The sequence below is a fragment of the Flavobacterium sp. genome (genome assembly GCF_024305175.1).
Lineage (GTDB): Bacteria > Bacteroidota > Bacteroidia > Flavobacteriales > Flavobacteriaceae > Flavobacterium.
Genome location: NZ_JAMWYY010000020.1, coordinates 1 through 54,093, shown reverse-complemented (window position 1 = coordinate 54,093; position 54,093 = coordinate 1). Strand labels below are relative to the sequence as shown.

Here is a 54,093-nt window from a genome sequence, read left to right as displayed (position 1 = left end):
ATTATATAATGAATAAATTAATTGATGATATTTCTAAATAACTGAAAATCAGTAGTTATTTATTTTAGGAAATATTTAACAATTAAATATTACATAATAAATCGATGAAACGTAATAGTTAAATAATTGTATATCAATACTTTAACTTTATTTTAACTTATATTTGTACTGTGAAAATGAAAGTTTTATTGGTACAAAACGAAGTAAAACGAATGTAAAAAACTGGATGTATGAAAATAGTTAGACTTATCTTAGCTTTATTATTTTGCAGCAGTATTGCAAATGCCCAACTTACTGATTTTAATCTGAACCTCTCTAAAACAGATGAAACCTGTCTGAGCAATGGTTCTATTACTTTTAGTGTTAGCGGACTTACAACGGGTTCTACAGTGTTGTTTAAGGTGTATAAACTACCTAATACCAGCTCTCCTATATCAGTATTATCGGATAATTATTTAGGTGGCTTATCCGCCGGCACCTATAAGGTTGCAGCACTTCAGGCCTTGGGTGATGACTCTAATATGCAGGAGGCACAAATTACTATACAAAACCTTATACAGCCTTTTGCTATTTCTGTTTCTTCCAATAATTTAAACTGTGCTTCAGGAGGCAATATTGTGGTAAACGCCACGCAGGGCATAGCTGCTCAATATGAAATTATATCCGGCCCGGAAACCAGGCCGCTACAGGCATCTAATATTTTCGAAGGGTTACCATCAGGTACATATAATATAAGAGCTTTTAATAATTGCGGTGTAGGTAAAGTTAAAACGCATAGCCTTACCGTAGTCAGTTCTGAACTAAGTATATCAGATCCTGCTTTTGCTGAAACTACAGCTACATTTTGCGACTCTATTACTGTTACAAATGTTATAGCAGCAACATCGGGTACTATAGCCTATCCGCTTACTGTGCAGCACAGGCTGAACGCGATGGAGATAGGTGGTGATGAAATTGTTATTGACCAGACTATTACTAATGGCCCTGCGGACGCTTTAGAGGTATCGGCTGTACTGCCGCGATACAATGTGTCATATCCCTATGAATTGTTTGTTACAGATAACTGTAATACGTTATATGAGAAGACTGATAACATTGTTAGCCATGAATTGGGATTATCTTTTGTTACAGCCAATGCTCCGTGTGGTGAAGAATATCTTATGGTGAATGTGGGAGGATATGTAAACTCTTATACCGTAGAATTTTTATCAGCACCTGATGGTTTTAATGCTTTAGATTATAACGTTGCCGCTAATGGCAGTTTTACACAGCCATCTATAGAGTTTGGTAATGTGGAAAACCCTGTACCATTTGGTTATTATGTACTGCAAGTTACAGATGAATGCGGACGGTCAGCTATTAAAACACTTAATGTAGAGATAAATATACCTACCCCTATTGTAAATGGGCGTAACAACGGCTGCTTTTCAGAATTTGGCAGGATCAGGATAAGTGTTCCTAATTCAAATCTTGTATCGGCTACAATTATTGCAACAAATTCACCTTATACAGGTTCGCTGCCACAAAACGTAACACCTAATATTAATAATGCAGGCACACTTGCATTAAACAATATGCCTGTAGGTTTTTATACTATAGCTTTTACTGACGATTGCGGTTTTAGTTATGAAGAAATTGTAGAAGTACCTCCTTTTATAGAAAAACCTTTTACAGACGCAACGCTTGTTTCTTGTGAAGCAGGTTATGGCTCTGTGATGCTTAGAAGCGGTAACGGAGACCTGACAGAGGTTATAGTTACTGTTGCACCACCGGCCTATAGCCAGATGTATCAGGCTAACGTTTCTTCAAACATATTCAATGGCAGGTTTTATATGGGGAATCTTCCCCAGGGTAATTATGTTTTTAAAGCTACTGACGAATGCGGTATTGTTCATGATATGCAGGTTTATATAGAGGGTTATAATCCACCTGCTCAGGACAGCTTTATCTTTACTCCAAACTGCGGTTCATTCTCTGTTAAGGTTACAGATTCCAGTAATGGTCTTGAAGGCGCTACCTTTTGGCTGCAAAAGCTTAATACATCTACAGGGCAGTGGATGCACCCGCAAACCGGTGTGGTATATACAGAGGGCGCCATGCCTGATTCTGATACCGGGATAAAGCTTAACAACAACACGGTTCGGAATAACTTAAATTACAGCGGAAAATTCAGGATACTAAAAAGGTTTGAAACCTTTACAACTGCAAGTAATGAAAATACTGTATGTATAAGCGAACTGGGACAGTTTGAATATTATGATGTTTTAACTATTAATAGTGCCTACACTATGGCTTGTGTTGGTGAGCCAAATGATGTTTATGTAGAAGTTACCGGATATCCTGTTTCGTATAAAATTACACAAAAAGATGGTGAGCCGTTTATGGTTGATAATGGCGCGGATAATATTTTCAGGAATCTTGAACCGGCAGAATATGTAATGAGTGTTGAAGATGCCTGCGGCAATGTAGTAACGCAATGGATAAATTTCCAGGAACTCCCTTCTATAGCTGCGGCTAACCAGCCTGACGATATGGTTATATGTGCAGAGCCGGGTTCGGGCAATACGGCAGAATTTCACCTAACAGAACAGAACGAAGCAATATTAGGGCCTTTGTTCGGCGCAATGTATACTATAACTTATCACGCAACCCAGGCGGATGCAGATAACGGTAGTAATGCTTTACCGGAATATTATACAAGCCTTTCTAACGGGCAGGTTATATATGTGAGGCTTAAGCACAACGAGATTGATATTTGCCACAGTACTACATTATTCAGGCTATATGTGGGCGAATATCAGGAGCCGCACATAACCAGTAAAGGTACTGTATGCGATGGTATAGCGCTCGAGCTAACAGCAGAAGGTGGGTACAGCAGCTACTTATGGAGTACAGGCGAGACTACACAAACAATATCTGTAACAGAACCGGGGCTTTATACTGTATTTGTTGAAAAGAATTATGGCAACGGTAAATGTGAGGGATTTGCAGAGATGGAAATTTTTGCTTCTGAACAGCCTGAAATTGTTGCTGTGGATACAAGGGACTGGACAAGGGATGAAAACTCAATAACAGTTCATATTAAAGGAGAAGGCCGTTATGAGTATTCTTTAGATGGTTTTAACTATCAGGAAAGTAATGTGTTTGAAAATCTTGAAACTGGGGTTTACCAGGTTTATGTGAGAGACATGAACGGATGCGGGATGGATATAGAAGAAGTAGTGCTGCTGCATTATCCCAACTACTTTACTCCTAACGGAGATGGAGTGCACGACAAATGGTATATTCAGTATGCTATAAAAGAGCCAAACCTTAAAGTACAGATTTATGACAGGTATGGCAAGATAATTACCGCCTTTGGCTCTACAAGCGACGGATGGGACGGAACCTTTAACGGGGCCAGCCTTCCTTCTACAGATTACTGGTTTGTAGTTATCCGCCAGGACGGCAGGGAGTACCGCGGGCACTTTGCAATGGTCAGATAACAAAATAAGCTCCCTGAAAAGGGAGCTTATTGCTTTTTTAGGTATTACAGGTTAAAATTTGTAACCTATACCTATCTGGAATACTGAGTTTTTAGCGTCAATATCTTCTATAATGTCAGTTAAGCCCATGTTATACCTGCCTGTAGCAAAAAGGCCCATACTGGTTTCAAATGTAAGGCCGGCAGCTACACCAAACTCAAAGCTTTCAGCTTCGGCAGGAGTACCTTCAAGGTCAATATCTCCGTCGTTAGAGTTAGGATTAAAATCAAACTCTTCATTAACAACAAAGCTAAACTGTGGTCCCACTTCAAGGCTTAGTCCGTCAAGTACATATACTTTTGCAAGTATCGGCACGTTAATGTAGTCAAGCTGGTATTCTGCTTTGTCACCGTCAGATCCCTCAATGTCTGCATCAAATCCCTGGCCAGAGTATAAAACTTCTGCCTGGATAGAGAACATCTCGGTTAACGGCATTTCGCCAAGTACACCTACGTGAAAGCTTGTCCTTGAGTCAGGGCTGTCAAAGTCATCACCTGTAACAGTTGCAAAGTTAACACCACCCTTTACACCAAATCTTGGCGATAATGAATTCATGTTGCTGGTTTGCGCATTTACTGCTGCAATACCTCCAAACATTACAGCACTTAGAAATAACATTTTAATTCGTTTCATCTTGATAAAGTTTTAGTTTTGTTGAGTCAAAAGTATTGCATTAAAATTCCTGCTTTTGTCAAATTTTTCTTAATTCACATAACTTTAACCGCGTGAAAAACTGGGATAAATACATAAACGACTATAAATCATACCTCAGGATAGAGCGTGGGCTCTCGGTAAATTCGGTAGCAAATTATATTTTTGACATAAAAAGGCTGCTACAGTATTTAACACAATTTAATATTGAGGTTTCGCCATTACAGGTTTCGGAAGATATTATACAGCAGTTTGTTTACCATATTGCTGCAGAACTAAACCCCCGCTCGCGGGCAAGGGTAATTTCAGGGCTAAAGAGTTTTTTTAATTACCTCGTTTTTGAAGACTACCGTAAAACATCGCCAATGGAACTTATTGAGGTACCCAAGATTGGCAGGAAGCTGCCCGACACATTGTCAACACAGGAAATTGACAATCTTATTGCTGCAATAGATCTTAGCACAAATGAAGGCGAACGCAACAGAGCTATGCTTGAGCTTTTATACAGCTGCGGGCTCAGGGTTTCGGAACTGGTTACACTTAAAATATCCGATTTGTATTTTGAGGAAGGCTTTATTAAAGTTACCGGCAAAGGCAGCAAGCAGCGTTTTGTGCCGATAGGTACATTTACCCAAAAATATATTAGCATTTATAAAGACCAGGTAAGGGTGTTACAACCAATACAAAAAGGTAATGAAGATACTTTGTTCCTTAACAGGAGGGGCAGGGGGCTAACAAGGGCTATGGTATTTACTATTATTAAAAATCTGGCAAAGAAGATAAACCTCTCTAAAAATATTAGCCCGCATACTTTCCGGCATTCGTTTGCGACCCACCTGCTGGAGAACGGTGCCGATTTAAGGTCTATCCAGATAATGCTTGGGCATGAATCTATAACCACAACAGAAATTTATATGCACTTAGACCGCAGGTTTTTAGATAATGTTCTTAATACATATCACCCAAGGCGATAGTTTATAAACTATTTATTACATCATTATAAAATCTTAATTATATTTATATAGTTTTTTGCTCTAATTTCGTATCATGAAGTTTTTCGATTTACCTGATATCCATGATGGGGAAAGCCTTAACGCTTTCTATAAAAAGCTGCTGGACCAGGTGCCCGACCTTATTTTTAAAATGGTTTGGAAGGCAGATAACCTTTATTCGGTTGTATTTGCCAGCGAAAGCGTTAATGATATTTATGAGCTGAGTGTAGAAACATTTCTTTCAGATACGGATATATTTTTCAGGGAGCGCATTCATCCTGAAGATGCCGAAGGCTTTATAGCCTCTATGGAATTTGCCAAAGATACACTTTCACGCTGGAACCATGAATACCGCGTTCAGCTACCGGTTAAAGGTTTGCGCTGGATGCGTATTACAGCTAAACCGGAGCAGCAGCGAGACGGCACCATAAGTTTTTATGGCAGGGTTAGCGATGTTACTGAACAAAAAGAAAGAGAGCGCGAGATAAAAATATCAGAAGAACGTTATAAGTATGCATTGCAGGCAGCCTCTGAGGGTATCTGGGACTGGGATATGAAATCCAACACGGTATATTTTTCTGCACAGTCTATGAAGATTATCGGTAAAGAAGAAAAAGAGGTTATTGTGCCGTTATCTTTTTGGCGGGCGCGGATGCATCCGGACGATACTAAAGGGCATGAGTTGGCTCGTAGTTCTTACTTTAAGGGAGATATACCTTCTTTTGAGAATATATACAGGGTATTAAATGACAACGGCAAATACCGATGGGTATTGAGCCGTGGCAAGGCTGTGGGTTATGATGAGAAAGGAAACCCTGTAAGGGCCATTGGTACCCACAAGGATATAACCGACATGAAGGAAAAAGAGCTACAGCTTGCCAATACCATAAATATTATTGGCAGCCAAAATAACAGGCTTAGTAATTTTGCACACATAGTTTCGCATAACCTGCGGTCTCATGCGGGTAATCTTAAAATGCTGATAGATATTTTTAAGGGTGCAAAAGAGGAAGAAAAGCAGGAAATGCTTAACCAGCTCGAGGCAATATCAGATGGGCTTTATGTTACTATAATACACCTTAAAGAGCTTGTTGATATACAGTTTGAGGTAAAGATCATAAAAGAAAAGCTCAATTTAAGGCATTATCTCAAAAATATTTTAAATATCTTGCATAATGAAATTACCAAACATGGCGTTAATGTAGAGATTAACATACCTCTTGATGTAACCGTAAATTACAATCCGGCGTACCTTGAGAGTGTTTTGCTTAACTTTACAACAAATGCTATAAAATACTCAAGCCCCGAGAGAACGCCAATGCTCTCTTTTGATTTTGAAGTTATAAAAGGGGTAAAAGTACTTTCGGTATCAGATAACGGGCTTGGGCTCGATTTAAAAAAACATAAAAACTCCCTTTTCGGGATGTATAAAACCTTCCATAAAAACCAAAATTCAAGGGGTATAGGTTTATTCATTACCAAAAACCAGGTAGAGGCAATGGGAGGGAGGATAGAAGTTTACAGCGAAGTTAATAAAGGAACCACTTTTAAAATATTTTTTAATGAAGACGATTAAGAGCCTTTATATAGTGGATGACGATAAAATTTACCACTTTCTGTTTAAGAACCTTTTAAAGCAGAACGGTATTAATGTTGAAACCACTTTTTTTTCAAATGGGTTAGATGCGATTGAGTTTATACGTAAAAATAAAGATGATATTGAACTTCCCGACCTGATACTGCTTGATGTGAATATGCCTATAATGAACGGGTGGCAATTTTTAGAGGAATATGAAAAAATAGTTCAGGGGCTTACTAAAAAGCCGGTTATTTATATGATTAGTTCATCTAACAATGAGGTAGATATAAGCAAGTCTAAAGATTTTGATGGTATTGTTAAAGATTACTACCTGAAACCTATATGCAGGGAAGACCTTGAGAAAATGTTTGTAATGGAAGAGGTTTAATTAAAATAGCATTTATAAAAAAAGCTGACTTTCAAGTCAGCTTTTTTTATAAAGTATCAGCAAATAATTATTTTGCTATGTTAACGGCCCTTGTTTCGCGAATAACAGTTATTTTAACCTGCCCCGGATAGGTCATTTCTGTCTGTATCTTGTGTGATATCTCAAACGACAGGTTTGCTGCCATTTCATCGCTAACCTTTTCACTTTCCACAATCACACGAAGCTCACGGCCTGCCTGTATGGCATAAGCGCTCTTAACGCCTCCAAAGCCATAGGCAATGTCTTCAAGGTCTTTAAGCCTTTGTATGTAAGAATCCAGCACCTGCCTCCTTGCGCCCGGCCTTGCGCCCGATATGGCATCACAAACCTGTATAACAGGAGCAAGCATGGTTTTCATTTCAATTTCGTCGTGGTGGGCACCAATAGCGTTGCAAACTTCTTCTTTTTCTCCATATTTTTCTGCCCATTGCATACCCAATAATGCGTGCGGAAGATCACTTTCAGTATCCGGCACTTTACCTATATCGTGTAGTAATCCGGCTCTTTTTGCAAGTTTTACATTCAGCCCCAGTTCTGCCGCCATTATACCGCAAAGTTTGGCAACTTCCCTTGAGTGTTGCAGCAGGTTTTGCCCGTAAGAAGAACGGTATTTCATCCTGCCCACAACCTTTATAAGTTCCGGGTGAAGGCCGTGTATGCCTAAGTCTATTACTGTGCGCTTACCAACTTCTATAATTTCGTCTTCAATTTGCTTGGCTGTTTTTGCAACCACCTCTTCAATACGTGCGGGGTGAATCCTTCCGTCTGTAACAAGTTTGTGCAGTGCAAGTCGCGCTACTTCTCTCCTTACCGGGTCAAAGCACGAAAGTATAATAGCTTCCGGTGTGTCATCTACAATTATCTCTACACCAGTGGCAGCTTCCAGCGCACGGATGTTACGCCCTTCACGCCCGATGATACGGCCCTTTACATCATCAGATTCAATGTTAAATACCGAAACGCAGTTTTCTACGGCTTCTTCGGTACCAACGCGCTGTATAGTGTTTAGTATAATTTTCTTGGCTTCCTGCTGTGCAGTTAGTTTAGCCTCTTCTATAGTGTCCTGTATATGTGCCATTGCACTGCTCTTGGCATCGGCTTTCAGGCTTTCTACAAGCTGGTTTTTAGCTTCTTCAGCACTTAATCCTGATATAACTTCAAGCTGCTCTACCTGGCTCTTGTGCAGCCTGTCTATTTCCTGCTGCTTTTTGTCAAGGTACTCTATGCGGTTGTTATAATCGGTAATTTTTGCTTCAACTTCTTCGTTCAGCTTTTTGCTTTTAGCAAGCTCACTTGATATCTGAGATTCCTTATCGCGTGTCCTCTTTTCCGCCTCGGCAATTTTTTTGTCTTTGCCCAGTATTACCTGCTCATGTTCTGCCTTTAGCTCAAGAAATTTTTCTTTTGCCTGCAGCAGTTTATCTTTTTTAATGGCTTCGGCTTCGTTAGTTGCGTCCTTAATTATAGAGGCAGCCTCTTTACGGGCGTTGCCCATAATGCCTGTAGCGCTTTTCTTCTCCAGGAATTTAGCTATGCCAAAGCCTGCAGCAAGCCCTATAACAGCACCGATAATTAACATTAATGTTGCGTCCATAATTTGTTTTAGTGTTGATGTATGTATATAAAAAAAGCCTACATTAGAAGATTGTATAAACTCGTAAAGACAAGTTTTGAGCTAACCCGCTGATCAAGGATCTGCTCTGTGGCAGCTTGCTTTAACAGCGATGATTCACCCATTTTAATGTATTGGTGTTGAGTTTATCAAATATGTACTAATGTAGGCAGTATCTTGACGTATGTAAAGAACGTATATTTATTCAGAGAGCATTTGTCCCAGTCTTTCATCCATTTCCTTCAGCTTATCAAAAGCCGTTTCCAGTTCTGCAGATGTGTTTATCTGCTTTTGTTCTGCCTGTGCTGCAAACTGTAGCGCACACATGGCTAAAACATCCTGCTTATCCCTTACTGCATAGTTTTCTTCAAACTGCTTTATCATGCTGTCGATTTTTTTAGAAGCGCTCCTTAGCCCTTCTTCCTGTGCCGGATCTACCGTTAGCGGGTAAACCCTGTCGGCAATAGATATTTTAATCTTCAGCTTCTCATCCATCTCTTCCTTAATCAGAAAGTTGTGCTATGCAATAATCAATTTCGCGGATCAATGAATTTATTTTGAGTTTTGTTTCTCTCTTATTGTCGTCACTGCCCAATAATGAATTTGCCATTTTAAGCGTTTCATTCTGCTTTTTCAGCATCATGATCTCTTCAAGCTGGCTGCCGGTAACCATAGCTGACTCAGAAAGTTTACTTTCCAGTTCCCTGTTCCTCTTTTCCAGCATCTCCATTTTCCGGAGTAGCTGTTTAAGTTTATATTCCAGAGAATCAACTATTTCGGGTAATCCGTTCATGGCAACCGATATTCATTACAATATTTTACAAAGTTAATATTACTTTGTTTACAAACAACAATAATGTAAAATTTATTGCAATTTTTTGTAATATATCTGTGATAAATTGCTTTGTAATCAGTTATAAGTTTAAGTTTTTGCAGCCTTTTAATTATAAGGTTTTTCATATTTTAGCCGTATGAGTTTACGCTATATTTTATTACTGATTGCATCCGCTTCATTCGCGCAGGATCCTTATCCGCAGGATTATTTCCGTTCGCCTATGGATTTGCCTGTGCACCCCAGCGGTACCTTTGGCGAAATACGGACGAACCACTTTCATGCAGGTTTAGATTATCGTACCAAGCAAAGCACAGGGCACCCTGTTTATGCGGCTGCCGAAGGCTATGTTTCGCGTATAAAAGTTTCGCCATACGGATACGGTACAGCTTTATACATAGACCACCCGAACGGTTACACAACTGTTTACGGGCATCTTTCGGCCTATGCGCCTAAAATAGACTCTGTAGTGCGTGCGAAACAGTATGAAAAACAGACATTTGATATAGAGCTATTTTTTAAGCCCGGAGAGATTAATGTTGGTCATGGCGAATTGGTAGCGCTTTCGGGCAATACCGGGGGCTCAGGTGGGCCGCACCTGCATTTTGAATATCGTGATACCAAAACAGAAGAAATAATAAACCCGTTGCATTTCGGTCTCAAAAAGCTGATGAAAGATCCAAAGACCCCTTCTGTGCATGGGCTAATGGTATACCCGCTTAGCGAGGATGCGGTGGTTGATGGTGCCCGCAGGCCGTTTTTGATAAACCTCAAGTTGCAAAAAGACGGGACTTATATTGCCGATAAAATAATGGCTAAGGGCAATGTGGGCTTTGCCATAAGCACCTCAGATAAATCTACAGGCAGTTATGGGCACAACGGTGTTTATAAGGTGGAAACCTTTTATAACGGCAGCCCCGGTTTTAGTTATACTTTCGACAGCTTTGCTTTTAACGAGTCGCGCTATGTAAATAACTTTATAGATTACGGGCATTATTATAATACAGGCGAGAAATACCAAAAGCTATTTGTAAAGACACCTTATCCGCTTTCTTTAATAAAAAAGAACACCACCAACGGGCATCTTGCAATTGAGCCTGATAAGGTACAGAACTACCGCATTGAGGTTTCCGATTTTCACGGAAACAAAGCCGTTATAAACGGCAGCATTGCCTATTCGCCCGAACCTGCACGGGTAATGGAACCAAAGCACATCACTCCATACTTTGTAAAGGCGGCAAATGATAACATATATACTAAAAATGGTGTTTCGGTATTTATACCTGCCAATGCCTTTTATGAAGATTTTTATATGGATTTTGATGTAAGGGATACTGTTTTGTACCTGCACGACCCAAAGGTGCCGGTGCACGATTACCTTACGGTTTCGTTTGATGTGAGCCATATACCGGTTGAAGAACTGCAAAAAACGTTTATATCCGGCACAACCGGCAAAAGGCGCAATTATCACTCCAGCTACATGGAAGAAGGAAGGCTTACTGCCAAAGTCCGTGCCCTTGGCACCTTTGAACTTGATAAGGACGTTACACCTCCTAAAATATACAGCCCGAGCTTTACCGAAGGCAAGTGGCTGAGTAAAGAAAATAGCTTCAGCTTAAAAATAAGCGATGACCTTTCGGGCATTGCAACCTATGATGCCTGGATTAACGGCAAGTGGATATTAATGCATTATGATTATAAAACCCGCATGATTGTGCACAACTTTAGCGATGGCCTTGCAGATGAAGGCCGCAACGATTTAAAAGTTGTTGTAACAGATAATGTTGGTAATTCTACTACCTTTGAAACACATTTTTTCAGAACACAAAATACAGCCTCTGTTGAAAACAATAAATAAGTTCCTTGCGTTGGCCCTGTTCCTGGTCAGCAGTGTGGTTTTAGCTCAAAATGCCCCTTTTATGCATGGTGTAATGCTGGATGAGCACAATATGCCTATAGAGGGCGTAAATATATATTATGATGGCCCTGACGGGCGCGTTTCTGCTAATACCGACCAAAGAGGCTATTACAAAATAGTTCTCCCTGCAAATGTTCCTGTAGATGTGCACTTTACCCATGTTAGTTTTGCCAATTCAGTTTATGAAGGTGTAGAGTTGCCACCGGGCACGGTATATGAGTTTAACTCCATACTTTTAACAGGGCTCACAACACTTAAAACAGTTGAGATAGATTCGCCAACAGGGCGTAAAAAACTTCAGGGTGCTATTGATATACCACCAGCATTGCTCAGGAAAATACCAAGTGCAAACGGCGGGGTAGAGGCTATAGTAAAACTTTTGGGAGGTAACAGTAATAATGAACTTAGTACACAATACTCTGTGCGTGGCGGTAACTATGATGAAAACCTTGTATATGTAGAAGATATAGAAATATACAGGCCGTTGCTTATACGCTCCGGGCAGCAGGAAGGTTTAAGTTTTACCAATTCTGCTATGGCAGAAGATGTGCAGTTCTACTCAGGCGGCTTCCAGTCACGCTATGGAGATAAGCTCTCTTCGGTACTTGATATTACCTACCGAAGGCCGGTTGATTACGGAGCTGAACTGGAGGCGAGCTTCCTCGGCGGAAGCCTGACCCTTGAAGGTATTTCTAAAGACAAAAAATGGAGTGCCATTACGGGTGCACGTTACCGTAACAACAGCCTTTTGGTAAACAGCCAGCAAACCGAAACCAACTTTAACCCTGTTTTTGCCGATGTGCAGACAATGGTAAACTTTATGCCATCGGATAAATGGGAGATTAGCTTTTTGGGTAACATATCGCAGAATAAATACAATTATGAACCGCTGACACGCCAAACCAATTTTGGTACTATAGATGAACCTATAGCATTGCAGATATTTTATGAAGGGCAGGAACAGGATGAATACCTTACTTATTTTGGTGCATTAAAATCAACTTATAAAGTTTCTGATTATTTTACCTTAAAGGTTATAGGCTCTGTTTACCACACGCAGGAACAGGAGCATTTTGATATACTTGCACAATATGTATTGGGCGATGTAGATACGTCTATAGGAAGTGAATCTCTCGGGCAGATACAAAACCCAAGGGGAGTAGGCTCTCAGCTTAACCACGGGCGTAACGACCTTGATGCCCTTATAGCCAATGCCGAGGTTAAAGGGGTACATGATTTTAAAACGAGCCTTGTAGAGTGGGGCGTAAAATATACCCGCGAAGATTTTCGCGACAGGCTGGTAGAGTGGGAGGTAATAGACTCTGCAGGCTTTTCTTTGCCCTCACCTGTAATAGACAGGCAGGTAAACGACCAGCCCTACAATCCTTACTATGGCCCGCTAACGCCTTACCAAAATGTAAGGGCTACCAACTTTGTTGTTATAAACCGTATGCAGGGCTATGCCCAATGGAGCCGCAGGGCAAAGCTTGGCAATAGCGAAGCCTACATGAACCTGGGGGTAAGGGCGCACCAATGGCAGGTTGACAGCGACATAAGCGGCAAAGGCAAAAGCCAGGTAGTGGTTAGCCCGCGTGCGCAGTTTAGCCTGAAGCCGAACTGGGAAAAAGATATGCTTTTCCGCCTTGCAGGAGGTTTGTATTACCAGCCGCCTTTTTACAGGGAGCTTCGCGATTCTTTAGGTGTTGTTAATCCTGATGTAAAGGCACAGCGCTCTATACATGTGGTGCTTGGTAACGACTATAGTTTTAAAATGTGGGGTGGCAGGCCATTTAAGCTGGTTACTGAGGCTTATTATAAAGATATGGATGATGTAAACACTTACACGCTGGAAAATGTGCGTATCCGTTACCGTGCCAATAACGATGCGGTTGCCTATGCCTATGGTTTGGATATGCGCCTTAACGGAGAGTTTGTTCCCGGCACGCAGTCATGGTTTACTTTCGGTTATATGAAGACCGAAGAGAATTACAGGGATAGGGGCTATATTGCCCGCCCAACCGACCAAAGGCTTAAATTCGGGTTGCTTTTCCAGGATTATGTGCCTAATATACCAAGCCTGAGAATGTACCTTAACCTGGTTTATAATACCGGCCTGCCGGGTGGTTCGCCATCGTATGCCGACCCTTATGTGTACCAGTCGAGATTAAGAGATTACCGCCGTGCCGATGCCGGCTTTGCTTATGTGTTTACCGATGACAGTAAAAAAGTTGATGCTGACAGCTGGCTTGCGGCCTTTGATGAACTTTCCCTCGGGCTTGAGATATTTAACCTGTTTGATAACCAGAATGCCATAACCAATACATGGGTGCGCGATGTTTATACCAAAACACAATATGGCATACCTAACTATTTAACCAGCCGTGTTTTCAGCCTTAAGCTTACGGCACGTATCTGATAATTGAAACATTTTCCTTATTTTTGGGTTATATCCTTATCAAAAATGAAAAAGAGCACACTACTGGTTTTATCTTTTGCAGCCCTTGCCGCAGTAAGCTGCCGCAAAGAAGAGAAGCCTAAGCCAAAGGTTATATATGAAAACAGGGCAGAAGAACAAAAGGATGTTAAGCCTGATTCTGCGCAAATAAAGGTAGCCGACCTTCCGGTGCACATGGAAGGCACAAAGTACCTGATACACCCCATTGGCGATATACGTGTGTATGATGACAAGGCCAGGAGCTATGGCAGCAGCCGTACCAATAACATAAGCTATGCCATATCCAACTATAACCGTTATGAGCTTACAGGCTATTTTGAGAACCTTAAGTTTCAGCATATAGACAGTACAGCACTATACCCGCTTACAGATAAGCATGTGCAGATACAAACCGTAACCTACCTTAATACCATCAGCAAAAGGCAGGTGCTTGTTTATTCTATGGTAGATTCGGACACCAACAAAGACAAGAAGATAGACATAAATGATATTAAGTCATTATATGTAAGTGATATCAGCGGCAGGAATTTCCACAAGCTTACGCTGGATATGCAGGAACTGTTAGACTGGAATATTGTTGAGGCGAAAAACAGGCTTTACTTCCGCACTATTGAGGATATAAACCAAAACGGCGCGTTTGATGAAAAAGACAAGGTGCATTACCATTATGTAGATTTACTTTCGGATGAATGGGCTACTACTGATTATGAGCCGGTGCAGTAAGCTTTAAATCAGTATTTCGCTTTCAAGGTCAGATTTTTCTATAGTAAAGTTAAAGCCTAACTGCTCCATCAGCTGTATCACGAGGTTTTTATACCAGTTCTCTGATTTTGGGTGGATGTATATCTTTTCAATCAGTTTATTGATATCTACATCTATCTTCAAACCATCATTAATAGTTTGGTTATACTTGGTAATATCCGATATTATACGTACTTCTCCTTCATACTGAAAGCTCTTGCGCTTAAACAGAAACGGAAAGAAGGTATCATCAAACGGGATAAACTCCTTCTTATAATCGATGTAATTTACAGCGCCAATATGCTGCTCATACCTTCTTTCAGGCTCCATAGCCTGTTGCAGCCTGCCTATCGTGCTTTGTATGGCAAGCCCTTCGTTATTCTGTGTAAAAATCTGCCACATGGCATACGATTCATATTCGTTAATGTGCCAACTGCTGATAACTACCTTTTCCCTATGGGTTTTGTAGTGGTCTAAAAACCTGGGGTTGTTCTCGGCAATCTTCTTTATTTCGCCAAAGGTTGGCTCGCTAAAGGTGCCTTCATACTGGTCTTCAAATTTATCAGAACGTGCCATGAATAGTTTTTTGCACAGTAGCAAGTCCAGGAACTTAGATAAGTCCAGGTACTTCCATACAATAGTATCGGGTTCAGGAACGGTTATATTAGCGTGAGGTACATACATATACCGGTTATTTTAGTTCGTAAATTTAGCAATGTTAAGTTCACGCAGCGGTTAAAATACTGTTATCTGTTGCCGGCTTCCTGCCATATTGCTTTAAGGTCTTTAAAATGATCAATCCTGTAATCAGCTTTATCTGCGCTATGCAGGTTATTTTTATCATACAGAACTGTTGTAATACCTAAAGCTTTTGCCGCCGCAATTTCCGATTCAGGGTCATCGCCAATAACCAGTACTTCTTCCGGAAAATAGCTGTATCTTTTAAGTATATCAGCAAAAACCTCTTTCTTGCTTGTTTTTGTGGGGTCAACCACATGAAGTTCCTTAAAGTCTGCTTCTATCCCCATCTGCTTTATCTTGCTCAGCTGCATTTTACGGAAACCGGTAGTAACTAAAAAGCGTTCTGCGGGAATATTCTTGATTTCGGGATAATCTTCAAAAGTCTCTATGGCATCTTCATATTCCAGTTCTTCCTGTAGTGCAATTCCCTTTTCGGTAAGTTCAGGGCTAAAGTTATGCCTTTGTGCCACAATCCTGAAAGGCGTGCGCATTATGGCAAATTTTATGGCGTCAAAATCTTCGGTGTGCTGCCCGCTCTCCTTAATCAGTTCAAACAGCGGCCCGAAAAGCTTTTCTCCAATAGCACTAACAGGGTAAACAGTATTGTCGAGATCGTAGATGATGGCTTTTATCGGCATATATAGTTTAGTATTAAACGTAAAAATACATCTAAAATGAAACAGCCGCAAAGGCTGCGGCTGTTTTAAAATTTATTTAGCTATTCAAAGCTTTGCATAGTAACGAGTTTTTTATAAGTCCCGTCATGTGCTATCAGTTCATCGTGCGTGCCCTGTTCTACAATGCGGCCTTTTTGCATTACCACAATTTTATCTGCCTTTTGAATAGTGCTCAGCCTGTGTGCGATGACTACTGATGTGCGGTTTTGCATCATGTTTTCCAGCGCTTCCTGTACCAGCCTTTCACTTTCGGTATCCAGTGCAGAGGTAGCTTCATCCAGTATCATTATCGGCGGGTTTTTAAGTACTGCCCTTGCAATGCTGAGGCGTTGCTTTTGCCCTCCGCTCAATTTGTTGCCGCCATCTCCTATATTGGTGTGTATGCCTTCCGGAAGGCCTTCCACAAACTCGTAGGCATTAGCTACTTTTAGCGCAGCAATTATCTCTTCATCAGTTGCGTTTTCCTTGCCCAGTGCCACGTTGTTACGAACAGTATCATTAAACAATATACTGTCCTGCGTTACAAGCCCCATCATACCGCGAAGCGTTTTCAGCTTATAATCCCTTATATCGGTACCGCTTACTTTTATGCTGCCTTCCTGCACATCATAAAAACGGGTAAGCAGGTTAGCTATGGTACTTTTGCCACTGCCCGATTGCCCTACCAGCGCCACTGTTTGCCCTTTAGGTACAGTAAGCGAAAAGTTGGTAAGCACGTTTTCTTCGCCATAACGGAATGTAACATTTTCTATACTGATACCACTTTCGTATGCTGTTGCTTCTATAGCATCAGGCTTATCTGCTATGCTGATGTCTGTCTCAAGCAGTTCTGTTATCCTCTCCGCAGAAGCATTACCGCGCTTCAGGCTGTAGCTGGCTTTAGATATATCTTTTGCAGGAGTTAAAATATTATAGGCAAGTGTTATATAACCAAGAAAGAATCCGGCTTCCATTGTTTCATCTTCAAAAACGAGATATCCACCATAGCAAAGCAGTACGCCTATTACCACAATACCAAGCAGTTCACTTAAAGGCGAAGCAAGGTTTTGCCTGTTGGCTACCGAGTTTGAAGAACGAAAAAGCGCCTGATTTATATTGGTAAACTTAGTGCTGAATATACCTTCGGCAGTAAATGATTTTATCACCTTTAGCCCGCCAACGGTTTCTTCGAGGATAGAGAGTACCTTGCCCTGCTGCTGCTGCACACGCATAGAACGCTTTTTAAGCGACTTGCCTACTTTAGATATAATAAAGCCTGCTATGGGTATAAACACCAGTACAAAAATGGTAAGCTTGGTACTTAATATAAACATAGATACCAGTGTAAACAATATTGTAAGGGGTTGCTTTACTATCATTTCAAGATAGTTCATAAAAGAGTTGCTTATCTCGTTTACATCTGTGGTAAGGCGCGCTATAACATCGCCCTTTGTTGTGCCTGAATAGTAGGAAAAAGGCAGCTTTACTACTTTTTTATATAAATCTGTGCGCAGGTCTTTTATAACGCCATTTCTTAAATGGGTTACAAAATACATAGCCAGGTAATTGGTGAAATTTTTAAGAAGGAAAATAAATATAATGATGCCGATAATAAACATCAGCACATTAAACACCCCATGTTCCCTAATCTCTTTTGTTAGTATGTAGTTGAGGTAATTTTCTATGAAAGGTTTAAGTTCGCCCAGCCCCTGATACGCAGGTTTTACAAATACTGGCTCTGTGTCGTTAAAAATTACTTTTAAAACAGGTATTAACGCAACCAGTGAAAGCGTACTGAACAACGCATACAGCACATTAAAGAAAATGTTGAGGTACATTTCCTTTCGGTAAGGTTTTGCGAACCTGAAGAATTTTTTATAGCTACTCATTAAATTAATTTAAGTTCATACCTTTTATAATATTTTCAACCCTGTCAGCCAGCATGGCATCAACTTTCTTGAAATCATTTATATCGTTAAGCGTATCGTTTACGCTGAAGTAAAATTTAATCTTTGGCTCGGTACCGCTTGGGCGGGCGCATATCTTGCTGCCGTCTTCAAGGTAATATATCAGCACATCCGATTTTGGAAGTACTAATTCTTCCTCCTCATTCGTTATCAGGTTTTTTGCTACAGATGTTTTATAGTCTTCAACCATAACCACGCGCTGCCCGTTAATTTCTTCAACAGGATTATTACGAAGGTCATCCATCATCTGCTTTATTTCTTCTGCGCCTTCTATACCTTTTTTTGTAAGCGATATCAGCGATTCTTTATAATACCCGAATTCGGCATAAAGCTTAAGCAGTTCCATATAAAGCGAGCTTGCCTTTTCTTTTGCCTGTGCTGCCATTTCGCATATCAGCAGGGTAGAGGTTACAGCATCTTTATCACGAACGGCATCGCCAACCATATAACCGAAACTTTCTTCGCCCCCGCCAATAAACTCCTGCTCTGGGAAATCCTTAATCATTTTGGCAATCCATTTAAAGCCTGTAAGGCCTACTTTGCAGTCTATATTATAAGCTGTAGCAAGCTCCATCATCATTGGTGTAGAAACTATGGTAGAACCTATAAACTGGTTGCCGTTAAGCCTGCCCTGCTTTTTCCACTGCTCCAGTAAAAAATGCGTCATCAATACCATTGTCTGGTTTCCGTTAAGCAACGTCATGATGCCGTTGCCGTTGCGCACGGCTACGCCAAGCCTGTCGCTGTCAGGGTCGGTGCCTATCACAATATCAGCATCCATCTGGTCGGCAAGATCAATTGCCATTTGGAGTGCTTCCGGCTCTTCCGGGTTTGGCGATTTTACAGTTGGGAAATTGCCGTTAGGGACTGATTGTTCCGCAACCAGGAAAACATTGTTGTATCCTGCATCTTCAAGTAAATCAGGCACCAGTTTTACCGATGTACCGTGAAGCGGCGTGAATACTATTTTCAGTTGGTCTTTGGCTTCCTGGCTGGTATTAAAAGTAGCATTTTGTATAGATGTCCTTACAAATGCCCTGTCAAGGTCATTACCAATATATTCTATGAGGCTTTCGTTGGCCTCAAAGTTTATCTGGCTGTATTCTAAAGACTCAATAACATCTATAATTTCTTTATCCTGAGGCGGTACAAGCTGGCCGCCATCCTGCCAATACACTTTATATCCGTTATATTCGGGTGGGTTGTGCGATGCTGTTAGTACCACACCGGCATGGCAGTTTAAGTGTTTAACTGCAAAAGAAAGTTCCGGTGTAGGGCGAAGCTCTTCAAAAAGGTAAACCTTTATACCGTTAGCCGAAAATACATTGGCTACTGTTTTGGCAAGTGTGTCGCTGTTGTTACGGCAATCATAGGCAATGGCTACTTTTACCTGCTCGCCTGGAAACGATTTTTTAAGGTATTCTGATAATCCCTGTGTGGCTTTACCCAGTGTATATTTATTGATGCGGTTGGTGCCCGGCCCCATAATGCCACGCATACCGCCGGTGCCAAACTCAAGGTTTTTATAAAAGCTTTCCTCCAGCTCTTTAGGAGATGAGGTCATCATTTCTTTAATGGCATTCTGGGTATCGGCATCAAAACCCGGTGTTAGCCACACGTTTACTTTATCTAATATTGATTGTGAAATTTCCATGCGGATTGGTTTAATTATGGTTTTGCAAGTAGGTTTTTACCGGATGAAGTTACAAATATTTTATTATAAGGTTTCGCTAATTTTATAGCGCTCTTCGTTATTTTTTGTACGCAATATTATCTCTCCTAAAAAGCCTGCAAGAAACAATTGTGTACCAATAATCATAGTTGTAAGGGCAATATAAAACCAGGGGTTATCTGTTACCAGTATGGCAGGTTCATGGTTATACAGTTTAATAAGCTTAGTAAAGCCTATGTATAATGCCGATAACAGCCCTATTATAAACATAAGCACCCCAAGCGCCCCGAAAAGATGCATTGGTCTTTTGCCGAATTTACTGATAAACCATATTGTGATAAGGTCTAAAAAGCCGTTTATAAAGCGCTCCATACCAAATTTGGTATTACCATATTTGCGTGCCTGGTGCTTAACCACTTTTTCACCAATTTTAGGGAAACCTGCATTCTTAGCAAGCACAGGGATATAGCGGTGCATTTCGCCCGAAACCTCTATGTTCTTTACCACATCAAGCCTGTAGGCCTTAAGCCCGCAGTTAAAATCGTTTAGTTTTACCCCCGATGTTTTTCTTGCAGCCCAGTTAAACAGCTTGGAAGGCATGTTTTTAGACAATACCGAATCGTACCGCTTTTTCTTCCAGCCGGAAACAAGGTCATACCCCTGTTGGGTAATCATGTTATACAGTTCCGGTATTTCTTCCGGGTTGTCCTGCAGGTCGGCATCCATGGTTATCACCACATCGCCCTGCGCACGTGCAAAGCCTGCATGCAGCGCCTGCGATTTACCATAGTTACGCAAAAAGCGGATACCTTTTACATTAGGATCCGCTGCTGAAAGAGATTGTATTTTGTTCCACGAGCCATCGGTACTGCCATCATCAATAAATACTATTTCGTAGCTGTAACTGTTGGCTGCCATAACGCCCGCTATCCAGCGGTGCAGTTCGGCAAGAGATTCCTCTTCGTTTAAAAGGGGTATTACTATAGATAGGTTCATGTATGGTATTAAAATGCGCCCGGGTTGTCTTTTTTAACTACAGCACCTACAATTAGAGATGCTACAAGCCCGTCAAGAGCATATAAAATTATGATGAAAGGAGCCGATACAAAAGGGTTCATGAACATCTTAGTCCATTCAAGTGTCATTTTTAACTGTTCCGATGTCATTTGCGGGTTTTGTTTCGCTGTAATTTCAGCAATCTGCGCATACATTTCGTCTGCAAATTCAGGCACTATATAATTAAATATAATGTTAAACACGGCGAATATAAAAGCCGCAAATACATTTACTGTAACGCCAGCCTTAAGGCATTGCCCAAATGTTGCATAACCGCCGTTCATTTTTTTAAAACTCTTGCAGGCAAGGGTAATAAATATTGCAGGTAAAATAATATAGTTTAACAGGTTAATTACTATTCCTACCGTTGGGTCTGTCTGAGCATTTAATTTTAGCGTGTAGCCTAAAACAAGTTCTACAATCATTATTACGCCAAACACTGTTCCATAAGGTAAGGCTGCTTTTGCTGGTGAGGTAGTTTTGCTCATAATTATTGGTTTTTAAGTTTACAAATATACTAATTACTGTACAATCAGTCGCGATAAAACATGCTATGTTACACTGAAAAAAATATTTGCGGCTATTTGATATTAAAAAAATAATTGTACTTTTGCACTCTGAAATTAAAATGTTTAAAAACAAAAAGTTGTAAAACGTTTATACCTTTCTGTAAACAGGAAGCCGCAAAACGGGGTTGCAGCCATAACAAAATAACAATTTACAAAAATGAAAAAAGGTATTCACCCGGAAAATTACAGATTAGTAGCATTCAAAGACATGTCTAACGATGATGTGTTCCTTACTAAATCTACAGCAGATACAAAAGAAACAATTGAAGTGGACGGAGTTGAATATCCGGTGGTAAAAATGGAAATTTCCAGGACATCACACCCTTTCTATACAGGTAAATCTAAACTTATTGATACCGCTGGCCGTATCGACAAGTTCAAAAATAAATATGCAAAATTCAAAAAGTAATTTTTGCTTTTGCAACAACATTAAGCCTTCCGGTAACGGGAGGCTTTTTTTATGCCTTTGTATAAAGCATAACAAATAAACAATATACCGGCTATTGCCGTGTTACAACATATTTAACTATTTTTGGGACTTAAACTTAGCAACGCCATGAACTACATACTTTTTGACGGCCCAGTGCGCAACGCCCTGCTGCCGTTTACTTTTACAAGGCCCGTAGCCGATATACGAATAGGTATACTTACCATACGCGAAAAATGGGAAAAGCATCTGGGTTATACCACAACCACCCTTACCGAAGAGTACCTGATGGAAAAATACCCAATGGTAGAAATGGAAGAGAACATTATGATAAATGCCTCTTTCCTGCCAACGGAAGATATGGCCGAAATGGTACAGTCTTTAGAAGAGAACCAAGCGCTGTTTTATGGAGATGATGTTATTGCCTTCTTTACTAAAGACACACAGGAAGAAGTTGATTTTGACACTTATGATATTATAGAGTACAGTGGCGATTGCCTAAGGGTAGAAAACCCATGGGATATTTTTGCAAAGAACGATGCCGCCATACGCGAAGATTTTGAGTTGCTCACTGAAGGACGTGTATCGCAACCGATACCTGCCAGCGTAAACACAATAGCACCCCATAACATTTTTATAGAAGAAGGCGCAAAGCTTGAGTTTGTTACACTTAATGCCTCCACTGGGCCAATATATATTGGCAGGGATACCGAAATTATGGAAAACTCTGTAATACGCGGGCCCTTTGCGCTTTGCGAAGGTGCCCAGGTAAAGCTGGCAACAAAAGTATATGGCGCTACAACCGTAGGGCCGCACTCGCGCATTGGCGGAGAGGTAAGTAACTCGGTTCTGTTTGGTTATTCCAATAAAGGGCACGACGGATTTTTAGGGAACTCGGTATTAGGCGAATGGTGTAACCTGGGTGCCGATACCAACAACAGTAACCTTAAAAACAACTATGAAGAGGTAAAACTATGGAGCTACGAAAAAGGCATTTTCGCCAAAACGGGACTTCAGTTTTGCGGGCTTATGATGGGCGACCACAGCAAATGCGGTATCAACACCATGTTTAATACCGGTACAGTTGTAGGAGTTAGTGCCAATATTTTTGGAGCCGGCTTCCCGCGCAATTTTGTACCGAGCTTTTCATGGGGCGGCGCTTCCGGCTTTACAACCTATATAACCAAAAAAGCATTTGAAACCGCTAAAATAGTAATGTCGCGCCGCAATGTAGCATTTACAGAGCAGGATGCCGCCATACTGGAACACGTTTTTGAAGAAACAAAACAATGGCGTAAAGACGGGTAGTTGCTATGGCAAGACGAAAAACAAAAAAGAAATACAGTATAGGAAGCCTGCTCATTTTGCTGGCTTTCGCTGTTTTAGTGCTTTACCGAAATTACCAGAAACAGGAACCTTCGCAGGATGGCTTTCAACCTGAAAAGCGTACTGAGCGCCCAAAGCCACACGATAAAAAAGAAGCACGGGCCCTTAAAACCTTTACAGGTAAAGTAGTGGGTATTAAAGACGGTGATACTTTTGAAGTGTTGTATGAAGGGCAAACAGAGCGCGTACGGTTGGCAGAAATTGACTGCCCCGAAAGTGCACAGCCGTTTGGCAAGGCCGCTAAAAAGTTTGCATCTGACCTTTGCTTTGGCAAAACGGTTACCGTTGAGGCAGGCGGCAAGCGCGACCGTTACGGCAGGGTAGTAGGTACTGTTTTTACAGACGAGGGCATAAATGTTAACCAGGAACTGGTTAAAGCCGGTCTGGCCTGGCATTACAAAGATTACTCAGATAGCGATGAACTGGCAGCTATTGAAGAACAGGCACGTGCCGAAAATGCAGGCCTTTGGGCAGATAATAATCCTGTAGCGCCTTGGGACTGGCGTAAAAACAAGCGCAAGCGCCGCTAACCGTTTTTCTTTTTAACCTGTTTAAGCACCAAAAGGTTAAGTGGGTTTATACCCAAACCTGAAACATTTTTACGGGTAAAGCGTGCCGCCTTGTCATAAAACAGGGGTACAACAGGTGCTTCTTCCATTACAATACTATCCATTTTTCGGTATAATGCAAAGCGTTCTTTATCATTTATAACGGTAAAGGCTTTTTCGTACAACCGGTCGAATTCCGCGTTTTTAAAGTGGGTATAATTGGGCCCGCCGGGCGAGAAGTTTTTACTGTAAAATAAAGACAGGTAGTTTTCGGCATCAGGGTAATCGGCTATCCAGCTTGCCTTAAAAAATGATACCTTACCATTGCTTATAGCCTGTGTAAGCGTAGAAGGCGGGTTAACATCTACCTCAACTTTAAGCCCCAGCTTTTGCCATTCGCGTTGCAGGTACTCGGCAATATCAAGATAAGATGCACTGGTACTCATCCTTACCACAGGTTGTTTGTTGCCGTTATCCTTTTTATAATCAGCTATAAGCTCTCTTGCCTTTGCAGGGTTGTAATTATAACCTTTTGTGCCATATCCGCCAAGCCCGGTAGGTATCATGCCATGAGTGGCAGGTGTACCCATACCGTTTCGCAGGTACATTATCATTTTAGCACGGTCAAAACCGTAATTCATTGCCTGGCGAATACGTTTGTCCTTAACCGCTTCATCTGCACCATCCAGCCTGAAGCCCATATATTCGGTATTGAGGTAAGGGCCGGTTATCATATCTACCGTTGTAGTATATTCGGGTTGTAGCCCACCCTTTGGGGTCAGTATTTCGTCTTTGTAAGACGGGTCCAGCCCCGACACGAAATCCTGCCTGCCCTGAACAAATTGCAAAAAGCCGCTTTGCTTGTCAGGCAAAAAGGTTATGGCTACGGCCTCAAGATAAGGCAGGCGGTTACCAGCTTTGTCTTTCTCATAATAAAGAGGGTTTTTCCGTAAAACGAGCTTTATGTTCTCTTCCCATATTTTGAAACGGAAAGGCCCTGTGCCAACTGGGTTAGAACGAAAATCATATCCTGCTTTCTCAAAAGCCTCATGTGGCACCACCGATGCATATTTCATGGTAAGCAATCCTAAAAACGCAGGGAATGTTTTGTTCAGTTTTATCTCAAAAATACTATCATTAACTGCCGTAAAGGTTTCCACATTCTGTAATATCCACCTGCCCGGTGCAGCAACGTTTTCATCTAAAAGTCGACTAAAACTGTATTCAAAATCGGCGGCGGTAACGGTTCGGGTGCTGTCGGCACCAAACAACCCGCTTTTATGAAAGTAAACATCATCACGCAGTACAAATATATAGGTTTTGCCATCTTCGGCTATCTGCCATCTTTTTGCAATATCGGGCTGCACATTAAGGCTGTCATCAAGCTGTACCAGCCCGTTAAACAACTGGTTGCAAACCCATATTGAAGGGCGCGTGCGCGAAAAGGCAGGGTCGAGCGAGTTAACGGCGGCATTTTCATTATACCGGAAAACCAGATGATCGCGGTTTTGTTTTTGTGAATCAGAGCAGGATGCAAATAAAAGCGTTAAGCAACAAATTGATATATAGTATCTTAATGATTTCATCAAATCGAATTTTGTGTGTAAATTTGCAACCTCTTTTTATAGAGGGTAAATATAAATAAAACTTACTGCTTTGCAGCAGGCGGAGAGAATGGAAAACAGGAAGAAAGTCGCTTTTTATACACTCGGGTGCAAACTGAACTTTTCAGAGACATCTACCATTGCGCGTAGTTTTCAGGATGAAGGTTTTGACCGTGTTGATTTTGAAGATGCAGCCGATATATATGTTATAAATACGTGTTCGGTTACCGAAAATGCCGATAAGCAGTTTAAGCAGATAGTAAAAAAAGCGCTTAAAAAGAATGATAAAGCCTTTGTAGCCGCAGTGGGTTGCTATGCACAGTTAAAGCCGGAAGAGCTTGCCGCAGTAGATGGGGTAGACCTTGTTTTAGGGGCTACCGAAAAGTTTAAGATTACCGATTATATAAACGACCTTTCTAAAAACGATATGGGAGAGGTGCATAGCTGCGAAATAGCCGAAGCCGATTTTTATGTGGGCAGCTATTCTATCGGCGACCGCACACGCGCTTTCCTTAAAGTGCAGGATGGCTGCGATTATAAATGCACTTACTGCACCATACCATTGGCAAGGGGTATTTCGCGTAGCGACACGTTAGAGAATGTACTTAAAAATGCTGCTGAGATTTCTTCGCAGAATATTAAGGAAATTGTACTTACGGGCGTAAATATTGGCGATTATGGTAAAGGCGAGTTCGGCAATAAAAAGCACGAGCATACTTTTTATGAGCTGGTGCAGGAACTTGACAGAGTAGCGGGTATAGAGCGCCTGCGCATTTCTTCTATAGAGCCTAACCTGCTTAAAAATGAAACGATAGATTTTGTAGCCCAAAGCCGGACATTTGTTCCGCATTTCCATATACCGCTGCAATCCGGCAGTAATGACATACTAAAGCTGATGCGCCGCCGCTACATGCGCGAAGTATATACCGAACGTGTGGAGCGCATCCGCAAGGTTATGCCGCACGCCTGTATTGGTGTAGATGTTATTGTAGGTTTTCCGGGTGAAACTGATGAGCATTTCCTTGAAACCTATAACTATCTTAACAGCCTTGATATATCCTATCTGCACGTGTTTACCTATAGCGAGCGGGATAATACCCCCGCCGCCGGAATGGATGGCGTAGTGCCTTTAAATGCGCGCAGCAAGCGCAGTAAAATGCTTAGGGGCTTGTCAGTAAAAAAGCGCAGGGCTTTTTATGAAAGCCAGTTGGGCAGCACCCTTACCGTGCTTTTTGAAGGAGAAAACAAAGAAGGCTACATACACGGATTTACCGAAAATTATGTAAAGGTAAAAGCACCGTGGAACCCGGAGCTGGTAAACACACTGCACAAAGTTGCACTTACCAAGATTGATGATGACGGGCTGGTAAGGTTCAGTTTTGTAGAAGAGCCTGTATTTGCAGGCTAACTATAAACTCAGCACAACAAGCCGCTTTTCAATATATAAATCGTTATAGCCAAAGGTATATTTAATCCATTCAAAAGCTTTTTTGTGGTAAAAGAATACGTGTGTAGGGTCGTTTTTATAATACCATAAGGCAAAGTCTTTTTCGGTATCAAAAAGTTCCGTCATTATATATAGCTTTCCTTTCGGGCGAAGTAGTTTGCGCAATAATTCAAATTCTTTGTAAGGATCTTTAAAATGCTCTGCAACCTCGGTACAGGTTATATAATCATACTTCTGCTTTAATACAGTTACATCTGTATGAAAAAAAGAATCATATTGCTTAATGCAATAGTGATTATCTTCAAGCACCTTTACAACAGCCGACCCGGTACCGGAACCGAAGTCGAGGCCTGTGTTGTCAACCGTAAAATCGTCTAATACACGTTTTGTTACAGGGCTGATAAACTTTTGGTAGTTAGTGTCAGATGGGTTATTGTTGTGTTGGCGGTAGTGTGCCGCTTCGTCTTTTGCACTTAAATAAAATTGCGGATGCAGCAGTACAGAGCAACAATTGCTGCACTGCAAAAAAATGCGTTCCTTTTGTTTGTTGAATAAAATAGTAGTTGCCCTGCACAGCGGGCAGGGCGGTGTTTCCATTATATGCGTATTCCCGGAGGAAGCATTTCTTTATACTGTGGGTTTTTCCTGAAAAAAGCGGCAGCTTTCGGGTGAACGGGTACCACGCGCAGGCGCTTATCTTCAGCAATAGCAAGTATCTCTTTGATAAAATCTGTTATTGCCGTCTCGTCTTCAAAATTCTCGGGAGTATTTATCCTGGTAAGAAATAGCTTTCGTTCCTGGATAGAATATTCTACCGACAGCTGCTGACCGTTTACAGCAGTTTCAAACTGCCTCTGAAATTCGTTGTCTTTTACTTCCATAGTTCTAATTGTGCTTCATTGGGACCTCGATAATCAATATTTTAGATGGTTGCTTTACCTCTGCATCAAAGCCTTCAAGCTCTATTGCGCCAAAAGCATCACGTTCCATAACCATTTGCCCGCCAATTTCCAGCTCACCTTCTATAAGGAAAAGGTAAATGCCGTTGCCGGGTATTTTTACATCATAATGCGCTACCTGCCCCGCATCAAACACTCCCAGGTGAAAGTACGCCTGCTGGTAAATCCATAATGCTTCACCCTCAGGCTTATTATGAGGGCAAACTACCGGTACAAAACTGTTGCGCTTGTTTTGCAGGTCGAAACCTTTTTGGTCGTAGCGCGGGGTAATATTTTCCATTTCAGGGAAAAGCCATATTTGTAGTGTTTTGGCCCTCTCGGTCTGGCTGGCGTTCATTTCGCTGTGCTCTATGCCCGTTCCGGCACTCATAACCTGTACCTCGCCAAACCTCACCGTTGCCTGGTTGCCCATACTGTCGCGGTGGGTTAACCCGCCTTCCAGCGGTATGGTAACAATCTCCATATTATCATGCGGGTGTGTGCCAAAGCCCATGCCGCCTGCAATGGTATCGTCATTCAGTACACGCAGCATCCCGAACTGAACCACCTCAGGGTTATAGTAATTACCGAAAGAGAATGAAAAATTGGCCTGTAGCCATCCGTAATCTGCCGTACCCCTTTCACTTTTCGGAAACAATCGTGACTTCATAACTTATTGATAAATTAAATTTGCAGTGCCGCCAAAAGCGGAGAAATATTTTAATTTTATACAAATTTCGTAATAATTTTCGATAAATGAAGCCGCTTAAGCGTTAAAACCTAAGCCCTGATGGAAAAAACACCTGTTTATTTTATGCCCGGGCTTGCTGCCAGCCCGGTAATCTTTGAAAATATAAAATTGCCCCCTGATAAATATGAAATGTATTTTTTGGAATGGCTGCTGCCCGAAGATAACGAGCTGCTTGCCGACTATGCCAAAAGGATTGCAGAGAATATTGAGCATAAAAACCCTGTGCTTGTGGGCGTATCTTTTGGCGGGGTGTTGGTTCAGGAAATAGCTGATATTATTCCGATAAAAAAAGTAATTATTATATCAAGTGTTAAATGCAACCTTGAGTTTCCGCGGCGCATGCGCTTTGCAAAGCTGGTGCAGGCCTACAGGGTTTTCCCAACAGCACTTATGGAACGTGTGCACTGGCTGGCACGTTTTGCAAGGGGCAACAGCTTTATTGCCAAAAGGCTGCGCCTGTATGAAAAATATCTTTCGGTAAGGGATAAGAAATACCTTGACTGGGCGTTTAAAACCGTAATAACATGGGACAGGGCAGAACCTAACCCGAAGGTAGTGCATATACACGGTACTGCCGATGGTGTTTTTCCGCCCAAGTACCTTAAGGATTACATTCCCGTTAAGGGCGGTACCCATATTATGATAATCAATAAAGCAAAATGGATGAATGAAAACCTGCCGGACATTATAGAAAAATAACAGCAGTTTGGCTTCAATTTTGTAAGTTTACATTTAGCAGCTGTATAGCTGTAACCTGATAATTTAAATAACATAAAATTCACTTGACTATGGAATTGGTAAAGAAAACAGGTATTATAGCCTCGGTGGTATTGATGAGCGGGATGCTGATACACGCTGTTTCTGATGATGCGGGGAAAGAAGGAGAAAATGGGCAACAGTCAGCAACCGGGAATTACTATTTTCCTGAAAAGATAGACTTTGCAGGCGAAGCTGCACCGCTAAATGTTGCCGACGTGCGCGAGCGGCTGGACAGGGAACTATTGGTAAATGCCAACCTGCATGCCACAACACAAATAATTATAAAAAGGGCAAACCGCGCCTTTACCGTTATAGAACCAATACTTAAAAAGAACGGCGTTCCTGACGATTTTAAATACCTAGCCGTGATAGAAAGCGGGCTTGTAAATGCCGTGTCGCCGGCAGGTGCTCGCGGGGTGTGGCAGTTTATGCCCGAAACAGGCAAAGAGTATGGCATGGAGATTAACGATGAGGTGGATGAGCGCTATAACCTTGAAAAATCTACAGAGGCAGCATGTAAGTACCTTAAAAACGCAAAAGAAAAATTCGGATCATGGACGCTGGCAGCCGCTTCTTATAATGGGGGCGTTGCAGGCGTAAACAGGCAAATATCCTTTCAGGGGGTTGATAATTATTATGACCTGCTGCTTACTGAAGAAACATCGCGTTACGTATTCCGTATCCTTGCGCTGAAACAGATAATGGAGAATCCGCTTAAATATGGTTTTAACCTGCTGCCTGCCGATTCTTACCCGGTGCTTCCGGCTAAAAAAGTGGTAACCAATACCTCGGTGCCCGATCTTGCCGTGTTTGCCAAAGAACAGGGCATTAACTACAAAATTTTAAAGATACACAACCCGTGGCTACGCGACAGGAAACTTACCAACAGCACAGGCAAAGAGTACGTTATAGAAATACCGCTTTCGGGTTACTAAGCTAAAACCGGTTTACGGATGAAAAAATATATATCAGCCATACTGCTATGCCTATTGCCATTAATAGCTTCGGCACAGCAGGAGTTTTCGGTTTACTTTGACAGTAATAAGCACGAACTTAATAAAGCACAAACGCAAAGGTTGGCAGACTGGATGGTTGCCAATAAAAAATCGAAAGTACTTGCCATAAACGGCTATACCGATGAAGATGGTACATCTGCACATAACGATACATTGGCACAGCGCAGGGTAATGCATGTATATAATGCCATAAAAAATTTTGTTGCGACCCGCGATGATTTTAAAACCCGAAGTTTTGGCGAGCAGCACAAAATGAGTGGCAACAAAGCTGAAAACCGCAGGGTAACTTTATATTTTTTGCCGGAGCAGGAGCTGCACCGCGAAAATGAAATTTTAGGCATAAAAGTAACCCCAAAGAAAAAAGCCCCTGTTAACTATCCTGATAAAGTGGTAGTTACAGACCCACGCCGCGGCAGGCAGGTTATTCCGCTTGACGTGGAATTTATGAAGCGGGTAGGCGAGGCAAAGGCAGGGGAGAAGCTGCAGATTAAAAACATGAATTTCCAGCTTAACACCTTTGCCATAGTAGAGGAGTCGCGCCCAAGGCTGTATGAGCTGCTGGAGATAATGCGTGGCAACCCCGGGCTTAAAATAAAGCTGCTGGGGCACATTTGCTGTATAGAGGGCGACCCGCGCAAACTGTCTTATGACCGCGCCAAAGCGGTGGCCATGTTTTTAAGGCAAAACGGTATAGAGCGCGAACGTGTTACTTTTGATGGCTTAGGCACTACCGAGCCGCTTTACCCGTTACCCGAAAAAACCGAAGAGGAGCGTGCCGCCAACCGCAGGGTTGAGGTGCTGGTTTTGGAAAATCCGTAATTTAATTTGAAGATTTCCCGATTTGAAAATTTGAAGATGATTTAATGTTTGCTTAAGCGGTTCTATGTTATCTGCGAGTAATTTTCAAATTTCCAAATTAACGCATTTTCAAATTGACTCATTAACTGTATCTTTGTGCCACAACACAAACTACACTACATGAGTTCTGATACCAGCAAACGCTACAGCCAAAGGGGTGTTTCTGCCTCTAAAGAGGATGTGCACAATGCCATTAAAAATATAGATAAAGGGCTGTTCCCTAAAGCTTTCTGCAAAATTGTGCCTGATTACCTTACGGGTGATGACGAGTACTGCCTTATTATGCATGCCGATGGCGCGGGTACTAAGTCGAGCCTGGCTTATATGTATTGGAAGGAAACGGGTGATATATCGGTATGGAAAGGCATAGCACAGGATGCCCTTATCATGAACATAGATGATTTGCTGTGTGTTGGCGCTGTTGATAATATTATGCTTTCTTCAACTATAGGGCGTAACAAAAACCTGGTACCGGGCGAAGTTATCTCTGCCATAATAAATGGTACCGAAGAACTGATAGAAGAACTTAAAAACTTTGGCGTAACCATACACTCAACCGGTGGCGAAACAGCCGATGTAGGCGACCTTGTGCGCACCATAATTGTAGACTCTACCGTTACCGCACGCATAAAGCGCAGCAATGTAATTGATAATGCCAATATTCAGGCAGGCGATGTAATTGTAGGTTTGGCCTCTTTCGGTAAGGCTGCCTACGAAAAAGAATATAATGGTGGCATGGGTAGTAACGGCCTTACCAGTGCCCGCCATGATGTGTTTAGTAAATACCTTGCAGAAAAATATCCTGAAAGCTTTGATGCTGCCGTACCGCAGGAACTGGTGTACAGCGGCGGCGTAAAGCTAACTGATGCTGTAGAAGGCGCACCGCTTGATGCCGGTAAGCTGGTACTATCGCCAACGCGTACGTATGCGCCTGTTATAAAAAAGATACTTGAAAAATATACTCCAAAGGATATTCATGGTATGGTGCATTGCAGCGGAGGCGCACAAACCAAAGTGCTGCACTTTGTAGATAATGTACACGTAATAAAAGATAATTTATTTCCTGTACCGCCATTGTTTAAATTAATACAGGAGCAAAGCGGTACCGACTGGAAAGAAATGTACCAGGTGTTTAACTGCGGGCACAGAATGGAACTGTATGTGCCTCAAAGTATAGCGCAGGATATTATTGCTATATCAAAATCATTTGATATTGATGCGCAAATTGTGGGCGGGGTAACCCCCATTACCATCGAGGAGGGAACATCAAAAAAGCTGACCATAAAAAGCGAATATGGTACTTTTGAATATTAAAAAAAGGCTTCCGGTAACGGAAGCCTTTTTAGTTTATAATACAAATTATTAATTTGCTATTACCACCTTATGTGTTTCGGTCGCCTTATCAGAAACAATCTGAACAATATAGGTACCTGATGCATATCCGTTCATCTGTATATCCATATTCATATTTTCAGCTTTTAGTTGTTTTACCAGTTTGCCTGTACCAATTTCATAAATCATGATATCAGCACCTGGGTTGTGGTTAGGAGCAATGTCAAGCGTAAATATCCCGTTAACCGATGGGTTAGGATAAATAACGCTTACCGCAGCATTAGCAGTAAAGTTTTCGTTACTAAGAACACAAACCTCCTGTGCTTCATAAGCACCTATATCGCGCCTGCCGTTAAATACGGCTGCTCCAGTCTGGTCATTAAAATCGTCAGCCGGGTCTCCCATATCAGCAGCTATGTTAGGGCAGTTAAGCATGTGTGTAAATGTTGCCCCGCCATTATCTGCCAAAGGCATAAGCCCGGCATCAACAGGGTTTTCTAAAGTACCCACTATGTCATTTTCGTTGGCATCAAAAGCGCCTGTACCATCCATACCTATTAGGTTATAGCCGTTTGAAGAAATCATACCTTCATCACTAAACACATCTGCACCTGATACTACGGCAAGGTTACCTGCTATAATAGTGTTTTTAACCATTGGCGCCATTTCAGAGCTGTTTGATATACCGCCCCCGCTTATGGTAGCGCTGTTAAGCGTGATAGTATTGGCGTTTAAAGTAAGCTCTGCATTATTAAATATACCACCGCCATTTGTTAATGCGGTATTGCCGGAAATTGTAGTAAGCATCACATTAGCTGTACCCATGTGAACATGAATACCACCACCTCTGCCCAGTAATCCTACAGCAGCGTTGTTAGACAGGGTAGAACCGTTTACATTTAATGTTCCTCCGTTGTTAAATATAGCGCCACCGCCATCATCAGTTGCTGTGCCTGCTGCGGTATTGCCATCAAGTGTAACATTATTTACCGTCATAACACTGCCTGTCTGGTTCCACAAACCACCGCCTTCGCGTGCTGCCATATTGTTGTTTACCATACCGCCGTTAAATACTATAGTTGCAGCGCCACTAACGTGCAATGCACCACCGTTACCAGGGTTTGGCATACCTGCACTGCCATTAACATCGTTACCTGAAAGCTCAGAGTCATTAACGGTAAGCGTACCTGCTATAATTTCTATTGCCCCGCCCGCACGGTTGGCGCTGTTTGCCATAATATCGGTATTCGATACTGTTACATTGCCTGCAGCGCTGAATATACCGCCACCGTTGCCCGATGTGCCGTTTGCTATATTATTGGTAATAGTACTGTTCTCTACAATCAAAGTACCGTTTGTATTGAATATACCACCGCCGCCATCTGCTGCCGATGCACCCGATGCCACATTGCCATCTATCATTACATTGCTTACTGTCATTGTGCCTGTACCGTTCCACAGTCCGCCGCCCTGCAATGCTGCTGTATTATTAGTTACGCTACCGCCGCTTATCATGGCACTGCCGCCACCTGTTATATGAAGCCCGCCACCGTTTCCGGGAGCTGCTGCGGTAGTGTTTTCGCTAAGTATTACATTGGTAAGCATTATAGTGCTTGTGCCTGAATTATCTTCTATACCGCCACCGGCTCTCATTGCAGTATTACCCGATATTTCTGTATCAGTAATGGTGAGCATAGAACCTACATCGTTGAGTATTCCTCCTCCGCTTCCTGCATCACCATCGGCTACGTTATCGCTTATAGTTGTGTTCATTATGGTTAGTGTACCTCCGTTAAGGTTGTATATACCTCCGCCACCTTGGTCTGCACCATTACCGCTTGCAGTATTACCGGATATTACAGTACCATCAATCATCATTGTTCCGGTACCGTTCCAAAGCCCCCCGCCTTCAGCACCGGCAGTATTACCGTTTACCATACCACCGGTTATGGTAATGTTACCCATTCCTGTTATGTGTACACCGCCCCCGTTACCCGGAGCATTGTTAGTTACGTTATCGTTTATAATTACATTCGTCAGCGTAACGCTGCCCATCATTCCGGAATTATCCTCAATACCACCCCCGGCGCGGTTAGATGTGTTTTCTGTAATCTCTGCTCCTGTTATGGTAAGCATTCCGCCCACATCATTAAGAATACCACCGCCACTGCCGGATGTACCGTTAGCCATGTTATTCATTATCATAGTTTCGGCATTTATCTGTAGTGTACCGCTAAGGTTATAAATACCGCCACCACCTTGGTCTGCCGCGTTACCGCTTGCTGTGTTCATGCTTATAACAGTTCCGGTTACAGTCATAGTACCTGTACCATTCCATAACCCCCCGCCTTCGGCAGCAGCCACGTTGTTATTTACCGTACCGCCGCTTATTACTGCATTACCGGCACCTGTTATGTGCAATCCGCCACCATTGCCCGGGTTAGCTCCTGTTTCGTTAGCATTCAGGTTTACGTTGGTTAAGGTTACAGTGCCCATAGCTCCGGAGTTACTCTCTATACCGCCACCTGCACGGTTTGCCATGTTATCTGAAATAGTACCGCCTGAAACCGAAAGGCTGCTGCCGATACTTGTGAATATAGCACCCCCGCTACCCGATGTGCCTGATGCCATATTGTTGGTAAAGGTGCAATTGTTAGCCGTTACAGAACCACCTGTACTAAATATCGCTCCGCCGCCTTCGCCAACATTGCTTCCTGCGGCTTCGCTTGCAGTTATGGTAACATCATTTAGGGTTAACATACTATCCGAAGATAAAATTGCACCGCCGTTATCAACTGCATAGCCATTGGTAAGTGTAAGGTTATTTATCGTAAGATTGTCTGTATCGGTAACAGATAATATCCTTGTGGCATCATCGCCGCTTATCATGGTCTGGCCTTCTCCGTTTCCGCTTATGGTCAGGTTCTTGTTTATCATAACCTGAGAAGTAAGTACTATAGTGTTGCCATTGGTAGCGGCATCAAAAACAATTGTGCCCCCCGCTACTGCATCCAAAACAGCCTGCCTGAACGAACCTGCCCCACTGTCGTTACTGTTTGTTACGGTTACTGTCTGTGCGCTTGTCATGGATACAAATCCTGACAGAAACAGCAAAACCATGATTTTGTTTAAAAGAGTAAATCTTTGTTTCATAATACAATAAATTTTGATTGGTTTATATATAATGGTTACGCACTTTTTTGCTGTGCGGTTTTGCAGGCAGGTGTTAAATAATTCATAAACAAATCAATATGTATAAGATATAGTATGCTGACAAATGTTGCTGAAAGATGTACTTTTGTTGGAAATAAAGATTAATAAATGGAAATAAAGCTTAAAGAAGGCATTGGCGAACTGAAATTCGGGATGAGGCAGAAGGATGTTGAAGCTGTTTTAGGGACTCCCGACAGGCAGTATAAAGATGATGATAAGAATATCATTTACCTCTACAATTCAGCTAAGTTGAGGATAACATTTTATGCTGATGAGGATTTCAGGTTCGGATACCTTATAGTTTCGCACCCTGAAACTAAACTGCTTTCGGGAAAAATAATAGGAGCAGAGTGGGTGGTAATTGAGAAGGCACTAAAAGAAAAAGAGATTAAAGAATTTGAAAAAGAAACCTTTGACTCTTTGGAGAATTATTTTAATGAAGCCAATTGGATTATTATCCAGACGGAGTTTGACGAAGTTGTGCGTGTAGAGCTTGGCGCTATTATTAATGCCAAAGACGAATTTGACTGGAAGTTTAAAGCATAGTTTTAAAACACCAAAGCGGGCATTTGCCCGCTTTGGTGTTTTATGCTGCACATGTTATTAGTTAAGTGCAGGCGCGGCAGGAAAATCTACCGGAAGCTTTGTAGCGCCATGTATAAAGTTGCTTATCATTTTATCTCCTATAAGGATGATGATGTCTATAAGCCCTGCTTCGGTGTAACCGGCATCAAACAAAGCTGTCAGCACATCTGCTGTAGGGGTGCCCCTGTTAATGGTAATATCTTTGGTAAACTTGGCAAGCGTATCAAGTTTACTGTCAAAGCCTGCTTTACCAGAACGTATTTCTAAAATCTGCTCATCAGTAAAACCGTTCATTTTGCCAATTGCGGTATGTGCTGCAAGGCAGTACTCACAATTATTTACCTGGCTTACTACAAGGTTTACCACTTCTTTTTCTTTTGGCCTTAAAGAAGTTTTCCTGTTTTGCAGGGTAAGATAGTCACCTAATGCAGTTTCACTTTTACTGAAATAGGCATACAGGTTAGGCACCATGCCCAGGCCTTTGTTCAGTTTATCAAAAATAGCCTGGTTGTTTTCAGAAACTTCTTCTCTTGTCGGAATTGCGAAATTTTTCATGTTGCTTGTTTAATTTGTTGTATGTCGTTATTGACAGTACAAAGTTGCGGCTAAAAGCAATGCTGAAAAATGGAGGTACTTCCCGACGTGCATTCAATTTTTCCTTATGCAGTATTTTTGAGTATGTTTTTAAACTCGGTGGCAGTGTATGAGGTTTGCTTTTTAAAAAAACGGCTAAAGTGAGAGGTGTCTTCAAAACCTATTTCGGTGGCAATTTCCTTAACCGATTTATCTGTATAATACATAAGGCGCTTTGCTTCGGTAATAAGGCGTTCCTGTATTATTTGTAAAGGCGTTTTTTTGCCGTAAAGTGCAAATACATTAGATAGTGTTTTTGGCGATTTATTAAGTGCCGAGGCATAAAACTGTACTTCGTGCTGTGTTTTATAATGGTTTTCAACCATAATATTATAGCGACGGTACAAATCGAACCGGGTGTCATCATCTGCACCTGTTGGTACGTACTGCTGCTTACCCATGCGGGTGATATTAATAATAAGCCTCACCAAAAGTAGCCTAAGCATTTCACCCTGAATGCTGTCAGGGTTCTTAAATTCGCTTACAAAAGTTTCGAGCAGGCGGGTTATTGTTGTTTTTTCTTCTTCATTAAGTAAAACAAACATAACCTGAGACGAACCATAGAACAGAAAGCCCACGCAGCTTACTTCTTCATCATGATCTACAATACAATAAAAGTCGCGGTTAAACTGCCATGCAGTAATATCTTCAGGGTTTTCAAACCTGAAACTCTGGTTTACCACAAGTGGTAAGATTGCACCTTCAGGAAATTCATATTCCACTTCATCAATTACGGCTTTCTGTTTTTTGCCCCTGTTCCATGCAATGGTAAGCAGCTTGTCGGCACGGTCGCGCACAAAAAAGAAACGGTCGAAACCGCTGTTACCTGCGGTAAGCCGCAGCTCGCCACCTGTTTTTTTATCTTTATAGGTAAAGTTCATATAAGGCTGTAAATTAAAAACGCCCTGCAATGCAGGACGTTAAAGCTTTATTCTGTTGGCATGCTGCCCAGCATTTCAATTTCAAAAATAAGGTTGGCATTGGCAGGTATGCCTGCGCGGGCAACGCCCCTTTCGCCATAGCCCAAATGTGCCGGTATAAAAATAATGATCTTATCGCCAACATTCATTTGCTCTATACCCTCTATAAAGCCCGGTATCATGCCTGATTTTGTTCCGGCCCTGAAAGGTATCGGCTTGTAAGCACCGGCTGCATCCTTTTGCGGAATGTAGTTGCCGAATGCTTTTGCAATTTCAGGTTCGCTCGAGTCGAATAATGTACCATTTTCAAGATAGCCTGAATATTCTAGGTAAACGGTAGCACCATCAATGGGCTTCTGTCCGCTGCCTTTTTGTGTAATGTTGTAGGTAAGCCCGGAATTTGTTGTTTTACCGGCAGCTTTCTTCTGTGCAAAGTAAGCTACTTTATCAGTTTTGGTTTTGGCAAGCTGCTCTTCTTTTTTCTTTTGCTCTTCAAGTGCTTTTTCAAAAGATTCTTTAAATACCTTTTCGGCTTTAAACTTCTTGGCATCGCGCCCAACACGTATTATTTTAACCGATTTTATTTCATCGCCCTGCTCAATCTGGTTTACCACATCCATACCGTTACCCATTACATGGCCAAAAACAGTATGCAGGCCGTTAAGGTGCGGTGTAGCTTTGTGAGTGATAAAAAACTGGCTTCCGTTAGTGCCGGGGCCGGCATTGGCCATACTTAAAACGCCCGGCCCATCATGCTTCATCTCGGTAATTTCGTCGGCGAACTTATAACCCGGCCCACCAGAGCCATCTCCGTTAGGGTCGCCTGTCTGTATCATGAAATCTTTTATAACCCTGTGAAACTTTAACCCGTCATAATAAGGCTTGCCTTTACGGTCGTTAGTTACCATATCATTTGTGCCCTCGGCAAGGCTTACAAAGTTGGCAACCGTCAGCGGGGTTTTCTGGTATTCAAGCTGAAGCAATATAGTACCTTTATTTGTTTCTATTTCTGCATAAAGGCCATCGCCAAGCTTAGTATCGGGCGGTGGTGTGTTTGCGTTTTTGCATGAAAATAAAACTGCAACTAAACTTAAAAACAAACTTGTCATTGGTTTCATTTATATTAAATTATTATCTTTCTTCTACTTCTGTTTCGTGCTTTATGTCGTTAAGGGTAACGGTGCATATAAGAGGTTCGTTTGTACCTATCTTGTTGTTATCGCCATGATAACCGTAGCCCATATTGCTGGGGAATAGAAAAGTAACCTTTTCGCCTTCGTTCATTAGCTTTATCCCGCTTCTAAGCCCCATCATAATGTTTTGCTTATCTACATAATACACCTGTGGGCGAAGCTCTACCTCGCTATAGATAACATTACCTTTAAGGTCTTTTACTTCATAGTTAAAAAAGGCAACATCACCGCGCTTCGGGGTAATGGAGTCCTGCTTGTTTTCTATTTCATAATGGTACCAATAGCCTTTATCAGAAGCTATATATTTTATGGCAGGATTACTTTTTATGATAGAGTCTATCTGTGCTTCTTCATAAGCAATCAGCTTGCGGTTGCGCTCTACAGACTCATTTATAAATGCCGAGCCCGATGTGCGCGATACAGGCTTGCGTGCCTGCTGTTGCGAGCAGCCTGTAAGTACAGCCCCTGTAGCCAAGGCAATTGTTAATAACATCTTCTTCATTATCAGTCAATTTTAGTGTGCGCTAATGTAGCAATAAATTTTTTTATCGTAGCCTCCAGCGTATCGGCAGATTTTCCGCCGGCAGCATTTTTATGCCCGCCGCCGTTAAAATGTTTCCTCGCATATTGGTTTACATCAAAATCACCTTTAGAACGGAAAGATATCTTTATTATTCCCTCATCTTTATTTTCGGTGAAAAATGCTGTGAACACAATATCTTTCATGCTAAGCCCATAGTTAACTATACCTTCTGTATCTCCTTTGCTGTTGCCAAAGCCCGTAAGCTCTTCATGGCTCATATAGGTATAAGAGGTTTTGTTAGCGGGTATTACCTGCATGTTCTGCAAAGCCCTTGCCAAAATTTGAATGCGGTTGTGGCTGTGGTTGTCATAAAGCAGGCTGTGTATAGCGCTGTTATCTATGCCCAGGTCTATAAACGCTGCCGCAATGCGGTGTGTGGTGCCTGTGGTTGACGGATAACGGAAAGAACCCGAATCGGTAACTATACCCGTATATAAGCAGGTAGCTATTGTTTTATCGATCAGTTTTTTTTCGGACATACTGTCTATAAAATGATAAATCATTTCGCACGTAGAACCGTAGTCAGTGTCAGAGAACATATATTGTGCATAATCATCCGGTGCCTGGTGGTGGTCTATCATTATAAATGTTTTACCATCCTGCTGCTGCAATGCCTGCTGCATTTTTTCTCCTGTACGGCTTAACGCATTATAATCGAGTGTAAATATAATATCGGCCTCTTCAAGTACTTTTGTGGCGGGGCCGGTTTCATTTTCAAAAACCATAACTTTTTCTGTACCGGGCAGCCACGCCAGGAAATCAGGGAAATCATTCGGTACTATAACCGTAGGGTAGTGCCCTTTTTTTATAAGGTAGTGGTAAAGCCCTAATGAAGAGCCCATAGCATCGCCATCGGGGTTTCTGTGTGTTGTTATTGCAATTTTTTTAGGAGAAGCCAGCAACTCTTTAACGGCTTCTGTATCTCGGGTTGTCATCATTTTGCGAATTTACAGCTTTTTCTGTTATCAGGTACAGCCGGTAAAAAGACAAAATGTAACGAATGAATATCAGAATTTAATCGAATCAAGGCAGCGCGATACATCAAAGTAAAAACCTTTAATCTGGTAAGGATTATCGGCAAGCGCAAGATAATCATACCGCCCGTCTATTAAAGACTGGCTTCCGCCAAACTCAAACCCCAGCAGGCTTAGCACCTCATATTCGTTTGAAGTATTTATAACGTAAAAACAGGTTTCTTTATCAGTGCCGTTGCCGGTACTCAGTATAGCATCTATTATTATTTCTCCCTGAACGCTTTCTTTTTCAGCTTCGGCAATCATACCTAACTCCCTGAAGGAATATATGCGGTATTCTTTTACCCTTATGCTGAAAGGATAAGTCTTGAGGATTTCATCAGTATATTCAATAATCTTTTTAAGGTCGTCTTTAGTTCCGTCATCTTTTTGCAGGAGCTCCCGCAGTTTTTTTTCGGCTTCAGAACGTGAGTAAGGAGAATACTCATCCTGGAAGGAATATCCATAATATAAATGCCGCTTTTCTTCAAGCGTCATGGTGCTGTCAGACTTTGTGTAACGGTCAAATAGCGTATCAAAATAAAATGCCGAGTTTTTATCAGATACATTCTTTTCTATTGCTTTATAATCAGGTGCAGTAAACTCTTCCGTCTGGGCGTTTATATTGACGAAAGCAAAAAACAGTACTGTAAATAAAATTATTTTTTTCATATGCGTTGCAGACTTATACTGTTGATAATAAAGGTACTGATTTGTTATTATATCTAACTAATGTTACTGCAATTTTATTTTTTCTTACAGTGTAAAAATTTTGGCACATCAATTGTAATCCTGTTTTAAAATATTGTTAAATTTGACCAAAAACTTAGAGTATTATGAAAAAAACTACCATTATTTTGCTGACTGCCCTACTGATGAGCAGTTTTACAACCTTTGCGCAATTTCAGCCTGTAGGGCACCTTACTATTTTCTCTGATGATGGTGCCAAGTTCTTCCTTGTGCTTAACGGCGAACGCTATAATGATGTTGCCGAAACAAACCTGAGGATAGAAGACCTGCCTAATCCTTACTACGACTGCAAGATTATATTTGAAGATAAAAATATACCTGTAATATCTAAAAACGCACTAATGCTTGCCGATGTTGATGATATTATGCAGGATGTAACCTACCGTATTAAAAGAGATAAAAAAGGTCGTTATAACCTGAAGTTTTATTCATCTGTGCCTGCGCAGCAAAATGTAATACGCCCCACTAACTGCGCAGTATACCAATACGGGCACCCAAGGGAAGTATTTATAGACCGCAACGGGCAACAGATGCAGCAGACAGTGGTAATACAGGAAACCGCTACAGGCGATAGTTTTGGTATGAATGTAAATATGGGCGGTATAGGTATGAGCGTAAATATGCCTGCTACAGGTACAGTAACCACCACCACAACTACCACCACTACCACCACAGGCGGTGGCTACGGTTACACCGAGTACAGAGATCGCGACAGAGATGAAAACAGGGGATGCAGGAGGCCTATGCCGGCAGCAAATTTTGAGCAGGCAAGAAAAGCCATAGCTGATACCAGCTTTGATGATACCAAGCTTTCTACAGCCAAGCAGATAGTTTCTTCAAACTGTATGGATGCTAACCAGATAAGTATTATAGCCAAGCTGTTTAGTTTTGAAGATTCTAAACTTGATTTTGCAAAGCATGCCTATGATTTTTGTACAGATAAAAATAACTACTATAAAGTAGTAAGCATTTTTACATACTCGGATAGTAAAGAAGAGTTGAATCAATATATAGGGCAGAGGAGGTAAAACTGTTTTATATAATTGAGTGTTCAGTAATTAATAAAGCCGCCCGTCAGGGCGGCTTTTGCTTTTTATTTACATTTCAATGCTATTTTGCTAAACTGCGGTTAATTAGCAAAGCCTTAATATATAGCTGTGCAAATACAGGGTAATTTTATAGTACTAACGTTAAAAAAGAAATACCATGAAAAAGATTGTACTATCGCTGTCAGCGCTTTTTGCAGTAAGCATAGCCGCAGCACAGAGCTACCCAAAGCAACCCGATCCAAAAGTATATAACGTAGTAAAGCAGGTGCCGGCTACAAAAGCTGCCGAGACAGATGAAACTGCCGACCGGCAGGAAGTGAATACCGAAGCACGCAGTAAAGATGAAACTATTGCCACAGAAGGGCAACCGGCAAAAAAACCTGAAAAAGTAGAAACTTCTCCTGCAACGGCGGTAGCAGAGAACGAAGCACAATAACACAAGCCACCCATTCGGGTGGTTTTTTTATTAAAATAAAGTTTCCTATTGAGCAGTATTATTGCTTTTTTAGTAGGTTTGCGGTTATGGAAACCAACAAAAGTTACGGAGACAAGGGTATTAAGACTGTTGCAGTAATGAGCCTTCTTACTTTAGGATTTGTTATGCTTAACAAGCCTTTTTTAAAATACTGGATGCTGCTTATAGGTGCGGGGTACTTTTATTTTGCGCTATACAAGCTGAAATATGACAGGCAGAACGGTAACGATACTCAAAAAGCGTGGATTTATATAGTTACAGGCATCTTAGGCCTCCTGTTTGGAATTACTCTTCTGGTAATAAGTATGGTTATGAAAGATTCAGCTATATAACTAAGGACTTATGGGCACTTAAAAAAAATCCTTACTTTTAAGGCTCAAAATTAAGGCATGGAACAACCAATAATCAATATAAAGGGAATAACAAGAGATTTTCCGCTTGGCAGCGAGATAGTAAAAGTACTTAAAGGCATAGACCTTATTATACAAAAAGGAGAATATGTAGCACTTATGGGGCCTTCCGGTTCAGGTAAAAGTACGCTGATGAACATATTAGGCTGTCTAGACACCCCTACAGGGGGCAGTTACATACTTAACGGAAAAGACGTAAGCCAGATGAGCGATGATGAGCTTGCCGGCATCAGAAATAAAGAAATTGGTTTTGTTTTCCAGACGTTTAACCTGTTGCCGCGCACAACAGCACTTGATAATGTTGCACTGCCAATGGTATATGCAGGCTATAAAAAGCCGGAGCGAAGCGAACGCGCCACAGAAGTACTTACACAGGTGGGACTTGCCGACAGGATGGACCATAAGCCTAACCAGCTATCGGGAGGTCAGCGCCAAAGGGTAGCTGTAGCCAGGGCAATGGTAAACCATCCTTCAATTATACTTGCAGATGAGCCTACCGGTAACCTAGACAGTAAAACATCTGTTGAGATTATGAACCTTTTCGACCAGATACATGCCAATGGCAATACTGTAATACTTGTAACCCACGAAGAAGATATTGCCGCGCACGCGCACCGCATTATAAGGCTTCGGGACGGTATTATAGAAAGCGATAATCCTAACAGGAGATAGCTTAATACTGCTGCTTGTTATCTTAAATTTAAAAATCTTCAATCTTAAATATAGTGAAAGTATATACCAAAACAGGGGATAAAGGTACTACAGCCTTATTTGGCGGTACGAGGGTACCCAAGCACCACATACGTATAGAGAGCTACGGTACGGTAGATGAGCTTAACTCGCATATCGGGCTGATACGCGACCAGGATATTAACCCTGATTATAAGAAAATACTGCAGCGCATACAGGACAAACTGTTTACTGTAGGTGCCATTTTGGCAACAGATCCTGAAAAATCAATCCTGAAGAATGGCAAGGAGCGCCTTAACATACCTAAAATTTCTGAATCGGATATAGAATTGCTTGAAAATGAGATTGACGCTATGGATGCTGCCCTGCCGCCTATGACTCATTTTGTATTGCCGGGCGGGCATACTACGGTGTCATATTGTCATATAGCGCGTTGCGTTTGCCGCCGTGCAGAGCGTCTTGCAGTACATTTACATGAGTTAGAGCCTACTGATGAGATGGTTTTAACCTACCTGAACCGACTTTCTGACTACCTGTTTGTGCTGGCACGGAAGTTGTCGTACGACCTGAAGGCTGACGAGGTAAAATGGATACCCGAAAAGCTGTAGCCGGCAGGCAGTAATAAGTTACTGAAATTTAACGTAAACAGTAGCTTTTACTGTACCTGTTTTGCCGCTGCAAAACGTTCTTAACTTTTTTTAGAAAATAAACAAATTTTTACTTGACTATTTCAGTATAAAATTTATTTTTGCATAAACTTAAATCGTTTATAAAATGTATTGGACATTAGAACTGGCGTCCTATTTAAGTGATGCCCCTTGGCCTGCTACAAAAGATGAGCTTATAGATTATGCCATCAGGACAGGAGCACCGCTTGAGGTGGTGGAAAACCTTCAGTCAATAGAAGATGAAGGTGAGATATATGAATCGATGGAAGAAATATGGCCGGATTATCCTACCGACGAAGATTATCTTTGGAACGAGGATGAATACTAGCATAAAATAAAACAATCAATTGAAAAGTCTCTTTCAGGAGGCTTTTTTTTTGGTTAAATTTGTAACCATTCGCAAAACACAGTAATTATATAATAATGAGTTTAATAAACAGCATTCTTAAAGCTTTTGTTGGCGATAAGTCTGAAAAAGATATAAAGGGCATACAGCCCCTTATTAAAAAGATTCATTCGTTTGAACAAGCTTTAGCAGCCCTTTCGCATGATGAGCTAAGGGCAAAGACAATTACCTTTAAAGAAAAAATTAAAGAGGCAAGGGCAGAAAAAGACGCCAAAATAGCGTCTTACCTTGAAGAAATAGAAAAAACCGAAGACATTGATAAGAGAGAAGATATCTATGCTTCTATCGATGCGCTTGAAAAAGAGGCTTATGATATTTCTGAAAAGGTACTTATGGAAATTTTACCCGAAGCTTTTGCAGTGGTTAAAGAAACCGCCCGCCGCTTTAAGGAAAATACTGCCATTACCGTAACCGCTACCCCTTATGACAGGGAACTTTCAGCTACAAAATCATACGTAACGCTGGAGGATGACAAAGCCGTTTGGGCTAACTCATGGAATGCAGCAGGTAAAGAAATTACCTGGGACATGATACACTATGATGTGCAGCTTATAGGCGGTGTTGTACTGCACCAGGGTAAAATTGCCGAGATGCAGACGGGTGAAGGTAAAACGCTTGTGGCTACACTGCCGCTTTATCTTAACGCGCTTACCGGTAACGGTGTTCACCTTGTAACGGTAAACGATTATCTTGCCAAAAGGGACAGCACGTGGAAAGCCCCCTTGTTTGAGTTCCACGGTATGTCGGTAGACTGTATAGATAACCACCAGCCCAACTCACCGGGCAGGAGGAAAGCCTATGCTGCTGACATCACTTATGGTACCAATAACGAATTCGGCTTTGACTATCTTAGGGATAACATGGCACACTCACCGGGCGACCTTGTGCAGCGCAAGCATAATTTTGCTATTGTGGATGAGGTTGACTCAGTGTTAATTGATGATGCGCGTACGCCACTTATTATATCAGGCCCTGTGCCGCAGGGCGACCGCCACGAATTTAATGAGCTAAAGCCAAAAGTAGAAAATTTATATACCCTGCAGCGCACCCTTATAAACGGTGTACTTGCAGAGGCTAAAAAACTGATAAAAGAAGGCAATACCAAAGATGGTGGCTTTATGCTGTTAAGGGCACACAGAGGATTACCTAAAAACAAGGCGCTTATTAAGTTTTTAAGTGAGGAAGGCGTTAAGCAGATACTCCAGAAAACAGAGAATCAATATATGCAGGACAATAACCGCGACATGCATAAAATTGATGAGGCACTGTATTTTGTAATAGAAGAAAAAAACAACCAGGTAGAGCTTACTGATAACGGAATCAAGTTCCTGTCGCAGGATACCGATAATGACTTTTTTGTATTACCGGATATTGGTACCGAAATAGCCAGTATTGAAAAGCAGAACCTTGGTAAAGAACAGGAAGCAGAGCGCAAAGAAGAGCTTTTCAGGGATTTCTCTGTAAAGAGCGAGCGCATACATACACTTACACAATTGCTTAAAGCATATACATTATTCGAGAAGGATGTAGAGTATGTTATCATGGAAAACAAGATCATGATAGTAGACGAGCAGACTGGACGTATAATGGAAGGCCGCCGTTATTCTGACGGTTTGCACCAGGCAATTGAGGCTAAGGAAAATGTAAAGATTGAGGCCGCAACCCAAACGTTTGCAACCATTACACTGCAAAACTACTTCAGGATGTACAACAAGCTGGGCGGTATGACTGGTACGGCTGTAACCGAAGCAGGCGAGTTTTGGGAAATATATAAGCTTGATGTGGTAGAAATACCTACCAACAGGCCAATAGCGCGTAAAGATGAGCATGACCTTATCTATAAAACCATGCGCGAAAAATTTAATGCGGTAATAGAGGACGTTTCTAAACTGTCTGCTGCCGGAAGGCCGGTGCTTATAGGTACCACATCGGTAGAGATATCAGAGCTTTTAAGCCGTATGCTTAAAATGAGGAACGTGCCGCACAACGTGCTAAACGCGAAGCTTCACAAAAAAGAAGCCGACATTGTTGCCGAAGCAGGTAAGCCTGGCATAGTAACCATAGCCACCAATATGGCAGGCCGTGGTACTGATATTAAGCTGACACCGGAGGTTAAGGCAAAAGGAGGCCTTGCCATTATAGGTACAGAGCGCCACGACTCTCGAAGGGTTGACAGGCAGCTGCGAGGCCGTGCAGGTCGTCAGGGTGACCCGGGAAGCTCACAGTTCTATGTTTCGCTTGAAGATAACCTGATGCGTTTATTCGGTTCTGAAAGGGTAGCTAAGGTTATGGACCGTATGGGCCTTAAAGAAGGAGAGGTGATACAACACAGCATGATGACGAAATCTATAGAGCGTGCACAGAAAAAAGTAGAAGAAAACAACTTTGGTGTACGTAAAAGGCTTTTGGAGTATGATGATGTAATGAACGCGCAGCGTGAGGTAATATACAAGCGCAGGAAGCACGCCCTGCATGGCGACCGCCTTAAAGTGGATATTGCCAACATGATGTATGATACTGTAGAGCTTATTACAGAAACCAACAAAGCGGCATCAGATTATAAGAACTTTGAGTTTGAACTGATACGTTACTTCTCTATAAGCGCCCCTCTTACCGATGCTGAATTTGGCAGGATGTCTGACAGGGAGATAACCTCTAAAGTGTATAAGCAGGTAATGGAGGCATACCATGAAAAGAACCTTCGTGATGCCTCGGAAGCTTTCCCGGTTATTAAAAACGTATATGAGAACAATACAGGGCAGTATGAGCGTATAGTAGTTCCTTTTACCGATGGTATAAAAACGCTTAACGTGGTTACCAACCTTGAAAAAGCTTACCAGACAGAAGGTAAATCGTTAGTTGATGATTTCGAGAAAAACATAACGCTTGCCATTATAGACGAAGCATGGAAAAAACACCTTCGTAAAATGGATGAGCTGAAACAATCGGTTCAGCTTGCTGTTCACGAACAGAAAGACCCGTTGCTTATCTATAAGTTTGAAGCCTTTAACCTGTTTAAGAAAACGGTTGACAACATTAATAAGGAAGTAATATCATTCCTGTTTAAAGGAGATTTGCCAACCCACAACCCTAATAATATCCAGGAGGCAAGGCAACCAGCCCAGCAAAAGGAAGAATACAGGGAAAGTAAGGAAGAGGTTTTAAATACCGATGAAATGGCTGCACAGGCACGCCAGGCAGGGCAAGCACAAAGCCGCCCTCAGGTAACTGAAACAGTGGTAAGGGATGCCCCGAAAATTAACCGTAATGATACTGTTACCGTTAAGCATGTTATGAGCGGAAAAACCGAAACCATGAAGTTTAAAAAGGCAGAAGGCCTTTTGGCTTCGGGGGAGTGGATAATAGCAAATGATTAATTACGTTAATTAAGTATAACTAATCCCTCTGCACTGCGGAGGGATTTTTATTTTTGTAAACTCTTACTGTCTGGCTATGGAACTATATTACTCATTATCCGTATTTATTGTTATCGCTTCTTTTTTCGCCTATTTTAATGTAAGGTTTTTAAAGCTGCCCTCTACTATAGGTATAATGGTAATAGCAATGGTTGCCTCTGTTGCACTGGTGGCATTTGGTAACACAGTGCCGAGTATTAATGAGCGTATATCATCCCTTGTATCTAATTTTGACTTTACAGAGGTGCTCATGGGTGCCATGCTTAATTTTATGTTGTTTGCTGGCGCAATACACGTAAGCCTTCGTGATTTGCGGGAGCAGAGCAGGCCTATACTCACCTTTTCTACTATTACAGTTGTTATCTCTACACTTGCTGTGGGCACGCTGGTGTACTTTATTCCCATTGACGGGCTAGAGATACCTTTTTTATATTGCCTGCTGTTTGGTGCGCTTATATCGCCTACAGACCCTGTTGCGGTACTGAGTATATTAAAGGAGGCCAAAGTGCGTAAATCTTTGGAAACAAAAATTGCAGGCGAATCTCTTTTTAATGATGGAATGGCTGTGGTGCTTTTTGCGGTACTATTGCAGCTTGCACAAGGCAATACAGAAAATTTTACAGCCCTGAATATTATATGGCTTTTTATCCGTGAGGCAGGCGGTGGCTTATTACTGGGTATTGCCCTTGGCGTAGGTGCATCCAGAGCCATACGTAAAATAGATGATTATAAAGTAACGATACTTATCACACTTTCTGTTGTTATGGGCGGTTATCTTATAGCGCGTGCGCTGCATGTTTCTGGGCCGCTTACCATGGTTTTTGCCGGGCTTATTATTGGTAACTTCAGGAAACGCTGGGCTATGTCGGCCACCACAAAGGATTACCTTGATAAATTCTGGGAGCTTAATGATGAAATATTAAACGCAATACTATTCCTGTTTATAGGGTTAAACCTGTTGCTCATACCTGACCTTACGCAATACTGGCTTCCGGGGCTTGCTTGTGTGATAATTGTTTTGCTTTCGAGGCTTATATCAATATGGCTACCCACAAGAATTATAACCTTTAAAGAAAAGATAACCCGCGGCACTATTAACGTGCTGGTTTGGGGCGGGCTAAGGGGCGGTGTCTCTATAGCGCTTGCCTTATCTATTGATGAGAACCCTTACAAAAAGACTATAATAGCAATCACTTACTTTGTGGTAGTATTTTCTATAATAGTGCAGGGGCTTACTATTGGTAAAGTAGCTAACCGCGTGCTGGCGAAATCTTAAAGGCTATCAGGAAATATCTTGCCTGGGTTTAGTATGTTATTCGGGTCAAACAATTGCTTTATACTTTTCATGAGTTGCAGATGCTGGTTTGAAAAAGCAATATCCATAAAGTTCTTTTGCACATAGCCGATACCGTGCTCACCTGAAAGAGTACCTTTTAAAGAAATGGTAAGCTCAAATATTTCACGTATGCCTTTTGGTACTTCGGTTTGCCATTGGTCGTCGGTCATATCGCCCTTCACAATATTTACGTGCAGGTTGCCGTCTCCGGCATGCCCATAGCAAACAGAGCTGAAGCCATATTTTTTCCCAATTTCCTTTATGCCTTTTAAAAGCGCAGGCAGTTCATAGCGGGGTACAACAGTATCCTCTTCTTTATAAACAGAATTTGATTTTACTGCCTCGCCAACTGCGCGGCGCATTTTCCAGAGTGCATTTTTTTGATCTTCGGTATCGGCAAAAAGTATTTCGTCTATATCAAAAGCCTCCAGCACATCAGTAATTTTTTCTGCTTCACTAAACAGCACATCCGGATAATTACCATCAACCTCAATAAGCAGGTGTGCCTGTACAGCATCGCCAATCGGGATGCTTACTCCGTCTATATAACGCAATGTCCAGTCAATAGCATCACGCTCCATGAACTCCAATGCACTTGGTACAATGCCTGCACGAAAAATAGCAGCCACAGCTTCGCATGCCTGCTCTGCTTTAAAGAAAGGTACAAGCATTAGTACGTTATGGTTGTTCTTTGGCAGCAGCTTCATTACAATTTTGGTAATTATACCCAGTGTACCCTCACTACCCACCATAAGCTGGGTAAGGTTATAGCCTGTAGAGTTTTTTAGGGTATTGGCACCTGTCCATATAACTTCACCTGTGGGCAAAACGACTTCAAGGTTAAGCACATAGTCTTTGGTAACACCATATTTTACAGCCCTTGCGCCACCTGCATTTTCGGCAACGTTACCACCTATAGTGCAACTGCCGCGGCTGCTTGGGTCGGGCGGATAAAATAACCCTTTTTCAAGTACAGCTTCCTGAAATACCTGTGTAACTACTGCCGGCTCTACAATAGCCTGCAGGTTGCGCTCGTCTATCTCTATTTTAGTAAAACGCTCCATAGAAAGGCCTATACCACCATGAATACTTAAAGCCCCGCCGCTAAGCCCGGTGCGCCCTCCAATAGGCACAACAGGAATATTATATTGGTTTACAAGCTTCATAATCGCAGAAACTTCTTCGGTAGTGCCTGGTTTTACTACTACGGTAGGCGGAAAATTATAGTCTTCGGTTTCGTCGTGCCCGTAGTGGTGGCGTGTTTCCTCGTCGGTAAACACAAAGTTTTTTCCTGTAATGTTAACCAGACTTTCTATTAAAGCATCAGATAGTATAACTTGCATGACCAATTTAATTAATGCCTCAAAAATAAAGATATGTTGCTAAACTTTCTCAACATATCAATTAATACTACAACCATTTTAGGTAATTATTATATTTGCCTTATGCAACTATCAGTAATCATCCTTAACTACAACGTACGCTATTTTTTACAGCTATGCCTGCAGAGTGTGCAAAAAGCGCTTGAAGGTACAGAAAGCGAAATTATTGTAGTGGACAATAACTCGCCCGATGATAGCTGTAAGATGGTTGCTGAGTTATTTCCGCAGGTAAAATTAATTGCTTTGCAGGAAAATTTTGGCTTCCCTAAGGGTAATAATATAGGGGTGCAACATGCTCAAGGTAAATATATATGCATACTTAACCCCGATACTGTAGTAGCCGAAGATACTTTTACCAAAATGCTCGCTTTTGCAGAAGGCAAAAAAAACTTTGGTATTGCCGGAGCTAAAATGATTGATGGTACAGGCAGGTTTCTCCCCGAAAGTAAAAGGGGAATACCTACCCCGTGGGTAGCTGTTACAAAAATTGCGGGCTTATATAAGCTGTTTCCTAAAACGAGGCTTTTTAACCAATATTATGCCATGCACCTTGGTAAAGATGAGGTTGGTGAAACCGAGATATTAACAGGGGCATTTATGTTTATGCACCGCGAAACCTACTTAAATGCAGGTGGGTTTGACGAAAGCTATTTTATGTATAGCGAAGACATGGATTTATCATATACCATTGTAAAAGCAGGGAAAAAGAACTGGTATTATCCGGGTACTGCCATAATTCATTATAAGGGGGAGAGCACAGTGCGCGATGGGGCCTATATGAAACGCTTTAATGATGCTACTAAGGCATTTTACAGGAAACATTTTAACGGCTCTTTATTTTTTGATCTTTTTATGCGTGCCGGAACGCTGTTTTTTGTGTTTAATAAAAAGAATAAAAAAGTGGCGCGCCGCCAACCTGAAGAATATTATCTGTTTTCTAAGAATGAAGAGTTAAAGCTGGCGCTCGAAGAGCAACTTACCGCAAAAGTAATAAGAATAGGGGAATATAAAGAGAACATGCTTTATCCCGCTACAGGTATCAACCCGAAACAGACGGAAATTATTTTTGATAATGACCTGCTTAGTTATGGCGATATGATAGCAATCATGCAGCGTCACTGTTCAGGATGTTACACTTTTAAGATAAAGCCACAAGTATACAATTTTATTATTGGCAGTAACAGCAGTAACGACAGGGGAAGTGTAATACACCTTTAAAAAACGTTGTAGTTTACTTAATAATTATTGACAGAAAAGTATTAAGTCAAAATTTTTATTAATTTCGCAAGCATAAACATTAAATCTACCATTAGGTTAACGATATGGCAAAGTTTGAACTTAAATTACCCAAAATGGGTGAGAGTGTTGCAGAAGCAACCATTACAAACTGGTTAAAAAATGTGGGTGACCATATTGATGCAGATGAGGCAGTACTGGAAATAGCCACAGATAAAGTAGATTCTGAAGTGCCTTCTGAAGTATCGGGAGTACTCTCTGAAATACTTTTTCAGGTTAATGATGTAGTTCAGGTAGGCCAAACAATTGCCTATATTGAAACCGAAGGTGGTGTAAGTGTTGATGCCCCATCACAAAAAACTACCGATGCAAATGTAGAAACAGTTGCAAAAACAGTAGAAACCGCAAAAGAAACAGTAGCCGCTTCGCTTGATTTTGCTGATTCTGATAAGTTTTTCTCTCCGTTGGTTAAAAATATAGCTAAAGAAGAAGGTATAAGCCTTCAGGAGCTTGACGCTATTAAAGGAACCGGCAAAGACGGCAGGGTTACCAAAAGCGATATATTAGCTTATATTAAAGATAGGCAGTCTCAGCCAGCACCGGCACAGCAACCTGCTAAACCTGTAACGCCTGTACAGCAACAGCCTGCTGCTGCAAAAGCGGCCCCGGTATCGGTTAACGGACAGGATGAAATTATAGAGATGGACCGTATGCGTAAAATGATTTCGCACCATATGGTACAGTCAATACAAACTTCTGCACACGTACAATCATTTATAGAAGTAGATGTAACTAATATTGTTAAGTGGAGGGATAAGTTTAAAGGAACTTTCGAGAAAAGGGAAGGTGAAAAACTTACTTTTACACCAATATTTATGGAGGCAGTTGCCCGTGCACTGAAAGACTTCCCTATGATGAATATATCTGTAGATGGAGAGTACATTATAAAGAAGAAAAATATTAATCTGGGCATGGCTGCCGCATTGCCAAATGGTAACCTTATTGTACCGGTTATAAAAAATGCCGACCAGCTTAACCTAGTAGGCATGGCAAAAGCGGTAAATGATCTTGCCAACCGTGCTAAGTCTGGAAAACTGAAGCCTGACGACACACAGGGCGGAACTTATACAGTAACAAATGTTGGTACTTTTGGCAGTGTGTTTGGTACGCCAATTATTAACCAGCCGCAGGTGGGTATTCTGGCATTAGGAGCTATACGAAAAGTACCTGCTGTAATTGAAACACCTGAAGGTGATTTTATAGGTATTCGCCAAAAAATGTTCCTGTCACACAGTTATGACCACCGTGTAGTGGATGGTGCCCTTGGAGGCTCATTTGTTAAGCGTGTAGCTGATTATCTTGAAGCATGGGACATAAATCGCGATATATAGTCAATATTAATTTATATAAAAAAGGAGATGTATCAACATCTCCTTTTTTATATAAATTAATAAAAAATATTATTTTGATAGTTCTTTATTCTGTGTCTGTTGCTTATAGTAATAAAATGCAAATGCAACAGCTGCTATTCCAAGAATAATAAGTTTGCCATTAACAGGTACATCATCACCTTCATTGTTTCCGGAACCGTCATCAGACCCAGTACCATCACCCGTTCCTCCACTACCAATTTGTGCAAACATTATAAAGTCACCTGCTAATAGAAAAGCAATAACG

49 protein-coding genes and 1 other RNA gene are annotated in these 54,093 nt (G+C 41.6%); 26 read left to right on the top strand and 24 right to left on the bottom strand.

Annotated elements, in window-relative coordinates; genetic code table 11:
• Positions 1-230: 230 nt before the first annotated feature.
• Positions 231-3,485, top strand: a complete 3,255-nt coding sequence (locus Q0K96_RS06975) for a T9SS type B sorting domain-containing protein (RefSeq protein ID WP_297333283.1) — start codon at positions 231-233, stop codon at positions 3,483-3,485.
• Positions 3,486-3,536: 51 nt separating this feature from the next.
• Here Q0K96_RS06975 and Q0K96_RS06970 read toward each other — a convergent pair whose 3' ends face one another.
• Positions 3,537-4,157 (bottom strand): porin family protein, encoded by a 621-nt coding sequence (locus Q0K96_RS06970; RefSeq protein WP_297333282.1) that lies wholly within the window; start codon positions 4,155-4,157, stop codon positions 3,537-3,539.
• Positions 4,158-4,249: 92 nt separating this feature from the next.
• Here Q0K96_RS06970 and Q0K96_RS06965 point away from each other — a divergent pair, with 92 nt between their 5' ends.
• The 3 genes from Q0K96_RS06965 to Q0K96_RS06955 all read left to right on the top strand — a co-directional run bounded on the left by Q0K96_RS06965 (position 4,250) and on the right by Q0K96_RS06955 (position 7,134).
• A complete protein-coding gene (locus tag Q0K96_RS06965) occupies positions 4,250-5,149 on the top strand; it encodes a site-specific tyrosine recombinase (RefSeq protein ID WP_297333281.1) in 900 nt (299 codons plus the stop codon).
• 73 nt (positions 5,150-5,222) lie between these two features.
• Complete coding sequence (locus Q0K96_RS06960) at positions 5,223-6,743, top strand: PAS domain-containing sensor histidine kinase (RefSeq protein ID WP_297333280.1); 1,521 nt, start codon at positions 5,223-5,225, stop codon at positions 6,741-6,743.
• On the top strand, positions 6,730-7,134 hold the full coding sequence (locus Q0K96_RS06955) for a response regulator (protein ID WP_297333279.1): 405 nt from the start codon (positions 6,730-6,732) through the stop codon (positions 7,132-7,134). The genes Q0K96_RS06960 and Q0K96_RS06955 overlap by 14 nt, the downstream gene beginning before the upstream one ends.
• 67 nt (positions 7,135-7,201) lie before the next feature.
• On the opposite strand, the gene rny is transcribed toward Q0K96_RS06955, so the two are convergent.
• The 4 genes from rny to Q0K96_RS06935 all read right to left on the bottom strand — a co-directional run bounded on the left by rny (position 7,202) and on the right by Q0K96_RS06935 (position 9,578).
• Entirely contained in the window at positions 7,202-8,767 is a 1,566-nt protein-coding gene (gene rny / locus Q0K96_RS06950) for a ribonuclease Y (RefSeq protein WP_297333278.1), read from the bottom strand.
• A 57-nt stretch (positions 8,768-8,824) separates the two neighbouring features.
• Positions 8,825-8,931, bottom strand: a non-coding RNA gene (ssrS, locus tag Q0K96_RS06945) — 6S RNA.
• 55 nt (positions 8,932-8,986) lie between these two features.
• The gene (locus Q0K96_RS06940) at positions 8,987-9,280 is read right to left on the bottom strand and encodes a cell division protein ZapA (protein WP_223051799.1); all 294 of its coding nucleotides are present in this window, start codon (positions 9,278-9,280) and stop codon (positions 8,987-8,989) included.
• A 7-nt stretch (positions 9,281-9,287) separates the two neighbouring features.
• Positions 9,288-9,578 carry a hypothetical protein gene (locus tag Q0K96_RS06935; protein WP_297333277.1) on the bottom strand — a complete coding sequence of 97 codons (291 nt, stop codon included), beginning with the start codon at positions 9,576-9,578 and terminating at the stop codon, positions 9,288-9,290.
• A 178-nt stretch (positions 9,579-9,756) separates the two neighbouring features.
• Between Q0K96_RS06935 and Q0K96_RS06930 the strand changes: the two genes are divergently transcribed.
• From Q0K96_RS06930 to Q0K96_RS06920, 3 genes are all read left to right on the top strand, one after another.
• A complete protein-coding gene (locus Q0K96_RS06930; protein WP_297333276.1) occupies positions 9,757-11,475 on the top strand; it encodes a M23 family metallopeptidase in 1,719 nt (572 codons plus the stop codon).
• A gap of 61 nt (positions 11,476-11,536) precedes the next feature.
• Positions 11,537-13,951, top strand: coding sequence for a TonB-dependent receptor (locus Q0K96_RS06925; RefSeq protein WP_297333286.1), 2,415 nt, complete (start codon positions 11,537-11,539; stop codon positions 13,949-13,951).
• Between the two features lie 45 nt (positions 13,952-13,996).
• Positions 13,997-14,713: a hypothetical protein gene (locus tag Q0K96_RS06920; protein ID WP_297333275.1), complete on the top strand. Its 717-nt coding sequence runs from the start codon at positions 13,997-13,999 to the stop codon at positions 14,711-14,713.
• 3 nt (positions 14,714-14,716) lie between these two features.
• Here Q0K96_RS06920 and Q0K96_RS06915 read toward each other — a convergent pair whose 3' ends face one another.
• The 6 genes from Q0K96_RS06915 to Q0K96_RS06890 all read right to left on the bottom strand — a co-directional run bounded on the left by Q0K96_RS06915 (position 14,717) and on the right by Q0K96_RS06890 (position 21,311).
• Positions 14,717-15,415: a hypothetical protein gene (locus Q0K96_RS06915; RefSeq protein WP_297333274.1), complete on the bottom strand. Its 699-nt coding sequence runs from the start codon at positions 15,413-15,415 to the stop codon at positions 14,717-14,719.
• Positions 15,416-15,477: 62 nt separating this feature from the next.
• Positions 15,478-16,110, bottom strand: coding sequence for an HAD family hydrolase (locus tag Q0K96_RS06910; protein ID WP_297333273.1), 633 nt, complete (start codon positions 16,108-16,110; stop codon positions 15,478-15,480).
• A gap of 80 nt (positions 16,111-16,190) precedes the next feature.
• Positions 16,191-18,017: an ABC transporter ATP-binding protein gene (locus tag Q0K96_RS06905; protein WP_297333272.1), complete on the bottom strand. Its 1,827-nt coding sequence runs from the start codon at positions 18,015-18,017 to the stop codon at positions 16,191-16,193.
• A 4-nt stretch (positions 18,018-18,021) separates the two neighbouring features.
• Positions 18,022-19,749, bottom strand: a complete 1,728-nt coding sequence (locus Q0K96_RS06900) for a phospho-sugar mutase (RefSeq protein ID WP_297333271.1) — start codon at positions 19,747-19,749, stop codon at positions 18,022-18,024.
• Between the two features lie 63 nt (positions 19,750-19,812).
• Positions 19,813-20,763, bottom strand: coding sequence for a glycosyltransferase family 2 protein (locus Q0K96_RS06895; RefSeq protein ID WP_297333270.1), 951 nt, complete (start codon positions 20,761-20,763; stop codon positions 19,813-19,815).
• An 8-nt stretch (positions 20,764-20,771) separates the two neighbouring features.
• Positions 20,772-21,311: a DUF4199 domain-containing protein gene (locus tag Q0K96_RS06890; RefSeq protein WP_297333269.1), complete on the bottom strand. Its 540-nt coding sequence runs from the start codon at positions 21,309-21,311 to the stop codon at positions 20,772-20,774.
• A 238-nt stretch (positions 21,312-21,549) separates the two neighbouring features.
• Here Q0K96_RS06890 and Q0K96_RS06885 point away from each other — a divergent pair, with 238 nt between their 5' ends.
• From Q0K96_RS06885 to Q0K96_RS06875, 3 genes are all read left to right on the top strand, one after another.
• Positions 21,550-21,801, top strand: a complete 252-nt coding sequence (locus tag Q0K96_RS06885; protein WP_223051810.1) for a type B 50S ribosomal protein L31 — start codon at positions 21,550-21,552, stop codon at positions 21,799-21,801.
• Between the two features lie 147 nt (positions 21,802-21,948).
• Positions 21,949-23,127 (top strand): GlmU family protein, encoded by a 1,179-nt coding sequence (locus tag Q0K96_RS06880; RefSeq protein ID WP_297333268.1) that lies wholly within the window; start codon positions 21,949-21,951, stop codon positions 23,125-23,127.
• Between the two features lie 5 nt (positions 23,128-23,132).
• The gene (locus Q0K96_RS06875) at positions 23,133-23,735 is read left to right on the top strand and encodes a thermonuclease family protein (protein WP_297333267.1); all 603 of its coding nucleotides are present in this window, start codon (positions 23,133-23,135) and stop codon (positions 23,733-23,735) included.
• Here the strand turns inward: Q0K96_RS06875 and Q0K96_RS06870 are convergent.
• Positions 23,732-25,339 (bottom strand): ABC transporter substrate-binding protein, encoded by a 1,608-nt coding sequence (locus Q0K96_RS06870; RefSeq protein WP_297333266.1) that lies wholly within the window; start codon positions 25,337-25,339, stop codon positions 23,732-23,734. The two genes, Q0K96_RS06875 and Q0K96_RS06870, sit on opposite strands and share 4 nt — an antisense overlap.
• Positions 25,340-25,427: 88 nt before the next feature.
• On the opposite strand from Q0K96_RS06870, the gene mtaB reads away from it, so the two are divergent.
• Positions 25,428-26,765, top strand: coding sequence for a tRNA (N(6)-L-threonylcarbamoyladenosine(37)-C(2))-methylthiotransferase MtaB (gene mtaB / locus Q0K96_RS06865; protein WP_297333285.1), 1,338 nt, complete (start codon positions 25,428-25,430; stop codon positions 26,763-26,765).
• Here mtaB and Q0K96_RS06860 read toward each other — a convergent pair whose 3' ends face one another.
• The 3 genes from Q0K96_RS06860 to Q0K96_RS06850 are packed head-to-tail and all read right to left on the bottom strand — an operon-like array spanning position 26,766 to position 28,412.
• On the bottom strand, positions 26,766-27,401 hold the full coding sequence (locus Q0K96_RS06860; RefSeq protein ID WP_297333265.1) for a class I SAM-dependent methyltransferase: 636 nt from the start codon (positions 27,399-27,401) through the stop codon (positions 26,766-26,768). It abuts the gene before it with no gap.
• Complete coding sequence (locus Q0K96_RS06855; protein WP_297333264.1) at positions 27,401-27,685, bottom strand: N-acetyltransferase; 285 nt, start codon at positions 27,683-27,685, stop codon at positions 27,401-27,403. Before Q0K96_RS06855 ends, Q0K96_RS06860 begins: the two co-directional genes overlap by 1 nt.
• A gap of 4 nt (positions 27,686-27,689) precedes the next feature.
• The gene (locus Q0K96_RS06850; RefSeq protein ID WP_297333263.1) at positions 27,690-28,412 is read right to left on the bottom strand and encodes a pirin family protein; all 723 of its coding nucleotides are present in this window, start codon (positions 28,410-28,412) and stop codon (positions 27,690-27,692) included.
• Positions 28,413-28,532: 120 nt separating this feature from the next.
• On the opposite strand from Q0K96_RS06850, the gene Q0K96_RS06845 reads away from it, so the two are divergent.
• The 4 genes from Q0K96_RS06845 to Q0K96_RS06830 all read left to right on the top strand — a co-directional run bounded on the left by Q0K96_RS06845 (position 28,533) and on the right by Q0K96_RS06830 (position 32,440).
• The gene (locus Q0K96_RS06845) at positions 28,533-29,192 is read left to right on the top strand and encodes an alpha/beta hydrolase (RefSeq protein ID WP_297333262.1); all 660 of its coding nucleotides are present in this window, start codon (positions 28,533-28,535) and stop codon (positions 29,190-29,192) included.
• An 89-nt stretch (positions 29,193-29,281) separates the two neighbouring features.
• Entirely contained in the window at positions 29,282-30,187 is a 906-nt protein-coding gene (locus Q0K96_RS06840; RefSeq protein WP_297333261.1) for a lytic transglycosylase domain-containing protein, read from the top strand.
• Between the two features lie 18 nt (positions 30,188-30,205).
• Positions 30,206-31,087, top strand: a complete 882-nt coding sequence (locus tag Q0K96_RS06835; RefSeq protein WP_297333260.1) for an OmpA family protein — start codon at positions 30,206-30,208, stop codon at positions 31,085-31,087.
• 159 nt (positions 31,088-31,246) lie between these two features.
• Positions 31,247-32,440, top strand: coding sequence for an AIR synthase related protein (locus Q0K96_RS06830; RefSeq protein ID WP_297333259.1), 1,194 nt, complete (start codon positions 31,247-31,249; stop codon positions 32,438-32,440).
• Positions 32,441-32,488: 48 nt separating this feature from the next.
• Here the strand turns inward: Q0K96_RS06830 and Q0K96_RS06825 are convergent, their stop codons facing one another.
• Positions 32,489-35,611, bottom strand: a complete 3,123-nt coding sequence (locus Q0K96_RS06825; protein WP_297333258.1) for a T9SS type A sorting domain-containing protein — start codon at positions 35,609-35,611, stop codon at positions 32,489-32,491.
• A gap of 168 nt (positions 35,612-35,779) precedes the next feature.
• On the opposite strand from Q0K96_RS06825, the gene Q0K96_RS06820 reads away from it, so the two are divergent.
• Positions 35,780-36,217 carry a hypothetical protein gene (locus Q0K96_RS06820; RefSeq protein WP_297333257.1) on the top strand — a complete coding sequence of 146 codons (438 nt, stop codon included), beginning with the start codon at positions 35,780-35,782 and terminating at the stop codon, positions 36,215-36,217.
• Positions 36,218-36,274: 57 nt separating this feature from the next.
• Here Q0K96_RS06820 and Q0K96_RS06815 read toward each other — a convergent pair whose 3' ends face one another.
• The 6 genes from Q0K96_RS06815 to Q0K96_RS06790 form a co-directional block, all read right to left on the bottom strand.
• Complete coding sequence (locus Q0K96_RS06815) at positions 36,275-36,811, bottom strand: carboxymuconolactone decarboxylase family protein (RefSeq protein ID WP_297333256.1); 537 nt, start codon at positions 36,809-36,811, stop codon at positions 36,275-36,277.
• A 104-nt stretch (positions 36,812-36,915) separates the two neighbouring features.
• Positions 36,916-37,770, bottom strand: a complete 855-nt coding sequence (locus Q0K96_RS06810) for a helix-turn-helix domain-containing protein (protein WP_297333255.1) — start codon at positions 37,768-37,770, stop codon at positions 36,916-36,918.
• Positions 37,771-37,817: 47 nt separating this feature from the next.
• The gene (locus tag Q0K96_RS06805; RefSeq protein WP_297333254.1) at positions 37,818-38,927 is read right to left on the bottom strand and encodes a peptidylprolyl isomerase; all 1,110 of its coding nucleotides are present in this window, start codon (positions 38,925-38,927) and stop codon (positions 37,818-37,820) included.
• 13 nt (positions 38,928-38,940) lie between these two features.
• The gene (gldI, locus tag Q0K96_RS06800; RefSeq protein WP_297333253.1) at positions 38,941-39,504 is read right to left on the bottom strand and encodes a gliding motility-associated peptidyl-prolyl isomerase GldI; all 564 of its coding nucleotides are present in this window, start codon (positions 39,502-39,504) and stop codon (positions 38,941-38,943) included.
• Between the two features lie 2 nt (positions 39,505-39,506).
• Positions 39,507-40,520, bottom strand: a complete 1,014-nt coding sequence (locus tag Q0K96_RS06795) for a bifunctional oligoribonuclease/PAP phosphatase NrnA (RefSeq protein WP_297333284.1) — start codon at positions 40,518-40,520, stop codon at positions 39,507-39,509.
• A gap of 72 nt (positions 40,521-40,592) precedes the next feature.
• Positions 40,593-41,270, bottom strand: coding sequence for a DUF4919 domain-containing protein (locus Q0K96_RS06790; protein ID WP_297333252.1), 678 nt, complete (start codon positions 41,268-41,270; stop codon positions 40,593-40,595).
• A 164-nt stretch (positions 41,271-41,434) separates the two neighbouring features.
• Between Q0K96_RS06790 and Q0K96_RS06785 the strand changes: the two genes are divergently transcribed.
• From Q0K96_RS06785 to Q0K96_RS06750, 8 genes are all read left to right on the top strand, one after another.
• Positions 41,435-42,376, top strand: coding sequence for a DUF4476 domain-containing protein (locus tag Q0K96_RS06785; protein ID WP_297333251.1), 942 nt, complete (start codon positions 41,435-41,437; stop codon positions 42,374-42,376).
• A 178-nt stretch (positions 42,377-42,554) separates the two neighbouring features.
• A complete protein-coding gene (locus Q0K96_RS06780) occupies positions 42,555-42,833 on the top strand; it encodes a hypothetical protein (protein ID WP_223051830.1) in 279 nt (92 codons plus the stop codon).
• Positions 42,834-42,919: 86 nt separating this feature from the next.
• Entirely contained in the window at positions 42,920-43,204 is a 285-nt protein-coding gene (locus Q0K96_RS06775; RefSeq protein ID WP_297333250.1) for a hypothetical protein, read from the top strand.
• A gap of 57 nt (positions 43,205-43,261) precedes the next feature.
• Positions 43,262-43,954 (top strand): ABC transporter ATP-binding protein, encoded by a 693-nt coding sequence (locus Q0K96_RS06770; RefSeq protein ID WP_297333249.1) that lies wholly within the window; start codon positions 43,262-43,264, stop codon positions 43,952-43,954.
• A 53-nt stretch (positions 43,955-44,007) separates the two neighbouring features.
• Positions 44,008-44,580, top strand: a complete 573-nt coding sequence (locus tag Q0K96_RS06765; RefSeq protein WP_297333248.1) for a cob(I)yrinic acid a,c-diamide adenosyltransferase — start codon at positions 44,008-44,010, stop codon at positions 44,578-44,580.
• A 166-nt stretch (positions 44,581-44,746) separates the two neighbouring features.
• Entirely contained in the window at positions 44,747-44,968 is a 222-nt protein-coding gene (locus Q0K96_RS06760) for a DUF2795 domain-containing protein (protein WP_002986941.1), read from the top strand.
• A 95-nt stretch (positions 44,969-45,063) separates the two neighbouring features.
• Positions 45,064-48,423 (top strand): preprotein translocase subunit SecA, encoded by a 3,360-nt coding sequence (gene secA / locus Q0K96_RS06755; RefSeq protein WP_297333247.1) that lies wholly within the window; start codon positions 45,064-45,066, stop codon positions 48,421-48,423.
• A 76-nt stretch (positions 48,424-48,499) separates the two neighbouring features.
• Positions 48,500-49,738: a sodium:proton antiporter gene (locus Q0K96_RS06750; protein ID WP_297333246.1), complete on the top strand. Its 1,239-nt coding sequence runs from the start codon at positions 48,500-48,502 to the stop codon at positions 49,736-49,738.
• Here Q0K96_RS06750 and Q0K96_RS06745 read toward each other — a convergent pair.
• The gene (locus Q0K96_RS06745) at positions 49,735-51,141 is read right to left on the bottom strand and encodes an FAD-linked oxidase C-terminal domain-containing protein (protein ID WP_297333245.1); all 1,407 of its coding nucleotides are present in this window, start codon (positions 51,139-51,141) and stop codon (positions 49,735-49,737) included. The genes Q0K96_RS06750 and Q0K96_RS06745 overlap by 4 nt on opposite strands.
• A 102-nt stretch (positions 51,142-51,243) precedes the next feature.
• Between Q0K96_RS06745 and Q0K96_RS06740 the strand changes: the two genes are divergently transcribed.
• Together Q0K96_RS06740 and Q0K96_RS06735 are read left to right on the top strand one after the other, a co-directional pair.
• Positions 51,244-52,398, top strand: a complete 1,155-nt coding sequence (locus Q0K96_RS06740) for a glycosyltransferase family 2 protein (protein WP_297333244.1) — start codon at positions 51,244-51,246, stop codon at positions 52,396-52,398.
• Positions 52,399-52,502: 104 nt separating this feature from the next.
• Positions 52,503-53,807: a dihydrolipoamide acetyltransferase family protein gene (locus Q0K96_RS06735; protein ID WP_297333243.1), complete on the top strand. Its 1,305-nt coding sequence runs from the start codon at positions 52,503-52,505 to the stop codon at positions 53,805-53,807.
• Positions 53,808-53,876: 69 nt separating this feature from the next.
• Here Q0K96_RS06735 and Q0K96_RS06730 read toward each other — a convergent pair.
• Positions 53,877-54,093, bottom strand: a 217-nt coding sequence (locus Q0K96_RS06730; protein ID WP_297333242.1) for a hypothetical protein, incomplete at its 5' end; no start/stop codon positions are given.

Bases quoted from the DNA above. Each gene is read 5' to 3' on its own strand.
- Q0K96_RS06770 (WP_297333249.1), top strand. From the start codon at position 43,262: ATGGAACAACCAATAATCAATATAAAGGGAATAACAAGAGATTTTCCG.
- gldI (WP_297333253.1), bottom strand. From the start codon at position 39,504: ATGAAGAAGATGTTATTAACAATTGCCTTGGCTACAGGGGCTGTACTT.
- Q0K96_RS06970 (WP_297333282.1), bottom strand. From the start codon at position 4,157: ATGAAACGAATTAAAATGTTATTTCTAAGTGCTGTAATGTTTGGAGGT.
- Q0K96_RS06760 (WP_002986941.1), top strand. From the start codon at position 44,747: ATGTATTGGACATTAGAACTGGCGTCCTATTTAAGTGATGCCCCTTGG.
- Q0K96_RS06915 (WP_297333274.1), bottom strand. From the start codon at position 15,415: ATGTATGTACCTCACGCTAATATAACCGTTCCTGAACCCGATACTATT.
- Q0K96_RS06820 (WP_297333257.1), top strand. From the start codon at position 35,780: ATGGAAATAAAGCTTAAAGAAGGCATTGGCGAACTGAAATTCGGGATG.
- Q0K96_RS06740 (WP_297333244.1), top strand. From the start codon at position 51,244: ATGCAACTATCAGTAATCATCCTTAACTACAACGTACGCTATTTTTTA.
- Q0K96_RS06890 (WP_297333269.1), bottom strand. From the start codon at position 21,311: ATGAGCAAAACTACCTCACCAGCAAAAGCAGCCTTACCTTATGGAACA.
- Q0K96_RS06845 (WP_297333262.1), top strand. From the start codon at position 28,533: ATGGAAAAAACACCTGTTTATTTTATGCCCGGGCTTGCTGCCAGCCCG.
- Q0K96_RS06900 (WP_297333271.1), bottom strand. From the start codon at position 19,749: ATGGAAATTTCACAATCAATATTAGATAAAGTAAACGTGTGGCTAACA.
- mtaB (WP_297333285.1), top strand. From the start codon at position 25,428: ATGGAAAACAGGAAGAAAGTCGCTTTTTATACACTCGGGTGCAAACTG.
- Q0K96_RS06960 (WP_297333280.1), top strand. From the start codon at position 5,223: ATGAAGTTTTTCGATTTACCTGATATCCATGATGGGGAAAGCCTTAAC.
- Q0K96_RS06775 (WP_297333250.1), top strand. From the start codon at position 42,920: ATGGAAACCAACAAAAGTTACGGAGACAAGGGTATTAAGACTGTTGCA.
- Q0K96_RS06870 (WP_297333266.1), bottom strand. From the start codon at position 25,339: ATGAAATCATTAAGATACTATATATCAATTTGTTGCTTAACGCTTTTA.
- Q0K96_RS06955 (WP_297333279.1), top strand. From the start codon at position 6,730: ATGAAGACGATTAAGAGCCTTTATATAGTGGATGACGATAAAATTTAC.
- Q0K96_RS06785 (WP_297333251.1), top strand. From the start codon at position 41,435: ATGAAAAAAACTACCATTATTTTGCTGACTGCCCTACTGATGAGCAGT.
- Q0K96_RS06805 (WP_297333254.1), bottom strand. From the start codon at position 38,927: ATGAAACCAATGACAAGTTTGTTTTTAAGTTTAGTTGCAGTTTTATTT.
- rny (WP_297333278.1), bottom strand. From the start codon at position 8,767: ATGGACGCAACATTAATGTTAATTATCGGTGCTGTTATAGGGCTTGCT.
- Q0K96_RS06930 (WP_297333276.1), top strand. From the start codon at position 9,757: ATGAGTTTACGCTATATTTTATTACTGATTGCATCCGCTTCATTCGCG.
- Q0K96_RS06745 (WP_297333245.1), bottom strand. From the start codon at position 51,141: ATGCAAGTTATACTATCTGATGCTTTAATAGAAAGTCTGGTTAACATT.
- Q0K96_RS06830 (WP_297333259.1), top strand. From the start codon at position 31,247: ATGAGTTCTGATACCAGCAAACGCTACAGCCAAAGGGGTGTTTCTGCC.
- secA (WP_297333247.1), top strand. From the start codon at position 45,064: ATGAGTTTAATAAACAGCATTCTTAAAGCTTTTGTTGGCGATAAGTCT.
- Q0K96_RS06875 (WP_297333267.1), top strand. From the start codon at position 23,133: ATGGCAAGACGAAAAACAAAAAAGAAATACAGTATAGGAAGCCTGCTC.
- Q0K96_RS06885 (WP_223051810.1), top strand. From the start codon at position 21,550: ATGAAAAAAGGTATTCACCCGGAAAATTACAGATTAGTAGCATTCAAA.
- Q0K96_RS06855 (WP_297333264.1), bottom strand. From the start codon at position 27,685: ATGGAAGTAAAAGACAACGAATTTCAGAGGCAGTTTGAAACTGCTGTA.
- Q0K96_RS06810 (WP_297333255.1), bottom strand. From the start codon at position 37,770: ATGAACTTTACCTATAAAGATAAAAAAACAGGTGGCGAGCTGCGGCTT.
- Q0K96_RS06920 (WP_297333275.1), top strand. From the start codon at position 13,997: ATGAAAAAGAGCACACTACTGGTTTTATCTTTTGCAGCCCTTGCCGCA.
- Q0K96_RS06910 (WP_297333273.1), bottom strand. From the start codon at position 16,110: ATGCCGATAAAAGCCATCATCTACGATCTCGACAATACTGTTTACCCT.
- Q0K96_RS06780 (WP_223051830.1), top strand. From the start codon at position 42,555: ATGAAAAAGATTGTACTATCGCTGTCAGCGCTTTTTGCAGTAAGCATA.
- Q0K96_RS06795 (WP_297333284.1), bottom strand. From the start codon at position 40,520: ATGACAACCCGAGATACAGAAGCCGTTAAAGAGTTGCTGGCTTCTCCT.
- Q0K96_RS06790 (WP_297333252.1), bottom strand. From the start codon at position 41,270: ATGAAAAAAATAATTTTATTTACAGTACTGTTTTTTGCTTTCGTCAAT.
- Q0K96_RS06880 (WP_297333268.1), top strand. From the start codon at position 21,949: ATGAACTACATACTTTTTGACGGCCCAGTGCGCAACGCCCTGCTGCCG.
- Q0K96_RS06935 (WP_297333277.1), bottom strand. From the start codon at position 9,578: ATGAACGGATTACCCGAAATAGTTGATTCTCTGGAATATAAACTTAAA.
- Q0K96_RS06735 (WP_297333243.1), top strand. From the start codon at position 52,503: ATGGCAAAGTTTGAACTTAAATTACCCAAAATGGGTGAGAGTGTTGCA.
- Q0K96_RS06975 (WP_297333283.1), top strand. From the start codon at position 231: ATGAAAATAGTTAGACTTATCTTAGCTTTATTATTTTGCAGCAGTATT.
- Q0K96_RS06850 (WP_297333263.1), bottom strand. From the start codon at position 28,412: ATGAAGTCACGATTGTTTCCGAAAAGTGAAAGGGGTACGGCAGATTAC.
- Q0K96_RS06905 (WP_297333272.1), bottom strand. From the start codon at position 18,017: ATGAGTAGCTATAAAAAATTCTTCAGGTTCGCAAAACCTTACCGAAAG.
- Q0K96_RS06825 (WP_297333258.1), bottom strand. From the start codon at position 35,611: ATGAAACAAAGATTTACTCTTTTAAACAAAATCATGGTTTTGCTGTTT.
- Q0K96_RS06925 (WP_297333286.1), top strand. From the start codon at position 11,537: ATGCATGGTGTAATGCTGGATGAGCACAATATGCCTATAGAGGGCGTA.
- Q0K96_RS06860 (WP_297333265.1), bottom strand. From the start codon at position 27,401: ATGGAAACACCGCCCTGCCCGCTGTGCAGGGCAACTACTATTTTATTC.
- Q0K96_RS06750 (WP_297333246.1), top strand. From the start codon at position 48,500: ATGGAACTATATTACTCATTATCCGTATTTATTGTTATCGCTTCTTTT.
- Q0K96_RS06815 (WP_297333256.1), bottom strand. From the start codon at position 36,811: ATGAAAAATTTCGCAATTCCGACAAGAGAAGAAGTTTCTGAAAACAAC.
- Q0K96_RS06940 (WP_223051799.1), bottom strand. From the start codon at position 9,280: ATGGATGAGAAGCTGAAGATTAAAATATCTATTGCCGACAGGGTTTAC.
- Q0K96_RS06895 (WP_297333270.1), bottom strand. From the start codon at position 20,763: ATGAACCTATCTATAGTAATACCCCTTTTAAACGAAGAGGAATCTCTT.
- Q0K96_RS06840 (WP_297333261.1), top strand. From the start codon at position 29,282: ATGGAATTGGTAAAGAAAACAGGTATTATAGCCTCGGTGGTATTGATG.
- Q0K96_RS06835 (WP_297333260.1), top strand. From the start codon at position 30,206: ATGAAAAAATATATATCAGCCATACTGCTATGCCTATTGCCATTAATA.